Below are 57,671 nucleotides of genomic sequence, written 5' to 3'. Positions count from 1 at the left end.
CTACGCCGACGACATCCGCATGAGCGAGCGCGGCATCAAGGAGATGTCGGAGGCGTATCGCAAGATCCGGAACACGTTCCGCTACCTCCTCGGGAATCTCGAGGACTACGCGAAGACCGACCACAGCCAAGTGCCGCCGGAGACCTTGCACGCGATCGACCGCTGGGCGCTTCAGGAGCTCAATCGGCTGATCCTCGACGTGAAGGCCGCGTACTCGAGCTTCGAGTTCTACCGGGTCTTCCAGCGGATCTATCAGTTCTGCTCGGTCGAGCTGTCGAGCTTCTACCTGGACGTCCTCAAGGATCGACTCTACGCCGAGGCCCCCGACGGCCCCGACCGTCGGGCCGCCCAGTTCGTGATGGCGAGGCTGCACACCGTCCTGACGAGGCTCCTGGCACCGATCATTCCGCACACGGCGGAGGAGCTCTGGGACCTCGTCCCCAACTCGGCGGGCAAGACGGAAAGCGTCCACCTGGCCGAGTGGCCCGAGCCCGATCCCGCCTGGAACAGCTCGGGTGGCCACGGCTCGCACGACTTTCACGTGTTGACCGCGATCCGGGCGGATATCCTCCGAGAGCTGGAAAAGCTCCGAGCCGCGAAGGTGATTGGGAGCAGCCAGGAGGCGTCGGTCCAGATTGGCAGCGAGGACCCTCGCAACCTTGCGACGCTCGAGTCCTCCAAGGGGCTCCTCGAGACCCTCTGCATCGTCTCCGAGGTCAACGTCGGCGGGGCACGCCCCGAAATGGCGGTGGACCTGCCCGAGCTGGCGGGCGTCTGGATCCACGCCCGGAAGTCGACCCACGGCAAGTGCGAGCGGTGTTGGAATCTTCGGCCGACCGTCGGTCGGAATGCCGACCACCCGACCTTGTGTGAACGCTGCGCCGGGGTCGTCTCGACGCCGGCCTGAGTCTTTCTCCCCAACCCCGGTCTTTTCTTAAAGACCGGGGTCCTGTGCCAATAGGCCCTGGAGAGTCATGTGGGGTGGGCGCCGTCCACCAGCCTTTCCCGGCGATGATCCGGGCCGTGCCCACCCTACGAAATCCTGTGGGAATTGACGTCGACATGTGTCGCCCTGCTCGCGTTGAGTCCCGGCCCCAAGGACGTTACTCATGACGTCCGGGGACGTTTTCCTGCTGGTCGTGGTGGGCCTCGGTTTGGTGGGGCTCGCCTTCGTCCTGAGCTCGTCCTTTTGCGCCTTGCTGCGTCGATGGGCTCCCCGGATCGGGCTCATCGACTCTCCCGGGGGCCACAAAGGTCACCGGACGCCGACGCCGCTCGGGGGCGGCCTGGCGATCTGGCTCGCGACCGTGGTGGTGATCGGGCTCGGATTCCTGGTGGCCGAACTCGGCCGCCCCGCGCTCCCGGAGATCCTCGCCAGGCATCTCGGAGGGATCCGAGGTCGAGCGCTGGAGCTCGTGCAGGTCCTCGCCCTGGCCACGGTCGTGATGTTCATGGGATTGATCGACGATCGGTTCGCACTCCCCTGGCGACTCCGCCTCGGGGTCCAGGTCGGGCTCGCGGCCCTCCTGGTGGTGTTCGGGGTCCACGTGACGCTCTTCTGGCCGTTCACGCACCCGGTCGTCGGCGGCTGCGTCACGGTGCTCTGGGTGGTCGGGCTGACCAACGCCTTCAACATGCTCGACAACATGGACGGCCTCGCCGCCGGCGTCGGTCTGATCGCCGCGCTCCTCTTCGCGGGGGCTCAGATCGCCGTTTCGAGCCTGTTCGTCCCCGCGGTGCTCCTGGTCTTGGTCGGGGCCCTGGGGGGATTCCTGGTCCACAACCGATACCCCGCTCGAATCTTCATGGGGGACGCCGGGAGCAACTTCCTGGGGTTCCTCCTCGGGGCGATGACGGTGGCGGGGACCTATTATCGATACGAGCCTGGCCATTCGCCCTGGAGCGTCCTGGCCCCCCTCCTGGTCATGGCGGTCCCGCTCTACGACACGACCTCGGTGATCGTGATCCGCCTCCGCGAGGGGCGGAGTCCGTTCCTGGGGGATCGCCGTCATTTCTCCCACCGGCTGGTCGAGCGCGGCTTGACTCCGCCGCAGGCGGTCCGGACGATTGATCTGGTGACCCTGGCGAGCGGGCTGGGGGCGCTCCTGCTCCATCAACTGGACGCGGTGGGGGCGTGCGTGGTCGCCGGGCAGTCGGCGTGCCTGCTAGGTGTGGTGGCCATCCTGGAAGTCTCGGCGAAACGACCGGAGCGAGTCCATGGCGAGGCGAAACACGGGCCCGACGGTCCTCCCTAACCCGAAGTCGACGTCGGGTCGGCCTTCGCCCGTTGACGGCGACGTCGAGTTCGCCGCCTGGCTTGGCGAGCGGGCCCGGAGGCTCTCCCTCGGCCTCGCGGCCGCGCTGATCACGACGCGTGCCTACTGGCCGGGCGAGCCCGACGTCAAGGCCGAGGCCGTGGCCGCACTGGGCTGGGACCTCGCGGTCCTGATCGCCGCCGGATTCGCGCTCGCCGCAGCCCTTATCGGCGGGACGTTTCGCCTCCGGTGGTCCAAGGCCGACGGGGCCATGATCGCGTTGATGCTGCTCGTCGGCCTCAGCTCGACCCAGGCCTACGACCGCCGGATCGCGATCAACCTGGCCTGGGATTGGGCCGCGATCGGGGTCATGTACCTGCTCGTCCGCAACCTGCCTCGGACATCGAGCGAGTCGACCGCACTGGCCGGGGCGCTCGTGGCCACCGCGGTCGCGGTGTCGGTGTACGGGCTCTATCAAGTCGGCGTCGAGTTCCCTCAGATGAGGGCCTTTTACGCCGCGAACAAGCTCCAAGTTCTGGAGAGCGCCGGGGTCGTGCCCGGGACCCCGAGTCAGGTCCTCTTTGAAAATCGGTTGATCGGCTCAAACGAGGTGATCTCGACGTTTGCACTCGCCAATTCGTTGGCGGGGTTCCTGGTCGTGCCCTTGGTCGTGATGCTGACGGTCGGCTGGGAAAACCTGTTGAGGCGAGAGGGGAAGGGTTCCCGGCTCGCGAGCCTGGCGATCGCGCTGGTCCCCGCGTTGATCGTGGCCGTCTGCCTCATGTTGACGAAGAGTCGGAGCTCCTGGATCGGGCTAGCTGTGGCCATTGCCATCCTCGCCATTCGCGAAAGTCGACGGGTCTCCGCCCGGGTCTTGCTCCTGGCCGGCTTCGGAGGGCTCGCGCTCCTGGCCTTGTTCATCGTCGGCGGCCTGGCGACCGGCCGGCTCGACCGCGAGGTCCTGACGCAATCCCCCATGTCGCTCCGCTACCGAGGCGAATACTGGGTCGGCGCCTGGCGGGTGATCACCGAGAACACGCAAGCCTTCTGGATGGGGCACGGCCCCGGAAACTTCACGGCGTCGTACCTCCGCTACAAGCTCCCGCAGGCGAGCGAAGAAATCTTCGACCCGCACAACCTGGTTCTCGAGGTCTGGGCGACGGCGGGCACGCTCGCGATGGTGGCTCTGGTCCTCGCGCTGGGGTTTGCTTTCGTCGATCTCTTCGGGCGTTCGAAAGAGTCCTCCGTTGCCGCCGAAGGTGATGCCGTGCGACCCTCGGGCCTTCCGGCTTCGGAGCCTCCCCGCCATGCGACCTGGCTCGTGGCGTCGGGGGCGGGCGGGCTGCTGATGGTGGTCATCCTCGGTCAGCTCAACCCGTTCATGGGCGACCTCTTCTCTCGCTGGTTGATCCTCGGGACCGCCTGGGTCGGGGCCCTCCTCTGCGGCATGTCGCTCTGGCGTCGGCTTCCCCTCCCGGCCATCGGCCTCGCGGCGGGGTCGGTGGCCATGGTCGTCAACCTCCTGGCAGCTGGCGGGATTGGGATCGGCCCGGTTGCTCTGATGCTGTGGGTCTCGGTCGCGCTCGGCCTGAATCTTCGAGAAGATCGCCCCTGCGGCCAGCTTCGCGACGTCGGGGGACGCCTTCCTGCCTTCGGCGTCTCGATGGTCTGGTCGGCGGTGATCGGATCCTACTTCGGGGCGATCTTCCCCGTCTGGGGGGCCAATCAGGAAATCGCCGACGCGGAGTCCGCGCTCCGCGCGCGACCGCCTCAATTCGAACGGGCGGAGAATGCCTACGTCCGCGCCTACACGCTCGATCGGTTCAGCTCGCGACCCTGGTTCGGTCTGGCGTTCTCGAAGTTCGAGGAGTGGCGTGCTCGCGGTTCCAAGGTCGACGATCGCCGATGGAAGGCGATCCCCGTCGCACTGGCCGATGCCGTAAAGGCGCCTCGCAACCCGAATTCCTGGGCACTCCACCACCAGCGTGCCCTCGTCATCCGAGATCTGCTGGCGAAGCTCGGACCGCAGCTCTCTGCCAAGGAAGTGCTGACCTATCGCAGCAACATCATCGCCGACACGCGACGTGCCTCGATCCTCTATCCCTCCAACGCCACGCTCCACGCCGAGCTCTCACAGGCCAGCGCCGAGATCGGGATGATGGGCGACGCCGTGACCGAGGCGAAGGAAGCCTTGAGGCTGGACAAGCTCTTGGCCGCCCACCGAGACAAGCGGTTGAGCCCGGCCTTGCGGAAATTCCTCGAGGATCAACTCCCGAAATGGGAGAAAGACGCTCGGGGCGCGATTTCGGCGGGCGCACTGCCCAAGTCCTGATCACAAGGAGCCCGGAAACCACCTCGGGCCACCAAAGACTTGGGAACCGGGCTGTCACACCGGGCGTCTTCCCCTCCCTCGACCAGAAGACGTGCGTCTGGCTCGTGAGGACGGGGACTTATGTGACCGGCCGCAAACCCGGATTGCCGCGAGATTCAATCATCAATGGTCAGTAGAAGTGATTGAGGAAGTGCCGAAGTCGATCATCGCGACCTCGGTCGTCGGTATCGCCTTGGCCTTCGATTTCGTCCTCGGCCTGACCGGGCCCGGTTGGCGAGCGGAGAACGGCTCGCGGGTCGGTCTCGATAGAAATCGATGAAACCGATCATCATTTCGTCGAACGTTTGCTCGCCCCAGATGACCGTCTGCTTGGGATCGGGGTTGTCGGGATTCTTGGCCGAGTTGTCGAAGAGCGCGAGGCAGTCGATCCGGGTCCCCTTGGGCATCGAACTTGGGTCGGCGAGTCGGTATACGCTCTGCCAGCCGAAGCTGAATTGCGGCACCGAGAGGAGCACCTCCGAGCGGCCGTCGGGGTAGGTTGCGCGAAAGCGGAAGCTCTTCCCGCGGAGGTGCATGTGGGGGGTGAGGCTGATCATATGGGAGTCGTGCCGGAACTGGTATTGCGAGCGGACCGGGAAATCCTCGGCGTAGGGAGGGATCCGAAGCTTTTCCTGGGAGATCCCCTGAGTCACGGCCTCGTGCTCGACGGGAGACTTGGCGAAGACCAGGCCCACCGAGGATCGGTCGTGCTGGACCGTGCCGACCGGTGTGTAGTGGACCGCGAAAATGAGGTCGGCACCGGCCGGAATTCGCTTCGCGGTGCCCGGCTCGTAGATCGCGGGCAAGTCGCCGGGAGCGTATCCGACGAGGTAGGGTTGGTGCCCGTGATGCTTGGTCTCGCGCTTCTCGGTGTCGATCCGGACGATGAAGTGGTGGACGACCTCCCGATTGCCGGGATGCGCCTCGATCGCCTGGACCCACTTGTCCTCGGTGAAATGGGTGGGGACGCGGAAGTACTGGTAGGGGATGATCCCCTGGGCCGGGACGGTGAAGCCCTCGGACATCTCGAAGATGACGTCGGGAGATCCGATGCTCCAATCCTTCGGAAATTCTCGAGCCGGGGGGATTGTCTTCGGGTCGCCGAGCGGCGTCCCCTGATCGATCCAGGTCAAGATCTTGGCCCGCTCGAGCGCGCTCAGGCTCCGGTCGTTCTGGAAATGCCCGAATCGAGGGTCGGCGTGCCACGGAGGCATCCGTCGACGGTCGACGACTTCTCGGATCATCGCCGCGTGCCCCTGGGCTTCGTCATAGGACAGGAGCGAGAAGGGGGCGACCTGATCGGGACGGTGGCACGACTGGCATTTGGCCTGGAAGATCGCCGCGATGTCCGAGGCGTACGTGACCCGTCCGACCTTGATCGGCGTCTCGACCACCGTCGGCATCGGTTCGAATCGGTCATCGACCCGAGCGGCAGTGACGGCCGAGCCCTTCGCCCAGGGCCGCACGCCCCATTGGGCCGCGACGGTCAGGGACGCGAGGAAGCACCCGGCAAGGACGAGTCTTACGACATGCACCAACGATCGCCGAAGTGCGGTCAGCCCGACTCGACCTCGAACTTCTCGGTGTGAGAATCGGCGCATCGTAGTGAAAGATCCTCGGGCCTGTCACCTTCTCCCGACGCCAACGCGACGGGCGCTCGGCCCGGATCTGTAACAGAGATACCCCGAGGCGCAAAGGGCGAATATCCCGCGTCAAACATCTTAATTGACTAGGAGATGTGCGGGCGCCCCGGAATTCGAGAAGGGAATTGGCCCGGTCCAATGAGTCGCACTTGGTTATTGTAAGGGTGGTATTGTGTTGATTTTTTGGGGGGGTCAGGCGCATTCGGCGCTCGGACGCTGTCCCCTCCTATGGACCGGGCCGAATTCGACGCGAGTCAGGGCCGTAGGGTCGAGGTGGGCTCTGGCCGCCTGTCGGACCTGTCGAGGGGTGACATGTGCGATCCGCTCGGGCCAATGGATCGGCTCGTCGAGGGGGAGGCCCCACCGCTCGAGCTCGAGGAGCCGTTCGGCGCGCTGGTCGACCGTCTGGTAGTCGAACACCCAGGCCCCGGCGAGATATCGACGAGCACGGTCGACCTCCTCGTCGGAGAAGGCTCCGGAGTGCATCGCCCGGACCTGCTCGACGATCGCGGCGACGACCCGGTCGGTCTCTTCCGGCATCGTCCCGATGTAGATCCGGAAGAGCCCAGGGAGGATGTCGGCCGAGTCGGTGATCCCACCCCCGACCGAATAGGCGAGGCCGAGCTCGTCGCGGAGGATTCGACTGAGACGGTCGGTGAAGCCCGGGCCGCTCCCGAGGATGTGGTCCATGATCGCGAGGGCATCGAAGTCGGGATGGTTGCGAGAGATCCCGAGGTGGCCGATCACGATATGGACCTGCTCACCGGGATGGGCCACGCGACGCACCCGAGGCCGGGTCGATCGACTCGGCAGAGAGGCGCTCGGCGGTGTCCTGCCGCCGGCCGGCCACGTCTGGAAATGTGTCCGGATGAGCGACTGGAGCTTCCTCGTATCGTAGTCCCCGACGGCGACCAGGAAGGCGTTATCGGCCGCGAAAAGCCGACGGTGGTGGGCCTCGACGTCCTCGATCCCGAGTCGGGCAATCTCCCGGCTCGTCCCTCGGGGATCCCGGGCGTAGGGATGCTCTCCGTAGACGAGTCCGCGGAACAAGAGGTCGGCGCGAAAGGCGGGATCGTCCCGGTCCCCCTGGAGGTCGGCGATGATCCGTCCCTTCGTCCAGGCGAGGGCGTCCTCAGGGAAGCTCGGCCGCCGGATCACGTCGGCCAGGAGCTCGATCGCGAGGGGTAAGTCCTCGGCGCGGACGCGGAGCGAGGCCCCGGTCGCACCGACTTCGAGCGACCCGCCGACGTCCTCGATCGCCTCGGCCAACTCGTCCGCCGATCGAGTCGTCGTCCCCTCCTCGAGCATCCGGCCAGTCAGGTGGGCCAGCCCAGGCTTCTCCTCATGGAGGAGGCCCGAGTCGACATACAGTTCCAGGGCCACGACCCCGGTGCCGGGCCTTCGTTCGCTGACGACTCGGAGTCCGTTGGGGAGTGCCGAGCGTTTCGGATGATAGTCGGTCAGCTTGGAGCCCGTCGAAGGGACGGCCAGGCCGAGGGGACGCTCGATGCTCGAGGGCGCGGAGAGCCGAGGGGGACGAGGCACCGCCTCGGCGGGCATCAGGACGGCTACGGTGCGATCGGGCCTGGGGAGCGACCAGCCGACGGTGAGATTCGCCTCGGTTAAATAGGTCGAGGCCACTCGGCGGACGTCGTCCGGGTCGACGATCAGGGCGGCGCGGTGCTCATTTTGCCAGGCTCGCCAATCGTCCCAGAGGGCGAAATTCCCGAGGCCTGCGGCGAGTCCCGCCAGGTCTTCCTGCTCCCATCGCCAGGCGGCTTCGAGCCGGTTCCTCGAGCGTGTCAGCTCCTCGGCGGTCGGCCCTTCCTCGGCGATTCGACCGATGATCTCGGCGATGGCCTCCTCGATCTGCCTCGACTCGATGTCGGAGGTCGCTTCGACCTGGAGCAAGAACTGGCCGGCCCATCGCGAGTGATCCTGCGCGGTCTCGATCCACGTCGCGAGTTTTCGGTCCTCGACCATCTCGTCCCAGAGCCTGGAGCGTCGGCCGCAGGTGAGCAGATCCGAGAGGACGTCGAGCGCCGGGCCGTCGGGGTGGCCTCGGGGGACGCTGTGCCACCCGAAGAGTCCCCGAGCGGCCGATTCGGAATCGACGAGGGTGAAGTCGCGCCTACCCAACTGCCTGGGTTCGATGAGTGAGAGCCCGGACCGTTCGGACTCGCCTCGCGCCAGACCTCCGAAGTGCGCCTCGATCGCGTCGAGAGCCCGATCGGGGTCGATGTCGCCGACGACGACCATGACCGCACCGTCGGGTCGGTAGTGCTGGCGATAAAAGGACTTCAGGTCGTCGACGTCGATTCGCGAGAGGTCGTCGGGCCAACCCAGAATCGGGTTTCGGTACGGGTGGCGCAAGTAGGCCAGGGCGAGGTGATTCTGATCGAGCCGGCCGATCGGGGAGTCGAGGTCTCGGGCCCTCTCCTCGATGATCACGTGACGCTCGGCTTCCACCTCGCGAGGGTCGAAGGAGGCGCCTCGCATCCGATCGGCCTCGACGGCCAGCGCGAGCTCCCAGCGGTCAGAGGGGAAGGCGAACCAGTAGTGGGTGCAGTCCTCGCCGGTCTCTGCGTTCGACTGCCCCGCCGCGACGAAGGCCAGACGGTCGATCTGCCCTTTGGGGAAGCGTTCGGTGCCCTTGAACAGCATGTGTTCGACGAAGTGGGCGAGTCCGGACTTTCCCGACGGCTCATCGACGGAACCGACGGGATAGTAAAGGTCGCAGACGACGACCGGGGCATGCGTTCTTGGCAGGGCCAGGGCTTTGAAGCCATTGGCCAAGGTCCGTTCGAAGACCGGAAGGTCCCCCACCCAGGCCGGCAGCGGGCGGGCGGTCTTGCGTCGGGCCATGGCTGCCCCTTTCTCGTGGCAGAGGTGACGGCGGAGGACGCCCGGTCCCGTTTCGGCAATCCCGGGGCATGCTTAAGGGGGAGGAACAGGAGCCGACGATGGAGAACCCGAGGTCTCTGGGCGTGGCGTCCGGAACGACTCGGGACGGGTATTCGAAGGAGACCCGTCGCCGCCCCTCCTTCCATAATTATCGTCACGAACTCGGCTGGGGATCGCAAGATGTCTACGACGCCGATCCTGCAGGCCCGGAGTTGGTTCCGACTTCCCGAGAAGATCCACGCGAGCGAGCTCCCGCCGAGTGACCTTAGGGCGATCACCGTACGGAGTGGCCTCTGTCCGATCCAAGCCCGAAGCGCAAGCGAGTGAAATCTCTTCGATTTCTCACGTTGAGATTCACTCGCTTGCGCTTCGGACTTGAAAAGAGCCGTTCCCCGAGGGCCATCGAGTGGAACCCAAGGCACAAGCCCTTTACTCCCCGACGCATCCGTTCATGAACCCGCCCGAGGAACCCCGCCCAGCTCCAGTCCCTCGTAGGCGTTGAGGACTTCCTGGACGGCGACGCCGAACGCTCGGATCGACGTGCCTAGAGGCAGGAGGTCTTTGTATCGCTGAAAATCGGCCCGAGCGTCGTCCCACTCGGAGAAGATCAGGGCATAGTCGGACAAGTAGTAAAGCGATGCGATCGGGCCGGTATACCAGAGGGACGGCTCGTTGAGGGCCTCCGCGTCGTCGAGCGTCGGAATCTTTCCATCCGGGGTCACGACGGCGAAGAAGTCGAACCGACCGTCAATGTCTCCGAAGTCGGCCATCGTAGCACCTCCCGGTTGGGGTCACGTATTCGCGTTGAAAGGGTGGAGACTCGAAGGTCTCCACCCTCATTCTGCCTCATGAGAGGGATGAGGCGGCTCATCCCTCTTCTACGAGATTCCCGAGGCGGGCGGTGCTAGACGCGGGAACAGGACGAGCGGGCGGAGGTCAATCCTCAACCTCGTCGGACTCCGACGGTTCGGCGACCGGATTGAGGCTGAACAACGGGCCACTCGCACCGACGCCACCCTTCAAACCGGTGGGTTCGACGCGAGGGGCTGCCGGGGCGCTAGGCTCGGCATCCCGCGTTTCCACCTGCGGTTCGTGGAGCTGTCTCCGCGACAGGCCGATCTTGCGCTCGTCCCGATCGACGCGGAGGACCTTCACTTCAACCACTTCGCCGAGCTTCAGGACATCTTCCGGCCTGTCCACCTTATGGTCGGACAACTCGGAGATGTGCAACAGCCCTTCCAGCCCGGGTTCGAGCTCGACGAAGACGCCGAAGTTCGTCAGCTTCGTCACGGCCCCCGAGACGACGTTACCAGCTCCGTACCGCGACGGGATGTCTTCTTCCCAGGGATCCTGACGCAGTTGCTTCAGGCCCAGGGCGATGCGCTTCCGCTCCCGGTCGACGCTCAGGACCTGGCACGAGACGGCCTGGCCCTTCTCCAGGAGTTCGTTCGGATGACCGATCTTCCGGGTCCAGCTCATGTCGGAGACGTGGAGGAGTCCATCGATCCCCTCCTCGATCTCGACGAAGGCCCCGTAGTTGGTCAGGCTGCGGACGATCCCCTCGACGGTGGTACCGGGCGGGTACTTCTCCACGACCTGGTCCCAAGGGTCGGCCTGGGTCTGCTTGATCCCTAGGCTGATTTCCCGCTTCTGCTCGTTGATGTTGAGGACGACCACCTCGACCTGATCGCCGACTTGCACGACCTCGCTGGGGTGGCCGACCCGCTTGGTCCAGCTCATCTCGGAGATGTGCACCAGGCCTTCGACGCCGGGTTCCAGCTTCACGAAGGCGCCATAGCTCATCACGTTGACGACTTCGCCGGTGATCCGGGCTCCGGCGGGATACTTCTCCGCGACCTGTTCCCAGGGGTTGGAGGTCAGTTGCTTGAGGCCGAGGGCGACCTTGCCACGCTCCTTGTCGACATTCAGGACCATGACCTCGATCTGGTCGTCGACGCTCAAGCGCACGCTCGGGTGCTTCAGCCGCTCCCAGCTCATGTCCGTGATATGGAGCAGGCCGTCCATGCCGCCGAGGTCGACGAACGCGCCGAAATCGGCGAGATTCTTGACCGTGCCGGTGCGGACCTGCCCGACGGCGATCTCCGAGAGGAGCTTCTCCCGCATGGCAACGCGCTCGGTCTCGATCAGCGAGCGTCGAGACAGCACGATGTTGAGACGGTTCTCGTCGATCGACAGGACGAGGCAACGGACCTCGCGGCCGAGGTAGTCGGCGATGTCGGGCGGGCGTCGGATGTCGACCTGACTAGCCGGCAGGAACGCCGAGTAGCCGACGTCGACCAAGAGGCCGCCCTTGATCTTGCGGGTCACCTTGCCCGTGACGACATCGCCCTCGTGGTACTGGGACGTGAAACGATCCCAGGCGCGGATACGGCGGGCCTTGTAGCGTGAGAGGACGACCTCGCCGGTCTCGTCGTCCATGCCTTCCAGCAGGACCTCGACCTCGTCGCCAGGGGAGGGAGCCGCTTCTTCGTCTCCCCATTCGGCGAGCCGGACGAGGCCCTCGGATTTGTAGCCGACATCGACGACAACCTGATCACCGATGACTTCGACGACCCTGCCGGGGACAATACCGCCGGCGACGACGCCCGGGCTGGCGCCGAGGAGTAGGCTCATGTCGTACTCCTCGCCTTCCAAGTCGGGGACGTCCAGTTCGCGCAGCAGGTTTCGATCGACCATGTTAGTTTGCTCTTTCGCTCCGTTTTAGGCCTACCACTCCGGACCGCATCAGCCGCAAGCGCCGTCGGCACGTGCCCCACTCTCGTCGAGGAGGTTGGGTGCGAGAAGGGCTCACCCGTTTCCAGCAGGGGGTGGGGTTGAAACGATCAGAGGATCCTACCACAAGAGACGGGTCGACCGACAGATCGGATGAGCGAGGGGATTGTCATCCCCGAATTTGCCCGTGACTAGATGGATCGTCCGGGACGTTTCCGCCCGATGCGAGCGTGATCTCGCTGGTTTGCCTCGACTTGGTACGAGCCCTGGAAAGGGGCTTGATAATCGGCTCGAACGGGAGAATTTCCGCTGATTCTCGACTTTCTTTACGTGTCGGGTGAGGACGCAGATCCGTCCTCATCCGTGCGGCCTCACGTTCACGAGCCCAAAACTCGGGCGCGAATGGCGAGCCCCTCCTGAGTTCTCATGCCTGCCTTCGCAAGCCGGTCCGGAAAGGGGACGTCAAAATTTTGTCGTCCCTGTCGATGCTTGCGGACCGCCGGCTCGTTCGGACGATCTTCCCTCGATCTTGGTCTTGCGTGAGGGCACGTGATCCCTGACAATGCCTCCTTCGCCGTGTCCGTCGTCCTGAGAAGGGCGGGGGACCGGGTGAGCCGGGGGGGACCCGGGCAATGGGGGCTTGCGAACCTGGTCAGGGCGGGAACGCAGCAGCCATAAGCATCGCCTTCATGTGCCCGGGAGCACCTCCCCGGCTCTCCCAGTCCCCTGCTTCGACATCGCATCCTCTTCAAGGACATGACGACCCGGATGACGGGTCTCCCTCCGGGGCCCTTCCTCTCCCCAAAGGCCCGATGGAGCGTGCCGCGTGGCCACAGAGCCGGTGTCCCTGCCTGCCGACCCGTCGGGCTACACGGTCGTCGCTCGCCGCTATCGTCCCCAGCGGTTCGAGGATGTCGTCGGGCAAGACCATGTCGTCCAGGCGCTTCGGAACGCCATCCGGCTCCATCGCGTGACGCACGCCTATCTCTTCTCGGGGACCCGGGGGGTTGGCAAGACGTCGATCGCCCGGATCTTCGCCAAGTGCCTGAATTGCGTGAAGGGGCCTACCGACGAGCCCTGCTTGAAATGTGATATCTGCCAGGCGATCGCCGTCGGGCAGGACGTCGACGTGATCGAGATCGACGGGGCCAGCAATAACGGTGTCGACGCCGTGCGCGAGCTCCGCCAGAACGCAGGGCTTCGTCCCAGCCGTTCGCGGTTCAAGATCTACTACATCGACGAAGTCCATATGCTCTCAACCGGCGCCTTCAATGCCCTGCTGAAGACGCTGGAAGAACCCCCCGAACACGTCAAGTTCTTCTTCGCGACGACCGAACCGAACAAAATCCCGGTCACCGTCCTCTCGCGTTGCCAGCGATACGACTTCGCCGGCATCGTCCCCGAGCAGATCGTCGCGACGCTCTCCGAGATCTGCACACGCGAAGGGATCGAAGCCGAACCCGAAGCATTGCGGACCGTGGCCAGGCGCGCCGGAGGCTCGCTGCGCGACGCGCAATCGCTCCTGGAACAACTGCTTTCGTCGGCGGGCGAGCGTTTGACGGTCGAAACCGTCCACACGCTCCTCGGGACCGCGAGCGACGAACGATTGCTCGACCTCATCGACTGCCTGGCCGACCACGACGCCGGCGGGGCGCTGACGCTTTTGGACAATGCGGCCGGGGAAGGGGTCCAGCCGACCGACCTATTGAACGGCGTCCTCGAGTTCCTCCGCGACGTCATGGTCGTCTCCGCAGGCGCCGAAGCCGCGGTTTTGACGGCCACCGCGCGGCAGGTTCCGAGGCTGAAGGCGGTCGTCGATCGCTGGTCGATCGACTCGATCCTCGCGGCCCTCCAGATTTTCGACGCCGCCCGGAGCAAGCTCCGGGGCAGTCCCAACGGTCGGCTCGTCGTCGAACTCGCGCTCGTGCGAACGGCTCGTCTCGAGAACCTCCGGGAGCTCTCCGAGGTGATCAGCCGATTGGCCGCGCTCGAGTCGGGTTCACCCTTGCCATCGGCCCCTCCTGCCGAAAAAAAAAAGTTAGCTGAACCCGAGTCACCTCATCCCTCCCCTGCTCCGCCCGAACCTGGGGTCGAGGCAAAGTCGGCACCCATCGAGCCGAAGCCCACAACGACCGAGCCGAAGTCCAACCTCAACCCCGCTCCGCTGGAACTCGAAGAGGTCCGGAAGGTGTGGCCCGGCCTTGCGCAGCTTGGCTTAAGATACTGGAAGGGACTGAGTCTCGTCCTCCCATCTGCAATTTTGGGGCCAAATATTTTAGCCATCGGCCTCGGGCCGCGATACAATTGGGTGGCCGAGGAATACGGGGTGCCGGAGGCGCGAGAGAAGATCGAGCAAACGCTCGGTCAACTCCTGGGCCGGCCAGTTCGGATCCAATTCGAGCGTTCTTCTGAGGATTCCCATCCTGGTGCGACCCCCGAACCCGTGGCCCCCGTTCGCCGCGATGGGTTGGCGGACGATCCCATGATCCAGAAGGTCGTCGAACTCTTCGAGGCACGCCCCGTGCATTTGGAAGCCGAGGAGGATCTCTCCCGATCTTCCAGCTCCTGAGGGTCGGGTCACTCCGGCGCTCGGAGAACTCACTGATCAAGAAGGTGCGCCGTGTTCAACAATCTAGGCAATCTCGCGGAGCTGATGCGGAATGCCGGCAAGTTGCGCGAGGGGGTCGAAAAGGCCACCGAATCGCTCGGCCAGGTCCAGGTCGAAGGGACGTCCGGCGGCGGAGTGGTGACGGCCCGGGTCAACGGGAAACTCGAGCTCCTCTCGATTCGGATCGATCCGAAGCTTCTCGCCGACGGCGACGCCGAGCTCCTTGAGGACCTGGTCACTGCGGCCGTCAACCAGGCCCTTACTCGCGCCAGGGAGGCCGCGGCCAAGTCGATCTCGTCACTCGCCGGCGGCCTCCCGATCCCCGGGTTGTCGGGCCTTTTCGGCCAGGGTGGTGGAGGGAGCTGAGCCATGGCGGGATACTCCGCGGCGGTGGAGAGGCTGATCGAAGCCTTCGGCCGATTGCCCGGCATCGGGGCGAAAAGCGCCGAGCGGCTCGCCCACCACCTCTTGAAATGCCCGGCCGAGGAGGCCCTGGCCCTTGCGGACGCGATCCGAGACGTCAAGGATCGCGTCCGGCACTGTCAGACCTGCTTCCACCTGACCGAGGCCGACGAACCCCTTTGTGCCATCTGCAGGGATCCCAAACGCGACTCGGCGGTGGTCTGCGTGGTCGAGCAACCGCGCGACCTACTGGCGCTCGAGAAGGCCGGCACGTTCGAGGGAGTCTACCACGTCCTCCTCGGTCGCCTCGCCCCGTTGCAAGGCATGGGGCCCGACCAGTTGACCCTCGACGCCCTCGAGGCCCGAGCCCGTTCCGGGACGATCCGGGAGGTCATCATGGCGACCAACCCGAACCTCGAAGGGGACGGGACCGCCTTGCTCGTGGCCAATCGCCTCGAGAACACCGGCGTCCCGATCACCAGGCTCGCCCGAGGGCTCGCGTCGGGAAGCGTGCTCGAATTCGCAAATAAAGAAATGCTCGCCGATGCGATCAACGGACGACAACGATTCTGAACGGGGCCGGGCTCGTCGGGGCTTCGCGGTCCGGCACCGAATTTGCTTCTGAAGGTGGCCACTGTTGCGACAAACCTCGCGACGTGGCCCATAATCGTGGTGGCGGATCGCTCCGGCTCCTCAGTGTGTCTCCCCGGCTTTTGCGACGCGGCGGCCGTTTCGGTCACACTTGTCATTCCTCATCTTCACGGCGGAATTCAGGACCATGCGTCTCGACACCTCCCAGCAGATGCGGACCGATATGCGCCTCCGCATGGCGCCTCGCATGATCCAGTCGATGGAGATATTGCAACTGCCCCTGATGGCCTTGCAGGAACGGATCGATCAGGAGCTGAGCGAGAATCCGGTCCTCGTCGACCTTCGCGAGGCACCCGCCCCCGAGAATGATTCGGAGGAAGCCCCCGCGGCCGGCGGCGAAGAGGCGTCTTCGACCGAGTATGAAGGGTCCGACGACTGGGCGGAATCGTTCAGCGAGCACCGGATGAGCCGGGCGGCGCTGAGTGAAGAGGCGGATCGCAAGCACGACGCGATGCAGAACATGGCCTCGCGGCCCCGATCGCTGCACGACGACCTATCCGATCAACTCGGCTTTCTCGACAGCGAGCCTGCCGTCCGGGCCCTCGCCGAGTACATCATCTTCAACCTCGACGACAAAGGGTTCCTCACCCACGAACTCAATGACGTGGTCCGCGACTTCGGCGGCGATGTCACGATGGCCCAGGCCGAGGAAGCCCTCGCCCTGGTGCAGAAGCTCGATCCGCCCGGAGTCGGTGCGCGGAACCTCCGCGAGTGCCTCCTGCTCCAACTCACCCCCGACGTGCCCTGTCGCGACGTCCTCCACGTCCTGATCTCCAACCATCTCGACGACCTCCAGCAGAATCGCCTGCCGGCCATCGAGAAGAAGACCGGGATCCCGATTGATGAGATCAAGGAGGCGATCGACCAGCTTCGACGATTGAATCCGAGGCCGGGCGAACGCTACGCACCTGAGAATGCGCAGTACGTCGTCCCCGACCTCATCGTCGAAGCGAACGAGCACGGGGAATACGAGGTCCGCCTGATCGACGAGCACACGCCGCAACTTTCGATCTCGCGGTACTACCAGAAGCAGCTCAAGAACAAGCAGACCGACGCCGCCGCCCGCGAGTTCATCCAGAAACGGATTCAATCGGCCCGTTGGTTGATCGAGTCCATCGAACAGAGGCGCAACACGCTGCTCAAAGTGGCTCGCGCGATCATCGAACACCAGAAAGACTTCCTGGACAAGGGTCCGGAATTCATCGAGCCCCTGAAGATGCAGCAGATTGCCGACCGCGTCCACGTCCACGTCACGACCGTGAGCCGAGCGGTCGACGACAAATGGGTCCAGACTCCTCGAGGGATCTTCGCGCTCAAACGCTTCTTCGGTGGCGGGACGACCACGGCCGACGGCGAAGAAGTCGCCTGGGACACGATCAAGCAGAAACTGCTCGAGATCATCGCCAAGGAAGACAAGCTGAATCCCCTCTCCGACGAGGAGATCGTCGAAGAGCTGGGTCGTCACGGCTTCCCCGTCGCCCGGCGCACGGTGACCAAGTACCGCCGAACTCTCCGGATCCCCTCGAGCCGTCAGCGTAAGCGTTTTTGACCGACGACCGACCATCGGGCTGGAAATGGTCACGGATGAAACACGGATAGATCAGGGAATCAGAGGATTTATCAACAGATCGCGCGGGTGAACACAGATTGAAAATCTGATTGATTTGTCGAATTGTTTTTCTGTGTCGATCTGCGTCATCTGTTGATCGGTCTCTTTCCTTTTTTATTTATGATTTTGATGTTGTGTAGTCCGATGCTCCGTCATAGTTCCAGAAGTCCCGCCAAGCCACCAGACGCAGAAAGAAACCCCGCCGGCTCTGTGGAGCCGGCGGGGTTTCTTTGATCGGTCGGGCGTGAGATTGAGACGACCGCGAAAGCTCAGGCGAGGATGTCGGTGATGACCTTGCCGTGAACGTCGGTGAGGCGGAAGTCTCGGCCGGCGTAACGGTAGGTGAATGTCTCGTGGTCGAAGCCGAGGAGGTGGAGGACGGTGGCGTGGAGGTCGTGGACGTGGACCTTCTTTTCCACCGCCTGGAACCCGAACTCGTCGGTGGCGCCGTGGACGTATCCCCCCTTCACGCCGCCGCCGGCCATCCAGGTCGTGAACCCGTAATGGTTGTGGTCGCGGCCGTTCATCTTGCCCTGGTTCGCCCCCGGAGTGGGGAGCTCGACGGTCGGGGTTCGCCCGAATTCGCCTCCCCAGATCACGAGGGTGTCCTCGAGCATCCCGCGCAGTTTCAGATCCTTGAGGAGGGCGGCGATGGGCTGGTCGCACTCCTTGGCGAGTTGCCGGTGGGCGACCGCGATGTCGTCGTGGCTGTCCCAGGGCTGGCCGGCCCCGTGCCAGAGCTGGATATAACGGACTCCCCGCTCGAGGAGGCGCCTGGCGATCAGGAGCTGCCGCCCCTGGACGCCCGGCCCGTACATCTCGCGGATCCACTCCGGCTCTCGACCGACGTCGAAAGCGTCGCCGGCCTCGGCCTGCATCCGGAAGGCCAGCTCGAACGATTGGATCCTCGCCTCGAGCTCGGCCTCCTTGTGGCGCCTGGCCTGGTGCTCGCGGTTGAGCTCCTGGAGGAGGTCGATTTGGGAGCGTTGGGCATCTCGAGAAATGGTTCGATTCTTGATGTGCTGAATCAGTTTCTCGATGTCGGTGTGCTGGCTGTCGATGTACGTCCCCTGGTACACTCCGGGGAGGAACCCGGCCTGCCAGTTCTGCGACTCGGCGATCGGGAAGCCCCCCGGGCACATGACCAGGAAGCCCGGCAGGTTCTGGTTCTCGGTCCCCAGGCCGTAAAGGACCCAGGATCCGACGCTCGGCCTCGCCTGCCTCGCCTCGCCGCAATTCATGAGCATCAACGAAGGCTCATGGTTGGGGACGTCGGCGTGCATCGAACGGATCACGCAGATGTCGTCGATGCACTCCGCGGTCCTCGAGAAGAGCTCGCTGACCTCGATGCCGCTCTGGCCGTACTTCCGGAAGGAGAACGGCGAGGCGAAGGCCGCCCCCGTCTTCCGTTCGGTGGGGAGATTCGAGGGGATGGACTTGCCCGAGTGCTTCGTCAAGGCCGGCTTGGGGTCGAACGTGTCGACGTGCGACGGCCCCCCGTTCATGAACAGGTGAATGACCCGTTTCGCCTTGGGGGCGAACTGGGGCGGCCTGGAGACGAGCGGAGTCAAGGACTCGGCCCCCTGGGCGGGGGTCGTCAGCAGGTCCGCTTCGGACATCAGGCCGCCGAGCGCGAGTGCGCCGAAACCCATCCCCGCTCGGCAGAGGGCTTCGCGGCGGGTCAAGAGTTCGGGCAGGCTTCGGGTGGGGTGGTGGGGCATGGCTCGGGGACCTTCGGAGGGAAGTTCGGGCGGGGGACCGGCCACCTGGCGAGATGGCCCCATCCTACCAGGCATGGGGCGTCCTCGGGAGGTCGTTTCCTCGCCAAGGGCCCGTCGCGACGCCTCGCCTCTCGGCCGTGACGCGGGTCCTTTGACGACTTCCATCCAACGGGCCAACGCGGGGCCTGGGAGCCCGAGTAGCTCGCAACGCCTGGGGGAGAAGGCCCGATCAATTGATCCAGATCGGGCCGTCGACGAGGAGCCCGTATTTCTTCATCTTCTTGTAGAGCGTGGTGCGGTTGATGTCGAGCACCCGGGCCGTCTCCTGGCGATTCCAGTTGAGCGACTGGAGAGCCTGGATGATGTACTTCTTCTCGGGTTCCTCGAGCGACTCCTTGAGGGGGCGGATGCTCGTGGCCGGCCGGGCCTTGGCGATCCGCGGGGCGGCCGGCTGGCTCATGCTCGTCGAGATGTGACCCGAGGTGATGCGACTCCCCTGACAGAGCCCGACGGCGGCCTGGATCAGTTCCTCGAGCTCTCGCACGTTGCCCGGCCAGTCGTGTTTGTTGAGGGCCTCGAGGGCGTCTCGGGTGAACCCGACGACATTCTTATTCTGTTCGAGGGAGAACTTGACCCGGAACGACTCCGCGAGCAAGTCGATGTCGCCGACCCGATGACGCAGCGGGGGCAAGACCAGGGAGATCGCGCCGATCCTGTGGTAGAGGTCCTGGCGAAACGCCCCTTGTTCGACCAGGGCCATCAGGTTCTCGCTCGTCGTCATGACCAGCCGGACGTCGGGGCTCGGAGCCCGACCGGGGACCTGGGCCCCGACTCCTCGGTCCTGGAGGAAGCGGTAGAGGCCCTGCTCGAGCTCGTCGCTGAGATTCGAGACCTCGTCGAGTAAAAGAGTACCCCCTTCGGCCTCCGCGAACTTCCGCGGCCAGTCGATCGCCGGCAGGCTATTCAGGTGGTTGCGGTCATCGTCCCCCGAAGGGTCATCGCCTCGAGGCCGGCAATCGAGGAGGATGAAAGGCGGCGTGCCACGCGCGGCGACGCTGTGCAGAAGCTTGGCGAGGAGTGACTTGCCCGTCCCCGACTCTCCCATGATCAGGATCGGGAGACGCAGGGGGGCGATGGACGTCGCCAGCTCGATCACCTGACGGAGGCTCGGGTCGTTTCCGACGAATCCCCGGTCGCGAGTCGGTTGTTCCGGCCTCGACTGGGGCATCGCCGTGCGACTTACGGCCGTCGTGGGGGTGATCCCGTTGGTCGAGGGGGTGATGGCCGTGAGGATGGCGTTATCGAGCGGGCCGAACGTGGGGGCGAGTGCTTGAATCACGGCGGCGCGGAGCTCGGTGGCCGGGACCGGGTATTTCAGGACGATCATCGCCCCCATCCGGAGGGCTTCCTTCGTCCGCTCGGGGAAGGACCCCGGGAAGAGGAGGATCACCGGCACGCTCCGATGCTTACGCCTCATGTAGGCGAGCACTTCCAGCCCCTCGAAGTCGGTGGGGTCGGCACCGAGGACCATCAGGTCGACGCCCCCCCGCTCCATCGCACGGACCGCGGCGCGATCGTTCGGCGCTTCCTCGATGTCATGTCCCATCGACGTCAGCATCGACGTGAGGAGGGCCAGGGCCGACGGCTCGGGGTGAACGATTAGTAGTCGAGGTTTGCTCATGAGTTCAGCCTCTCGCCAATTGCGCCCGCTTGGGACTCGTGTTCGGTGAGTCAACTCCATGGAACCGCGGAGCCGTCCCGAGATCGCCCCTGCTTCGGGACGTCCCGTGGCCGTGACCCCCGTCCCTTCCTGCCGGCCCGCGGACCACTCCCACGTTTTTCGAGGTCCCCGATCGGGATCCGGAGAACGTAGGGTCGGTTGAGCGTTACGGAAGAGAGGAGTTCATTTCGGTCGCATGCCCATCATCTTCGTGAAGCCGGCCCCCGGGACTTCCGGGGGCGGCTCCGGCCATTCGGTGCCGTCGCCGGTGCTTCGGATACTGCGAATCCAATCGGACTATCGGGACGCTCGGGCCTTCGACTTGCCGGTCCAGGCCGCCCCACCATCGAAGCCCTCGGCCAGCCCGGATCCCACGTCCGGAGAAATCAATGGCCATGACTAAGTTAATGGATGATACGAATCTCGTCGAAGTAAGGTTTGCTATGATCGCCTGTAAAGTATCGGATCTTGACGTTTTCGTTCGCAAGATCACATGTTCGGGACGGACCCGGGCCTCGACCCCGACCCCGGCGAGTGCCACCGCGGCACCCGCTCACTCAAGTCGACTGCGACCCGAGTGGGCCGCAGATTCGGCCCCGAATTCCGTGGGGGGGACCCATCCGCGCGGCCTCAACGGGCGCGAGGGTGGGCATCCTGATAGATACTAATCATTCTTTCTTGGGTGACATGGGTGTAGATTTGGGTTGTGGTCAGTTTCCGGTGCCCGAGCAGCTCCTGCACACTCCTCAGGTCGGCCCCGCGGTCGAGCATATGGGTGGCGAAGCTGTGACGAAGCGTGTGGGGGCTGGCCGAAGGGTCGAGACCGAGGCCGAGCAAGTATTCCTCCAGGAGTCGGCCCACGCTCCGGGTGGTGAGCCGGCCCCCGAAGCGGTTGAGGAAGACCGCCGGTTCATCCGGCTGCTTCGGCCGACGCATCTCGAGCCAGCGTGAGACCCAGAGAGTCGCCATGCGCCCGACTGGACATAGTCGCTCGCGACGGCCCTTCCCACGGACACGGACCATTTCCTGTTCGTGATCGAAGTCCTTCAAGTTCAATCCGACAAGCTCGCTGACACGGAGACCCCCCCCGTATAGAGTCTCGAGCATCGCCCGATCTCGGACGCCGAGCGCCTCCCCGGTCGGGATTGCGTCCAGCAGTTGGATGACCTCCTCGACCCTGAGCATCTTCGGCAGGCGCCGGGCTTGCTTCGGATTCCGAAGGCCGCCGGCCGGGTCCGTGTCGAGCAGCCCTTGACGTCGCTGAAACCGATAGTAGGACCGAAGGCTCGCCAGGCGACGCGCGGTCGTGCTGGCCGCGTACCCTCGTCCGTTGAGCCATGCCGAATACCTTCGAAGACGGCGGGAGTCGGCCGAAGTAGGGTCAGCCTCCTCACCATCCTCTTCTTCGAGGAACTGTTGGAAGAGACCCAGATCGACCTCATACGACCGAATCGTGTGGGTGGAGGCGTTTTGCTCGACCTTCAAGTGGTCGAGGTAAGCACGGATCGTCGGATGCATCGCGTTCTCCCAGAGGTGACCCGGGCCTCGATCGTACTCGGGCCCTGGTTCACTAATGTCGGCGTTTCAATCGTCGACATCCCAACGCATCCGCGGGCCATCGCCCGTCACGCTCTGTCGAGTCTCCGCACAACTAGGAAGGTTTAAAGCAATTCTCGGGCCAATTGATGCCGGATCTCAACATGGACGAGGCTTCCGCCGCAATTCCCACATAATTTTGAGGAGGGCCTTTCCTTTGGGCGGGCGAGGTGCTACTATTCGGGTGCGCCGTGGAGCAGCGGTTAGCTCGCCAGGCTCATAACCTGGAGGTCGTAGGTTCGATTCCTGCCGGCGCAATTTTGATTCGATTAAGACCCCACTCGCGTGGGGTCTTTTTTTTAGGTGCCCCATTCACTTCCGATCAAATCCTCCTAACTCCGTGGGAGTTCACGAGGACGACCACGGAGTGGCCTCAGTCGCGGAATGGTAGGTTGGGGCTTTCAGGAATTATAGGCTCTCTTTCTTATTGTCGTATGAGTTTTCCCCCAAAGGGGTCGGAGATTTGTCGCTCCAAGGGGGATGAACGTGGGGCGAGAACTCGCAGCCAAACTCTTGCTCGCCTCGCTTTCGCCCCGATCGGTATTTCCGTCTTGAGAAGCTCGAGTCAATCGCTCGGGTCCTCTCGTTTTGAGAAGTCTTCTCAGATTGATCGAAACGATTCGGAGAGTTGGGACGAGAGGCCATGGAGAGCCCGGGTCGGGCCCGCCTGGATCCTGGGCCTCGAAACGAACCAGGCCTGTGGAGCCACTGAGCCGGAACCCTTGGTTCGGCAATCGCTCGTCCTTTCGCCTGACATGCGGATGCGATTTCGTTCAACGAGACGAGGGGTGAGAGGCTAAACTCGAATTTCGCCAACCGAACTGGGCCTCTCCCGGTTCGGTAGCATTCCTTGTGTTTCGAGCCAGAACCGCATGCCGACTCCACTCGAAGACGAGACGCTGACCCACCGGCTGATCCTTCCCCGCGACGCCAATCATCATGGCACCCTTTATGCCGGGGTGCTGTTGTCCCTGGCGCTCGAAGCGGCCTATGCGACGGCGTATCGGGCGGCCGGGCTCAACGCGAACCTCGTCCTGAAGCGTGTCCTGGACCTCCGGTGCTATGCACCCGTGCCCATTGGCCGTGTGGTCGAGATCCGCGGGTACGAGGTCCATCGCGCCCGGGCGCAGGTTGTGGTCGCACTTTTCGGAACGCCGTTCGCTGACCGTCCCAAGCCCTGGATGGACGCGGTCATGCAATTCGTGCAGGTGGATAAGGAAGGGCACCCCGAACCGCTCGACGACACTCCCAAGGACCGGCCGCTCGAGTTGCCCGTACCCTGGTCCTCGCTCCGCGAGCGGGCGAACCGCCTGCTGGCGATCCGCTCTTGATGACGTGTCCATGGATTGCAAGCGAGGCGATGACGGACTAGAGCCGGTATCCTCGGGGATCAGCCCGGGATGATCGGGGCCTCGGAGGTTTGCCGGGGGTCGCTCCGCCGCATCGGCAACTCGATGATGAATTGGGAGCCCTGACCGACCCGAGAGTTGACCACAATCTTACCGCCGTGTTCGCGGACGATCTTCTGCGAGACCGGTAATCCCAGACCCGTGCCGCGCGAACCCTTGGTCGACGCGAAGACCTGGAAGATCGACGCGATCTCCGAGGCTTCGATTCCCACTCCATTGTCGGCGACCGAGACCCGGGCACAGAGCGCTTGAGGATCCCAGGTGGTCGTGACGTGGACCCTCGGGTCGGCGATCCCTTCGGACGCGTCGATGGCGTTGGTCACGATATTCAGGACGGCCCGGTGGATCCCGTCTTCGTCGATCAGCACCTTGGGCAGGGCGGGGTCGGGCTTCCAGACGATCTCGACCCCTAGTTCCTGGGCTCGGGACTGCATCAACTCGACGACGTCGGACACCGTCTCGTTGAGGTCGCTCGGCTCGAGGGCGGGCTCGCGATCCTTCGAGAACGAGAGCATGTCCATCACGAGGTTGTAGATCTTCGTCTGGTTCTTGCCGAGGATCGTCCAGCCTCGGCGGACGATGACGTCGTCCTTCTCCTTGAGGCCCAGGTCGATGAGGGAACTCCCCCCCTGGATCCCCTGGAGGATGTTCTTGATGTGGTGCGAGAGCGTGGCGATCGTCTGGCCGACGGCCGCGAGCTTCTCGGCCTGAATCTTGTCGTTATAGAAGACGGTGTTCTCGATCGCCAACCCGGCCTGGTGGCCGATGGCGGCCATCAGCATGAGGTGGTCCTGCGAGAACCGGCTCCGCGACCCGACATTATTGAGGTCGCTGAAGACGATCCCGCTGGCGGCGCGGATGTCGGCGTAAAGGACGCCGAGGGTGACGTGCCGGCCCTGGACCGGGACGCAAATCGCCTCGCGGATGCCGAAGTCGACGATCGACTGCGCGGGGCCGAATCGCTTGTCGCCGGGGGCGTCCGAGGTGATGACCCCCTGTCCCTTGTCGAGCACGTGGTCGACGATCGTCCTGGAGATCGTCATCCGTTCGTCGGGCTCGGCGGTTCCCTGCCAGCGAGCGGCCTTGGTGATCAGTTGCCCGGCATCATCTTTCAGGAGGATCGCGCCTCGGTCGGCGCCGATGGATTCGAAGACAAGCTCGAGGATCTGCGGCAGGAGCGCGTCGATCTCCATGACGTGGCTGATCGCCTGCGTCGCGCGATACATGACCGAAAGGTTCAGCAGCTTATCCTTGAGCCAGCCGCCGGCCACTTCGGGCGCCTGGAGCACACGCGAGCCTTCGCCGGCGGGGATGCTCTTGAGGATCGCCGAGCGGTCATCCTTGCTCGTCCGACTCAGGACGTCGACGCGCGCGGTCAGGTCGCGCTCGCCGCCCCCCTCATTGAAGAGCATGACCGTCTGGCCAAGTTGGAGCCGGTCACCCGACCGGAGTGGGGCCTGGTCGACGGGTTGACCGTTGAGGTAGGTCCCGTTCGCCGAACCCAGGTCGACGATCCGGAAGGAGTCGTCGACGGGTCGAACCTCGGCATGGCGGCGAGAGACTTCGGTGTCGTGGAGCCGGATGGGGTTCGACTGATCTCGCCCCAGCGCCATGGGTTTGGATTTCAGTTCGAACCGCTTACCCTGGTCGGCCCCTTGGATTACGAACAAGGAGGCCACGGGGGTGTCCTCTCCTCGGCTCGGGGCGTGGTCGCGAAGGCTAATTCCTGTCCCCAACCTAATCGACCCCTGGGCGACCGTCAACCCGTGGGTCCCCCTCTCCGAGCGTTTGCCGGTTTCTCCTGACCGCCTTCGAAACTCGCCGGAGAACCGTGCCAGCTCGCTCGTGCGCGGAGCGTATTCCGAGTTAGTTCGGAATAGGACGCGGAGCCGTTCAGGTTTGGGGCGTGAAGAGGATGATCTCGATCCGGCGCGGGGGGAGGTTTTGCCCGTCACTTGCCGGCATTCGGGGGACTTGCGTTCCGAATCCGACGGCGGCGACCTTTCGACTGCCGAACCATCCGACCGAGCCGATCGAGTGCTGGTTGATGAGATACTTACGGACGGCGTCCGCCTGCTCTTGGGTGAGGATCTGGGCCAGATCCTGGTCGCGAGCATCGTCGGTGAATGCGGCGATTACGACCTCGGACGCAGGCCGTCGGACGGACTTGAACCAACCCGCGACTTCGTCGAGCTTCTGTCGGCCGATGGTGGTCAGGACCGATCGGCCCGGCTCGAAGAGATCCGCCTCGCGCAAGGTCCTGCTGTCTCGCTCGGCGCCGGGGTGGAAGAGGACTCGGTCCCGGTCGAAGAACGAACGGTCGTTGAAGTACCGCGAGAGCGGCCACGTCCTCTTGAGGGCCGCGAGGTTCTCCTCGAGGTCGTTCAGGGTCCGCTCGCCTCGGTCGGAGAGGAGGACCAGCTTGCGATACGCCTCCTCATCCTGGACGAGCTTTCCCAGGCTGCCCTGCCCTTTGCGAATCGACGCGGCGATCAAGTTGATCTCGGTAAGGCCTTGCTCGGCGGCCGAGGCCACGGCGTCGACCCGTTGCAGGGTACCCCCCGCCTTTCGAAGGAGGTCGGCGACCTCGACCGGCTGCTCGGTGGCCAGGATCCCCGAATCGGCCAGGGGTGGGGCGTCGGGACGGCCAGGGACGATCTCCACGACCTTGGCGCCGACGACCCCCTCGGTCACGATTCTCGCCAAGGCGTCGGAGCGGACCAGCGGCTTCAACCTTGCATCGACGCGAAGGGCCAAGCGGACGGGTTGGCCCGGCGCCGAGGGGGGCTTGACCTCCTCGACAACCCCGGCGTCCATCCCCTGGACGCGAACCCTCTGGCCGGCTTCGAGGCCGCCGATCGTCGTGAAGTCGACCAGGACAGGGAAGGTCGCCTGGACCCGCCACTGCCGGCTCGCCACCCGCATCGTCCCGTAACCGGCCACTGCCAGGACGGCGAGGACAAACCCGGCAATGCTCAGTGCTCGCCAACGGCCGATTTCATGGCTCATCTGACACCCCCGATGGAGGTCACGAGTCGACGCCCTCGTGGATCCTGGAATGCCGCTGCGGTCTCCAAGGTTGATTCTAGCAATCGTGCTCGTCGCTCGCGAATCCCACGAATCAATTCCGCCAACCCAGTGCCGAGACCGTGACTTGGATCCAGGGGACGAGGATCACGTTCGCAACGAAGACCGCGATCGTGGCCCGAACCACGCCGAGGGTCGCCGCGTGACCAACCGATTCGGCGGATCGATCCGCCTTTAGTCCGGTGCGGCATCCTACAAGCCCAATGAGCAAACCGAAGACCCCGGTCTTGAGCGTCGCGGGTATCACGTCGGATAGCCTCAGGAACAGAAGCGACTTGTTCCAAAAGAGCTGCGCAGTCAGGTTCCCGGCGATAAGCTCGGCTCCCATCCCGCCGAGGATAGCAGAGGCGTCGATCACCACTGTAAGGAATGGGACGGCCAGGACGCACGCGATCGTCCGAGGGGCGACCAATGTCGGAATCGGGAGTGCCCCGAGCACTTCTCGAGCCTCGACCTCGTCGGCCAAGACCATCGAGCCGAGTTCGGCCGCCAGCCCTGCTCCCATGCGTCCCGCGACGAGGAGGGCCGCGAGCATCGGCCCCGTTTCCACCAGGACGGCCACGGACAGGATGCTCGGGAGCGTCGCCTCAACTCCATACGTGACAAGCAGACGACGGGTTTGGAGCCAGGTCACGAGCCCGACGCTGAGCCCGGCGATCAGGATGATCGGCAGGCTCCCGAGTGAAACCCGTTCGAACTGGCGGACGACATCCCCGGGCCTTCGTATCAAGGCGATCGGCATGGCCAGGATCGTGCGTGTCGCGAAATCCGCGAACCGTCCGAGATCCTCGAGCAGTCCTGTCATCCTCGCGAACATCGCTCTGACCTCCCGGCGCTCGACTGGTCATACCCAAAGAGTATTCGCGTCATGAGAGAAGAATCTCAACACCTGCGCACGACAGCACCCTCTCGCTTCGCTCATCTCGACTCAAGAAGACGGGCTCAACGCGAAATCGCGCCATGCTCTCCGTTCGGGAAGGTCCGCGTCCAGGGAAGTGGCTCCAAGCTATTTGTGGGAATGACGCGATCTCGGGTTCAATTTCCGCACGATACACCTCTCAAAGGGCGAAAATCCATGGATCTGGGGAATTGGGGTAGATTTGGCGGTTTTAATCCTGGGTTGCTTCGGAGGTCTTCGAAAGGTCAGGACGAGTCCGTTCGCAGGGGTCAATGCGAGATTTGTCGTGGATCGATACGCGCGATTGGATGTTGCTTTTTAAAAACCTTGGAGTCGAATTCATAGCCGAAGGAGTGATCGAGATTGCGAGCGATGGAGAGCGAGCTAAGATGAGTAAATCCTTAGCAGGACGCCTCCTTGCGAGGCCAGCGGTGGTCAAATCGAAGGCCGGCTGGGGATCGAACGAAATCCCACGGACGGATGAGCTAGTCTTGAGAGGTCAGATTCGATTTCTCAGGATTGCGTGAATCATCAGTTCATGAGAACGATTGAGCGGTCTGGCAGGAGTTTGCGATGGTCCTCACCCTCCGAGCATCGAATCTGCATCGGGTGGGATGGACCCTTGGCGTGATGGCAGGGCCACCAAGAACGTCTTGGTTCGGGTTTTGCAATTCACCGCGGCCGGCGTCTTGATTCATAGCTGGCTTCGTCATCAGGCCAATTGAGCGAGTATACTGAAGGAGTGCTCCTATGCGTTCGATCCTGGTCTCTCTCGCTGCATGGATGATTCTTGGTCAAACCTTCGCACTGGCGGATGTGACCGCGGTCCAGACCGTAACGATCCCGAGCACGCAAACCGACTGGAACACGTCGACCTCCAGCCTGAGTGGGATCAATCCGTTGACCTTCGCCAAGTTCGACACGAGCCTGGGGACTTTGCAGTCGGTCAACCTCACGGTGGCCTACACGATCACCCAGTCGGTCAAACTGACCTTCACCCCCGTGAGTTCGGCGACCCAGTCGGCGACGCTAGGCGCGACGACGTCGATGGCCTCGAATCCGAACCAAGGGACGAACATCAACCTCAATCTCGGCACGGGTGGCACGGCCACGAATCTCGTGAACATCCAGGCACCGGTCCTCCAGTATTCCAAGACGTACAACCCCGGGAGCACGACGCAGGTCTTCTCGACCGACCTGCCGCCGACCTCTCCCTACTATCTGACCCCGCTGAACGGTTCGAGCAACGTCGTCCAAGGGTCCGTTGACAAGACGATCACCGACCCCTCGCAGCTCGGGCTCTTCACCGGTTCGGGGACGATCGGGCTGCCGTCGGACGCGACTTCGGGCGCAACGCACACGATCTCGGGAGGTAACGGCGGCGTCATGAATTTGACCTACGCCGGGATCACCGTGAACATCTCCTACAACTACACACCCAACACCGTTCCCGAACCCTCGAGCGTTGCCTTGTTCGGAATCGGCGGGGTTGGCATGCTCGTCCTGGTTCGTCGGTCTCGCCGCCGGATCGCGGCGTGACCCCTCTTGTCAGGAAGGTTGTGAGTCCTTCGGGGCTCGACGGCAAGGCGTCGATTTGCTAAGCGAGACTGGATTCCTCCCTCCTTCCCACTCTGACCTACCACTCGACAAGACATCCGAAATGTGCCGTCCTGATGGACGTGTTCGAGGTTCTCGGCGACGCATCGGTTGCTGATGTTCGGCGTCAGGATCGCCTTCAGCTACGGGCAACGCACTCCTCGACGAGTTGAGACACCCACACCGGCCGTACTGAAGAGGTTTTGCCATGACCGCGCTGGGAAGCGATTCCAACGAAGAGACTTCAAGGGTCCCACGCGAGCGGGGTGACTGGAGACGTTCGTTCTCGGCGAAGAAATCAAAACCCTTCATCGAGGCGCTGGACGTCCGCTGGCTCCTCAGCGCCGGGTTGGCCAGCACCTTCGTCGACGGGAACGGCAATGTCGTCGAGAGCCCGGCCGCCGGTCCGGTCAGCGCCTTCGAGCTGACCGCGACGCCGGACGCGACTCCGATCACCACCCCGACGCAGACGGCCTCGGCGACTCAGTTCACGAATTTCAGCGACGTCACGCTCTCGCCGGTGATCAACCTCTTCGATCCGACGCTGGGGACGCTGATGAGCGTCACCCTTTCCCACTCGGTGACGTACAACAGCACGATCTCGACCCAGAACCTGAGCCAAAACTCATCGGCGGACATCACGGCGTCCCTGAGCGGGACCTACGAGATCAACGGGATTAACCAGCAGGTCTCCGGTTCGGCGTCGGCCAGCCAGGGACCGATCACTGACGGTCCTTACGATCCGAACAATCCCGACGGGAATAAAATTCCCCCGATCGTCCTGAACAAGACCGATGCACCGGCCGCGGTCACGCTCACCGACGCCTCCGACCTCGCCTTCTACACCGCCTCATCCGGCCGGGCGACCATCACGCCGACCTTCAGCGCGACCGGTTTCGGCACCGCCGACGCCCCGAACGGCAACCTCGACACCACCGCTGTGACGACAGCGGAAGGGTCGGTGACGATCTCCTATACCTACATCCCCGCCACGCCGACACCCACTCCGACGCCGACGCCCACTCCGACCCCGACGCCCACTCCGACGCCGACACCCACTCCGACGCCCACCCCGACCCCGACCCCGACGCCGACACCCACTCCGACGCCGACACCCACTCCGACACCGACGCCCACTCCGACCCCGCCGGTGGTGCAGACTCTCATCCGGTATGGCGTCCACCACCAGCAAACGCGGTTTGTGCTCACGTTCCTGGGGAATGTGGACGGCGCCATGGCGTCCAACCCCTCGAATTACTATATCTTCACTCCTACGGGGGCGAGGATTCCCATCCGGTCGGCGATCTACGACTCCGGGTCGAATTCGGTGCTGTTGATTCCGACCCGCCGGATTAATGTCCACTACCGATTCGACATGTCGGTCAAACTCCCATCGGCGAATGGGGGCACCGTGGTCGTCCCGTTCGGCGGGAAACAGGACCTTGGCGGGTTCACCGACCACCAGGGGCGCTTCGTCCCCGTGGCGAATGGACACATCGTCAAATTCTCGCACGCCATGAGCGTCCGGGCGATGAGGGCCGGACATGCAAAAGCGGCGCATCGACCTCGGATCCACTGACCGAACGCTCCCCTCTCTCGAAAATGAGGGGGAGCCTTGACTTACGAGGGTTCGACTTCCCGCGTCACTTGCCGAGGGGCCGACGCGGGAGGGTCCACCATGCGGCGTCGCATGCGGCGAGCGTTTCCTCGTCGAGGTTGAGGTCGACGGCCGCAAGCGTATCATCGAGCTGCTCGGGTCGGCTGGCGCCAACGATGGCGGAGGTGATGCCGGCTCGAGAGAGCACCCAGGCGACGCTGACCGCGGCAAGCGAGAGCCGATGGTCCTCGCAGAAAGTGCGCAAGGTACGGACGGCCTCGAATTGGGCCGTGTGCCAGTAGCGTTCCCGGTAGAGCTCGCCGGACACTCCGAGTGTGAACCGAGTCCCGGCACTGGGAGGAGCGTCTCCCGCGTGCTTGCCCGTTAACATCCCGCCGGCCAGGGGATTGTAGACGATGATGCCGACCCCCTGATCCTGGCAGAGCGGGAGCAGTTCCGTCTCGATCTCCCGGTAGAGGATGTTGTAGCGCGGTTGGACGCAGTCATATCGAGCCAACCCCGCGCGTTCGCTCGTGCCGATCGCCAAGGCGAGCTGCCATGCGGCGTAATTCGAGCATCCGACATATCGGACCTTCCCGGACCGGACGAGATCGTCGAAGGCGCGGAGCGTCTCGTCGATCGGGGTCTCCGGGTCCGGCATGTGGGCCTGATAGAGGTCGATCCAATCGGTCTTGAGCCTTCGGAGGCTGGCTTCGCAAGAGGCCAGGATGTGCCGCCGTGAGAGCCCCTGGTCGTTCGCCCCGTGGCCGACACGGATCCGGCACTTGGTGGCCAGGACCATCTCCTGACGACGACCATTCTTCTCGAGCCAACGCCCGATGATCTCTTCGGTCCGTCCCGCGGTTTCCGGCGATGGCGGGATCGGATAAGCGTCCGCCGTGTCGATGAATGTGACGCCTCGGTCCGTGGCCACGTCGAGGATTCGCCCGGACGTGACTTCGTCGGCCTGCCCGGCGAAGGTCATCGTCCCCAGGCAGATCTCGGAAACCTTCAAGCCGGTCCGTCCTAGCCGCCGATTCTTCATTCTTGCCCCCCGAATCCAAACTTTCACCCTGCGCCATTCCCATGAACAGTCCGCCTCGGTCTGCCTTTCCCCTGTCCGACTGGAAAGACGCCTTGGTCGCCGACCTCGAACGAGTCGCGATCCGCGACCGTTGGGGGACGTCGTTCATGGCCGTCGGATGGATCCATTTGGCGACTCACCTCTCCTGCCAGCTCCTGATCTACAACGACATCAAGCCCCACGTCAATTTCGTGGGCCTCTGGGCCTTGGAGCTGGTCGCCAACCTCTACGTCGTCCGACGGATTTCCGGGCGAGGATGGTATCGCTCGACGCCGTTGATGGTCGTCCTCTCTCGCGTTTGGGCGACCTTCCTGATTCTGTCGTTCAACCTCGCCTCGCTCAATACCCTCACGGGCTGGTCGCTCGACTGGTTCAAGCCGGTCTGGACGACCTTGAGCACCTTCGGGTTCGCGACGACGGCCTACCTCGTCAATCCCTGGTACTTCGTGCCGGCCGTCCAGATGTATTTCACCGGCCTGCTCATGGTCACGAATCCCGACTGGCAATACCTGATCTACGGGATTTCGTGGTGGACGACCTTCCAGGGCTTGGGACTTGTCCTCGAGATTCGCAAGCGGCGTCACCTCGAGTCGGACCGCGTCCGCACGGAGATCTCCACGCCCGAGGTCGAAGAGGTCCTGGCCTGAGCCCCCAATCATAAGGATGGCCCCGCCTCCTCTCGAGCGAGGGAGACGGGGCCGTCACGGCTTGGGGTGGTCGAGTTCCGAAGGACCTGAACGTCAACCGACGTGGGCCGGGAAATGGGCCACGTCGACCAGCGTGGTCGTCAACGCGTCGGCGTGGTGGACGGCCGGGGGCGTCCACACCGGGAGGTCGCAGAGCCCGCCCCCGCAATACGTGTGGTACCAGAGCTGCGTCGCCACGATGCTGGTCAACCCCATGTCGAGGCCAAGCTGCTTCGGGGTGATCCTCGGGAAGCTTCCTCGGAGCTTGCGTGCCTCGGCAACCTTCTTAGGGTCGAAGAAACCCGTCTCGGCCAGCGACTGCGGGCTCAAGAGCTGGTCGACCCAGCTCGGTCGCGAGTGATCCAGGAAGGTCTTCGAGAGGCTGGCCCGGAACATCGTCTTGGGCCGGTTCGCGATCGCCTTCGGGAGCGTCCTGGCCGCGACCTGGCGCAGGATCCACTTGTCGGTCATCCCGTGCAGCTTGTAGCTCGGGTCGAGGCTCGCACAGAAGTTGATCACGTCGTCATCGAGGAATGGGTATCGGGTCTCGATCGACGAGTTCATCGCGATCCGGTCGCCCTTCGAGAAGAGCAGCATCCCCGCGAGCATCACCTTGTAGCCGACGTAGAGCGACTGGTTCAAGGGATGCCAGCGCGAGAATCGGTCGTTCGTGATGTCCAGGTCATCGTAAGCTGAGTGGCCATCGAGCTGGTCCCACATCCCGTTTGAGAAGAAGAGCGTGCGCGACTGTCCCAGGACGTCGTAGAGATCCTGCTGGGCCGTGCGGGCGCCGGCGATGGGCATCCGATCGGGCCAACGACTCCGGTCGCCGCCGATGGAGCCGAGCATCAGGCCCCGGAGCATCCTCGGGATACCTCGGCCGAACCGGCTGGCAAACGCCTCGCGGATCTTATGGCCCTTGAACCACATGTATCCGGCGAGCGCCTCGTCGGATCCCTCTCCCGTCAGGGCGACTTTGAACCCCTGGCCGTGGACGGCGGAGGCGAGCTTCATCAGGCAGGCGCACGAGGTGTCGAGGACGGGGACCTCGGCGGCTCGGATCAGCTCCGGGTAGGCCGCGGCGATATCACCCCGATTCATCGTCACGGTCGTGAGCGGCGAGCCGAGCGCCTCGGCCGACTCGGTCGATTGCGAGCGCTCATCGGGGCCCGCTCGATCGAGCCCGATCGTGAACGACCGGACCGCCTGTCCGCGCTGTCGGCTGCTCAAACCGAGCACGACCGTCGAGTCGAGGCCACCGCTGATATAACTGACAACCGGGACGTCACCCCGCAGCCGGCGCTCGACCGCCTGTCGGAGCAACCCTTCGAGCTCGTCGATCAACGGGGCGGGGTTGTCAAGCCGACGCTCTTGCCCTGCGTCGGGGAAGTCGAGATCCCAGTATTTGCGGAGCTCGACCCGACCGTCGCGGACCCGCAGGTAGTGTCCGGGAGGGATCGACTTGATCCCCTCGAACATCGTCCGCGTCGTCCCGGCGGCGAAGAATTGGAAGAAGTGGTCGAGCCCTTTCGGGTCGGGACGCGCGTCGACGAGTCCGGACGCGAGCAGGGCCTTGATCTCCGACCCCCAGAGGAGCCAGCCATCCCGCTCGGTGTAGTAGAGCGGGCAGATGCCCACTCGGTCCCGTCCCAGGATCAAGGTCCGAGTCTCGCGGTCCCAGAGCGAGACCGCGAACTGCCCCCGGGCCTTCTCGAGCATCCCCTCGCCGAAGTCTTCGTAGAGGTGGACCCAGGCTTCGGTGTCGCAGCGCGTTGCCAGGTGATGGCCGCGAGTCAGAAGCTGTTGGCGGAGCTCGGGATATTCGAATAGCTCGCCGTTGAACGCGACCCAGATATTACCCCGCTCATTCGGGATCGGTTGCCGACCCCCCGCGAGGTCGACGATCGAGAGCCGCCGGGCCCCCAGGATGACCCCCGGCTCGGAGTGAAAATGCTCGTCGTCGGGCCCGCGATGGGCGATGGCTCCGGTCATGGACAGGAGCCGGTGGGTGGGGAATTCGCGCGTACCGCTCAGATCCAACGCACCGGCGATTCCGCACATGGCAAACACGCTCCGCGTTGCATTCTCGGTCGTAGATCGCCCACAAGATGCGAAACAAAGGAGGACGAACGAGAAAAGAGGCTCTGGGTGAACTATACACGAAAAATGAACGACGGGACTGGAACGATTAGGGGATGCGATTGCCAAGTATGGGATTTGCCGTGAATGCCGTCTGGCCTGCCAGAGGATCTGATAAAGTTCTCCCCCCGGTAGGCGGGACGCTCCTGCCCCGCTCTTTCTCCCCCGGTGCGCGAAGAACCCTTTCCCTTTTCTCACTCCCCATGATACGTGAGGTAATCTTGCTTTGCACTTTCACCCCCCGGTGCACGGGTAACCCTTATCCCGTGTTCGTTGCGAGAGTTGCGGGGCAATAGTGCCCCGCCTACCGGGGGGTATGGTCATGCCTCTGAGTCTGTGCCGACGACACGATCACTCGCGATGACCCGACTCTCGACGGGATCGATCACCGTTTCGAGGGACAGACGGTGTCGTTCAACCAGATGTCGAGCCTCGGCGGGTCGCAACTGTACGGCTTTCCGACGATGTCGAGATCCCCGTCGCCGTCGAGGTCGGCGACTCGGGACTCGTGGTGATTCTCACCCGTCGACACGAGTGTCTTGAGGAACTGGCCCTGGCCATCTCCATAGAAGATCCACATTCTCGATCGTGGGTTGTCAGGAACCTGGTCAAGTTCGGTCCACTTGGTCATCTCGGCGCAGAAGATGTCGAGGTGGCCGTCCTGGTTGATGTCGGCGAGTTGGAGGCTATGTCCATGGATGACGTCTTCCCCGAGTAGGTCGGATCCGGACCAGAGCCCGTCGGGAGTCTGCTGGAAGAGCTTGAGCCGTCCGATCCCGTCGCCGATGACGAAGACCACCTCCGGAGGGCCGCCTTCGACAACCTGCCCGGCGGCCGCCCGCGAGGCTTTGGAGCCCTGGTCGATGAGGTAGGGCTGATATTCGAATGGACTCTTGCGCTTGAACCAATAGCCTCCGCCGATGATGTCGACTTTCCCGTCTCCGTCGATGTCGGCCTTCGCGAGGCCCTCGCGTCTCGGCATCTTGGCGATCAGGCGAGAGGGCCACGGCGACGGGCGTTTCGGATCCTCGGGAATCTCCGCCAGGTACAGCCCCTCATCCCACTGGACCCAGTAAGCGAGCTCATCCTTCCCGTCTCCGTCGAAGTCGCCGAAGAGCTGGTCGTGGTGCATCGTCCCGCCCTCGCTCTTGATCTCGCGGCGCGTCCAGTCCTTCTTGGGGTCGAAGCTCGGATAGGGATTCTCCCACCAGTAGAGTTTCGACCCCGTGAAATCCTCGCCGAAGACCAGGTCCAGGTCGCCGTCGCCATCGATGTCGTACGAGGCCCCGCCAGCCTCGATCTGCAGTCCGCGATCGATCGGATAGAGGCTCCATCCGTTCCCTTGCCGACGATACCAGACCATACCCGAGTCGGAGCGCCGGCTCGTGATCACGATGTCATTGTGACCGTCCTTGTCGAGATCGACGACCTGGCAGCCCGTCTGCTCGTGCGAGGCGCCCGGGGCGGGGAGGTCGCCCGTCCGGCTCGAGAGATGTGTCCAGGTGGGGTATGCGGCGGGTCCGGCAGGACTGCCCGCCAGGAGCGAAGCCAACAGGGCGAAAACCGTCGAGTGCATCTCCAGACTCCGCAGTCGGGGCGAGACGTCGTGTTGAGGGGATCACAGAAGCCTCGGGATTTCGGCGATCTCCTGACCGGGGGATCGGCTCGTAAGTCGATCTCGAAACGACCGCGATGAATCCTCGCGACGCGGCCGAGAGGCGGGCTACGTAACCGGAACGGCGAGGTGCCACGTTCGGAACACGCCGACCTTCTCCTGGATTTAGGCCGGGGTCGCGAGGCGGGATGTCTTTGCCGACGCTCGCGCACCAGTGGCGACGCGGGGGGAGTGTCGCCAGCCTTGTGTGAATGAGCGAACGCTTCGGTCGCGCAAAAGCGAAATCACCCCACTCGGTTGTGATGTTCGCAAAAGGCTTCGCTTTACGGCAGTAGACCCGAGATTCGCTCTCCCGAGTCCGCGAGACTCGGACGTTGAATTACGCCGTCATGAGACGGTTGTACCAGTCGCGGATGCGAAGCGGAAATCATTTTTCCCTCGCCAGCCCCTTGTTAGGACGGAAGGGAGCGTTGCTTGAAAGGGAGTTGGATTCGACGATTGAAGTGGGTTGGAGACTCGAAACCGGCGATTCAGGCAGGTCGACGAGGATTGGTGCTGGGTGGGTGCTGCTCGAAGGTGAGAAGCGAGGAATTCGTGGAGGCGGGTGTCCGGGACCGGGACTCGGCGCTGCGTGCGTCGGGAGCCCGGCTCCCGAGGAGAAGCCGGGCTCCCAGCACGCGTCTTATTCAAGGGCCTTGAGCTGGAAGTCCTTGAGTTGGACCGTCATCGGCGGTCCTTGGTGGAGCTGGATGGCGAGGATTCCAGTAGTCGCGGCCTTGTCCTTCTGGTTGTCGGTGACCTCGGACATGGTCACGCCATTGACAATGTGTGTCAGATGATTTCTTTTGGCGATAATAATATATTCATTCCAGTCCTCGTTTTTCACCTTCGCCTGGAGTTCGTCCTTGTTCCCGAGGGATGCGACCACCTTCTTCGAGCCGTCGGGAGCGATTTCGACCTTCTCGCCGCGCTGGGCCAGGAAGGTTCGGCCGCGTTCCTCGTAATTCATCCCCGTGTATTTCGGCGAGGAGTCGATGTCGGCCTGATAACCCCCTACGACGTAGAGCGCGTCGTCGATGACTCGGCTCCGGTACTGGACGCCCGAGTTACCCCCGACAATCTTGTAGTGGAACCGGAGTTCGAAGTCCGGGGGAGGAGTGCCCTCCCAGATGAGGAAGGTGTTCTGGGCGAGTAGGTTCGTCGGGGTCGTCTTGCCGGTCAGGGCGCCGTCCTCGACCGACCAGTACGCCTTGTTGCCCCGCCACCCCGACAGGTCTTTCCCGTTAAAGAGGGGGACCTCGCCATCCTTGGGTGCTGCGGTGGCGGCCGGTCGATCGGTGATCGCGAGGGAGAGCACGAGGAGCCCGGCGACGGCACCCCAGGTTCGCGAGAGACGGATCATTGGTACGACCTCATTGTTGTTGATGGTTGCTAGGAACGCGTGCGCTAGGGCTCGACGCCCGATCGTCGAGGCTATCGATCCAACGTCCGACCGCATCGAGGGCGGCCGGATCGACGTACTGACTGCCGAGTGGGGGCATGTTGTACACGTCCTCTCGCCGCCCCATTCGACGGAAGAGCATCGATCGCGTGCGGTCACCCGGTGCGACGACCCGGGAGTTCGGGACTCCCAGGTCCCCCGTCAGCAGCGGCCCCGAAACCATCTTGAGCTCGGCCGTCGGAACTTCAAACCGAGAATCGAAGTCGGACCGGACACCCCCAGGGCGGTGACATTGGGCGCAGTTGACGTCGAGATAGGATCGGACGCGGTGTTCCAGCGGGGCGGAGGAATCCGAGACGTCGACCAGGCGATCGAGCTTGGCGAGCGAATCCTCGGCGACCGGGGTCTCGAAGAGTCCCGCATGGCTCCAGGCACGTATCTGGTTGTCGACGGTCGACGACGCGGGATAGCGGTACGGGCCGTTGAGCTGTCGGGTGTTCACTCCGAGGACGAACCCCGCCTGGGTCGTGTGGCAGATCATGCAGTCTTTCTGGCTCGGATAGGTCCAAGTTCGGGCGTGTCCCGCGTTGGCCGGTCCGGCCGGGATCGGCTCGATTGCCCCGTCGACCATCAGGCTTGCGTCACGCTGGTCGGGCCGCCACTTGTAGGAGACCCCGAATCCCTGGCCGGGCCCGGTGACTACGAGGACCCTCGTCTCCAGCCGTCGGCGCTGCACCGAGACCCCTTGGGGATCGCCGAACTCGAAGTGCTTGACGAGGATGGTCCCTTCCGGGAAGGACCACGGGCCACTCTCGGAGAACGCGATCCGGGCGTCTCCGGGCAGGACGATCCAACGACTCTTATATGCTCCGTCCGACCACAGCGGTGAATTCACGGTGTAAGGGATGACTCCCGGTTGCGGGGTCAGGTCTTCGAGCGAGCGAAAAAGCCCCGTTTGCGAGAGCCATTGGGGCATCTCTTCGGGACGTCGGGCGACGGTCGTCGTCGAGGCGAGCGGCCGCAAAGGGAGCCCATAAGGCTCACCACCTTTGATCTGAAACGTAGCCCGGGTGGTCGCGACCGGACTCTCGGCGCCTTCTGCAAAGAGCCCGGCGACCAGCGTTGTCGAACTCGTGATGGTCACCGGGCCGTTGACGAGGGGCGAGTTCGCGGTCGGTGGAGATCCTCCCAACGTATAGCGGATCTGACCCCGCGTCGTTGGTGTCGCGATCGACACCGAGATGGGGCCGGAGTAAGACCCCCCTTCGGGTTGGATCGTGGGGGCGACGGGCTTGGTCCGATCGAGCCGGAAGAGCTTCTCGGGGGGAATCGTCTGCGGCTCGACCTCGGCGCCGGAGTACCAGAGCTCGAGGTGCGGTCGGCCGTCGCCGTGGGCATGGTCGAGTCGAATCGGGTGGCGGCCCGCGTCGAGGCCGACGGTCCCGCTCGATCGCCTCGGCCCCTTGGTCATGGTGGTTGTTGCCACCTCTGCCGAGGCCACGTAGAGCTTCGAGGCCCCCGAGGAATCGAGGTGGAAGGTGTAGGCACCCGGCCGGTCAACCTCGAGATATCCGCGAAAGCTCAGCCCGAAATCCTTGTCGCGAGTCCGGGCCTTGTCAACGAACTGTGACGATGTCCCTGAGCCGACTCGGGTCTCGTGATCGAATGTCGGCATCGCCGTCCAACGGCCCTCGTGGACTTCACATTCGAGCCCGGCGAGCATCGGAAGCGGGGCCGCCGGCGCATGCCGCTTTGAGAGCCGGAGAGTACCGGGCCGGCTCCGGATCGTCCCCTCGGCGTTCGAGACGACGCACTGGAATTGAGCCCCCTCATCCTCCGTTGTGGCATCATCCAGGGTGTATGTGGATTTGTCGGCACCGGCGATCGTGCGGCCGTCCTTCTGCCATCGAAACTCCAGGGGGCCTGTCCCGTCGGCCTCGACGCGGAACGTCGCCGAGCTTCCGACTACGGCCGCGACATCCTTCGCCTGGGAAATCAACCCTGGGGCAAGCGCCCTCGAGCGGGACTCATATCGGATCTTGTGGAGCGTCCCCGTCCCCGACTTGAACACATTGTCCTTGACCCAGGCGTTCCGATTCAGGCAGTAGAGGCTCCCGTCGGGGCCGACCTGAAGTGCGACGGGCCCCGCCAGACCCGAGGCGAACGGCTGGACGGAGTCCGGACGTTCCGGGTCGAGGACCCGCACCCAGTTCAAGATGAAGTCGGCGAAGAAGTATTTGCCGACATATTGATCGGGAAACTGCCGGTGCGGCGGGTTGTAGAACACCCCCCCGGAGAGCGACTTGATCGCGGCCTCACCGTAAGAGTGGATCGGGGGGTGGTGTCCGGGATGTTTGGTGGGCCCTTCGGTCACGGGCCATCCATAGTTGGCGCCCGCGACCCCTTCATCGATCTCCTCCCAGCGCGAACCACCGACATCATTGATAAAAATCCGTCCCGTCCCCGGCTGGACTGCAAAGCCGAAGGGGTTTCGCAACCCGTAGGCCCAGATCGCGCGATATTTGCCCTTGGCTTCGTGGAAGAACGGGTTGTCCTCGGGGATCGAGCCGTCACGGTTGATCCGCAGGAGCTTGCCGAGATAGGTGTCGAGTCGTTGCGAAGGATCGCCGGCCGTCTGCTCGCCGATGGCGACGTAGAGCTTGCCGTCGCTGCCGAAGTGGAGGCCGCCTCCCTGGTGCCCGGCCGGGACGACCCCACCGAGCTTGGACTGGTCGTCCCCTTCGAGGAGGACGACCTCGCTTTCGGGCACGGCCCGGTCCCCCTTCGCGGTGAAGCGGCTGACCCGGTGATGGGGATACGGCTTCGGCGAGACATAGCAGACGTAGACGAAGGGCGCCGAGGGGAAGGCGGGGTCGAGGGCTACCCCGATCAGGCCGCGTTCCCACTCACTGTCGACCTCGAGGGTCAGGAACGGGTCGGGGAGTAGGGCGTCGTTCTTGACGACCCGCAGGGTGCCGGTCTGTTCGCAGACGAAGACCCGCCCGTCGGCCGCGACGGCCATGCCCGTCGCACCTGTGAAGCCTCGGGCCACGAGCTTTTGCGAGAAGCCATCGGGGAGGTCGAAGGCGCTAACGTCTCTGGGGGCGGCCGCCTCGCCGGCCGAACGTGGCGGTCCGCCGCGGGCCGTGTCGGGGCCGAGTGTAATGGCACCGAGGATCAGGAGGGCGATGGATTGCCGGTGGTTCATCGTAACAATGACGTCCCTCGTTTCCCTGTTTCGCGAGGCCGGAGACGCCCGTCCTCGTGACAACGCCCCTGGGTCTCTTGGGTTCGGCCCTCGGAGGCGACGCTTGGCCCGCCCCGGGGGACGGCGGGAGCCTCCCGCTCGGGGAGGCCGGGCTGTGCCGAGCTCACGCCCGAGGCCTCGGCGTCGGGTATGGAAAGCGCTTCCTCGCCTGCGACGAATTCGGGCTTTTTTTCTTCATGAGATTCGTCTTTGACATGTAGATTTCCATCTGCTTTTTCATGGATGATTTCAGCGCAGGGTCGTCCGACTTCTCCTCCGACACCGATCCCGAGCACCCGGCGACGGCGATCACGCCGGCGATCAGGCCGAGGCGGATTCGGAGGGCGGCCGAGGCGAACGTCCCGGTCTGGTCGAGTCTCAACATCGCGTCAAACCTCCAGCGAGTGGGGGCACGGCCGGCATTGGGACCTGCCGTGCCCCGTCGTTCCCCCGAGCTCAGTAGCTATCGGCGCTGATGACCTCGCCGCCGTTGCGGGTGCCCAAAGCCCACCACGTGAGCCTCGAGACGCTATCCTTGATGAGCTTGACGCTGCCGTCGGCCATCAGCATGTTCGCCCCCCCTGGATGGTTGCTCGAGACCGCGTAGCTGAATGAGCTGTCGATGCCGCAGCCGGCACAATTGAAGCGGCAACCTCCCCCGGGGAAGACCGAGTCGCGGTTCGGGGTCTGGATGATGTTGGTGTAAGTCCAACCGCCGTTGCCGTCGGCCCAGCTAAACCCTCGCATCGTCGACCACGAGGCGCTCGACTGGTTGGCCGCGGCCGTGGCACACCCTTGCAAGGCCGAAAGCACCGCAGCCTGGTTGCTCGATGCGTAGAGGAACTGCGCCGCCTGGCCGTAGAACCCCGAAGGGTCGTCGGAGCCCTGTCCGCCGGTCCCGGGATCCGTGGCGTTCTCGATCACGTCGCCTCGGTAGGCGTCACCTTGCGAGGTGTTGCCCGAATTCTGAGTCGCCCGACCCGTCAACGCCTCGGCGAACGCGATGGTGTTCGAGGTGCCGTCGGTGACGTCCCGGATGCCATACGCCGTGAAAACGGCGAACATTCCCGGAGTGTTGATCGGGCTCTCATACGTCGTCGAGCCGATGCTCGCGTGATAGCTGTTGTTCCTCAGCCGGCCCGCGTTGGCGTCCGAGGGACAGAGGAAGGAATTGATCACGGTGTTATAGACCGTGCTGTTGAATGGCGATCCCGTCACGTTGCCGGCCGAGCCCGGCAGCCAACTGAAGTTCGCGGCGTTGTAGAGCGGCGTCTGGTCGAGGTAGCCCAGGAGGAGCGCCTGGCAACTCCAGCCCGACCATCGACCATAGCCCCACTGGCCGTCGGTATCGCCCGGCCCGAAAAACGGGGCCTTGGAGACGCCCATCGGGAATCGGTCCATCGCCGTATGGTAGTTGTGCATCGCGAGGCCGATCTGCTTCAGATTGTTGACGCACTGCATCCGGCGGGCCGCCTCACGTGCCGCCTGGACGGCGGGGAGCAACAGGGCGATGAGGACCGCGATGATCGCGATCACAACCAGCAGCTCGATGAGCGTGAAACCTCGACGATGGGGCTGATGCATGGAAGACTCCTGAATTAAGAAAAAAAGGACGAGTCCGCTGAATCAGACCGTGGCGCGGCCGACACGGGCCCAGTTCGAGGTTTCTCGAACCGGTCCAGTTCACGAGCGACAGCGACGCCGGCCCTCGAGGCGTGACGAAAACGCCGCATCAAGAGGTCTGGACGACTATGAGTAGGACGATGAGAAAGACAAACGGCTGCATGTGTCGAAGCTACGCCCGGGAGGATCGGGTTTGTCGACGCATCTCGGACGCCCGACCGCCTCCGGCCACCTCGTCGCAGTTCTCGGGGGGGAATTCTGCGTGTTCTTCGACGCGGGGAGCTTCGCAAACGCCCTCAAGGGCGCGGACCCATGGATTTGAGCGACATCGGAAACGATCCTGTCCTCGGGGATTCGGGACGTCGTCCGTTTCCCGAGGGTCGCGGCCGGCCAAATGATCGGATGTTGATGAATCGATTTGCAACGACCCGGACCGAACCGCAGCGGTTCCGCCTCGTAGCTCGTTCTCGATCGCGCAACGACCATGCGAACGCCTCCGACCCGGACGCGCGGCGCCAGTTCAAGGCCCAGACCGAGGTATGAATGCACGAAGGAGGAGATGATCCTTCTCCCACCCAAGACCCATGGGAAGGAAACGAGAGATACCATCTAAGGATTAAGGATAGTTATTCACGCGTGCGAAACCATGTGATTTTGGGTATTTTTGGTTATAACTTTCGGTACGCAGCGAGAAGGCCGCCGTTTTCGAAGCCGAATCGGGTTTCGAGTTGAGTTCAAGTCTTGCGATGATACGTTGGCCGTCGCCGAGCTCGGCGACCCGCAGTCCTGCGATGCTCATCGCGACAGCGAACCAAGAGGGCCCATGGACCCAACCCCCAAGCGACGGCGAACGTCCCCCCCGCACGTTGTCTTAATTATTGAAACCTCAACGGCTTACGGTCGTGCACTCATCGGTGGGGTGTCGCAATACGTGCGCGAGTATGGCCCGTGGACGATCTACCTCGAGCAACGATCGCTCCAGGACCAGGCACCCCCTTGGTTGGATCGCTGGGATGGGGACGGGATCATCTCGAGGGCCTCCACCCCGAAGAGCGCGGCGAAGGTGCTGAAGACCGGAATCCCCACGGTGGACCTGAACGATCAGGTCAGAGACCTTGGGCTCCCGCAGATCCATTCCGATCATGCCGCGATCGCGAGGATGGCCGCGCAGCACCTGATCGAACGCGGTTTTCGGCATTTTGCGTATTTCGGTTTCCCCGTCTTCGAATGGTCGGTCCGGCGTCGCGACGCCTTCGCCGCGTGCGTCGAGGCCGCGGGGCACCAATTCCACGAACGGAAGTCCGTCCCCCGAGTCTCTTGGGGGCACCAGCAAACGTCCTGGGAAGACGAGATCGAAGGGGTCGCGAAATGGGTCAAGGAATTGCCCAAGCCCCTGGGAGTTATGACGGGCAACGACACGCGCGGGATGCAACTGCTCGACGCGTGCCGGAGGGCGGGAGTGGCGGTCCCCGAAGAAGTCGCGGTTGTCGGGGTCGATAACGAGGAGCTCGTCTGCCAGCTCGCCCACCCTCCGCTTTCGAGCGTCATCCCCGATGCCTTCCGCGTCGGGTACGAGGCGGCGGCCCTCCTCGCTCGGCTGATGAACGGCGAGCGAGCCGACGAGATGTTGCGCTGGGTCCTCCCGATCGGCGTCGCGACTCGTCAGTCTTCCGACGTCACCGCGATTTCCGACCCTCGGGTGGCGGACGCCTTGAGCTTTATCCGCGAGCATGCCTGCGAGGGGATTGGCGTCGAGGACGTATTGACACACGTCGACGTCTCGAGGAGCCTCCTCCAACGGACGTTCCGAAAAGTCCTGGGACGGACGATCCACGAGGCGATCGTCGACGTCCGCATCCAGCGGGTCAAACAGCTCCTCTCCGAGACGGAACTGCCCCTGACCGCGATCGCCGAGCGTGCGGGTTTCGCTTACGTCGAGTATTTGAGCACGATCTTCCGCCGAGAAACCGGGCAGACCCCGAGCTCGTATCGTCGAGATCCCGGGCGTTGACGACCCGGCCCTCGCGCTCGCTCAAGGCTCGACGATCCAGCCATCTTGGGCGTCGTGCATCTGCTGGAGGAATCGCGCCCGATCGAAGAAGAGGAATCCGACGAAGATCCCGGTCGCCGCTCCCCCGATGTGGGCGAGGTAGGCGACGCCCCCTTCTTCGCCAAGCCGTCCGACCGAGCCGGCCCCTTGCCAGATCTGGAACAGGATCCAGCCTCCGATGACGAGCACGGCGGGCATCCGCGTCAAGAACTGGAAAACCAGGACGCGTACCTGGTTATGGGGGAACCAGACGAGATAGGCCCCCATGACCCCGGCGATCGCCCCCGAGGCACCCAAGGTCGGGATCAGGGAGTCGGGGCTCGCCGCAATCTGCGCGAGCGTCCCCATGAGCCCGCAGGCGAGATAGACGAGGAGGTAGCGGAACGTCCCGAGGACTTCCTCGACGTTATCGCCGAAGATCCACAAGAACAGCATGTTGCCGGCGAGGTGCAGCGGGCTGCTGTGGAGGAACATCGCGGTGAAGAGGGTGAGCCAGATCGGTCGAGGTCCCGGCCCTTGATCGAGATTCGCCTGCCCGACCTCCGTCTGCAAGGGGAGGTTCCTCGGGTTCTCGTCTCCCGGCATCGGCAGCGGCAGGGGTTCCTGGAGGTCGACGTTGCGGGTGATTTCGAAAGGAGTCGCCGCGAACGCCGAGGTGAACTCCGCCCCGTGGTCGAGTTGGAACAGGAACATCACGACGTTGAGCGCGATCAGCGCGTAGGTCGCGAACGGGACGATCCGGGTCTTCTCCAGGTCGCCGAGGGGAAGGACCATGGTGTTGGTTCCTTACGGCGTGCCGGCGGTCCGTCGAGGGCCGGCGTGGGGTTGGGGACGCTCGACTCCGAGACGCTTGGCCCACCCGTCGAGCTTCTTCCAGGCGGCGGCGGTGAGCGCGATTCCGGCCTCTCGGGCCTCACGACGGTGGGCGTCCCAGGGTTCGGGCAAGAGTCTCCCGAGCCCCGTGGCACCGACCCGCCCCTGGAAGGAGTCTAGTGGCTCGAGGGCATGGATCCCGATGGCCGCAACGAGCCATCCCCCTTCGGGGACGAGTGCCGAAGCCCAAGGGAGGATCAGGTCGGTCGGGATTGGCTTCGAGGCCGGCCGAGTCCCCGACTTGGGCCGCTCGGGCGACTCCTCCGACCCGAGGCCGCTGCCGAAGACGATCGGAAGGCCCTCGTCCGTTGGCAAGGCCATCGCCCAGGACGCCTCGCTGCCCATCAGAATTCCTGCCGACGGGCCGACGGCCATCTCGGCGGCGAGGTTGGCGACCGGTCCGATCGGCCCGACCCCGGTGACGCGGACCAGGCCGATCCCCACGTCCCTCGCCTTCTCGGTCGCGAGCTGGCCCGCACGGGAGAGGATGAGCGGAGGCAGGCCGTTCTGCCCGTCGAAGACCGCCGTGCCGGCCGTCTCTCCGACGACCGTGCCTTCGGCGGAGGGGTCGACTTCCCGGTCGACGATCCGACCGAGCAGGTCCGGTAGGGTCGCGATCCCGAAGGCCGGGGTCGCGGCCGCGTCGAACCACAGCAGGTGGGTGGCCAACGCGGAGGCGCGTGCGGACGCGACACCGACCTGGACGGCCAATGCCGAGGCGAACCGACGCAAGTCGTCGAGCCGATAACGCCGAGAGACCGCCACTCGTCCCGGCCCCCTGGCCTGTGGGAGATCGTCGGCGGCACGCCCGCCCGACCTCGTCTTCCCGCCCCACTCTAATCGAGGGCATGCCTCGCTGCAAAGCCTGGCGAGGAGACGAGGTTGAATCGAGCGGCGCGTGCGTCTGCCGGAGTCGTTTGCGCCGGCTTGATTAAGCGACTAAACCGCGGAAATGCGGTCCTTGAGGTGGGTCGTGCTCGTGACGTTCCCACTCGCGACGGACCCGCGAGAGCCCGAAGGCACAGAGCTCGAACTCGTCGCTCAGCCGGCGGAGAATGGGCCCCTGATCTCCGTCGAGCGTGCTCGCGAGGTAATACGACCGTTTTCCTTGAGCCTGGAAGCTGATCAGGTGGTCGGGCGAACCCGACTCCTGGAGACGATTCAGGGCCTCGGGGTACACGCCGGTCCAGAACAACGTGAAGTCGCCGACGTGTCGGTGACACTCCAGGCGTCGACCCGCGTCGTGGGTCGACTCGGCTTCGGTGACCATGGCCGTCACCTCGGTCAGTCGCCGGCCTTCGCCGTCGCGAAGTTTCCAAATCGACTGGCTCGGGACGAATCGGGCCAATAACCCCGCGACATAACCGACGAGCCGAGGATCGCCGATCCCCAACTCCGACATGAAAGTCGACTCGGTCATGCCTCGGAAAAGTCGATGCAGCGGATGGGATTCCGGAATTTCTCGCGTCATCACAGGGCGCTCCTCACCCAGTTCGGACACGGACGGACGTCGCCAGGACTCTGGCGGTCCGGAGAGGTATTGCAAATATTACGCCGGATTCAGGAATTGTTCAACGGGACTTCACGCAAGTCAGCCTTGGGCCTTGAAGCCCGAGTACCTTCGTGTCATCATGAGAATACCGGCGAATTGGGTGAGACTCTTCGACGCTTATTTGATCTTTCAGGATCGGATTCGGCGGCGTTGTCGGGAGGATGATCGTTTGCGCATCACGTTTCATGGGGCGGCCCGGCAAGTAACCGGTACGGCCCATCTCTTGGAGATTGGGCAGCACAAGATCTTACTCGACTGCGGGTTGTTCGACTCGAACCGGATCGATCCCGAGAGCCCCAATCGCCAATTAACCTTCGATCCTCGCGGCCTCGACGCGGTGATCGTCTCGCATGCGCACAACGACCACATCGGTCGCCTCCCCTGCCTGGTCCGCGCCGGTTATAAGGGGCCGATCTACACGACGAAGCCGACCGCCGACATCGTGAGCGTCATGCTCCGCGACAGCGCGAGGATTCAGCGTGAGGACCTCCGGAACGCCAACCTCAAGACCCCCTTGGCCGAGCCGATCGAACCCCTGTTCGAGCTCGCCGACGTCGAGTGGGTCGTCGAACAGCTCCAGCGACTGCCCTACGAGACGCCCACCGAAATCGTCCCGGGGGTAAACCTGACCTACCTCGACGCCGGGCACATCCTCGGTTCGGCGATCATCCAACTCGACTACGAGGAGGACTCGAAACGCCGAAGGTTCGTCTTCACCGGCGACCTGGGCCGTCGGAACATGGGGCTGCTCCCCGACCCGACCATCATCCAGGATATCGACATCCTCGTCTCCGAGAGCACCTATGGCAACCGCGAGCTCGAACCGTACGACAAGCTGATCAAGCAGTTGCACGCCATCGTCGCCCGAGCGACCCGGTTGCAGAGCAAGGTCGTCATCCCCGCGTTCAGCCTCGGTCGGACGCAACGGATGATCTACTGCCTCCAGGAGCTGTTCACCGTCCACAAGGTGCGCCCGATCCCGATCTACGTCGACAGCCCCCTCGCCATGAGGCTGACCGACATCCATCGCGATCATCCCGAGTCTTATACCCTCGCCGCTCGGAAATTGATGGACAAAGATCCGATGTACTTCGGGTCGAAGTATGTCGAATTTTGCGCGACATGGGACGACTCGAGGCGGCTCAACTACCTCACCGGCCCGATGATCATCATCGCGTCGTCGGGGATGTGCGAGGCCGGTCGGATCCGACACCACCTCAGGCACGTGGTCGACAACCCCGACAACGCGATCGTCATCGTGAGCTACCAGGCCGAAGGCACGCTCGGCCGGAAGCTCACCGAAGGGGTGGAGCGGATCCAGATCATGGATCAGTGGCACGACCTGAACGCGGCCGTCTACGTCCTGGATGGCTTTTCGGGACATGCCGACCGGAACGACCTCGCCTGGTGGTACGAACAGACCGGCGGCGGGATCGAACGCGCATTCCTGGTCCACGGCGAACCCGAAAGTCTCGACGCCCTCGCCCCGGTGCTCCAGCCCTACGTCAAGAGTCCCGTCGAGATCCCCGAGCGGCACGCGAGCTACGAAGTTTGAGGGACGACCCCGAGACGTGGCCCTTCAGAAGTGACCGAGACCGGTTCGCCTCACCGTGCGAAATCAGTCTTGAAGATATGTGCCCAAGTGCCACGAGTTCCGTCACCGAGCTCCGTGGCACCTTCGGCCCGGCCACCCGGCTGTGACAAACCTCGAGGATCACCTCAACGGTGATCGCGCGCTCGCGATCTCCAATTATCCCTCGACAGTCAAGGCGGCGGCCAGGCTGGCGACGAATTGCCCGATCTCTTTGACGGCCTTATCGCGGGGGAGGGCTTCGGTCTCCGCGAGGCGCTTGACGAGGGCACTCCCCACGATCAACCCGTCTGCCACGGGGGCGAGCTCGCGGATGTGCTCGGGCGAGCTGATGCCGAACCCGATGCAAATCGGCAGGTCGGTCTGCGACCGGAGCCAGGCGACGTTATCCACAAGGTCGGGGGGCAAGCTGCGACGCTCGCCGGTGATCCCAGCCACCGAGACGTAATAGACGAAGCCGGTCGTCGATTGCGTGATCTGGACGGCGCGGGCCCGAGGAGTGGTGGGCGTAACGAGCTGGATCAGGCGAAGGTCGAAGGCCGTGGCCTTGCGGCAGAGGCTCACCGACTCCTCGACGGGGAGGTCCGGGACGATGAGGCCGTCAATCCCGGCCGTCACGGCCTCGCGGAGATAGCGATCGACCCCTTGGCGATGAATAATCGCATAAGAGACCATCGTCACGAGCGGGGCTGCGGCGAGGGCGCTGTTCGACGTCTCGGCACGAAGCGTCCGGATCGTCTGGAGGATGTGCGAAAGACGGATTCCTCGCTCCAACGCCCGATGGTAACTCGCCGAGATCACCGGGCCGTCCGCGATCGGGTCGGAGTACGGGATCCCCACCTCGACCATGTGCGCCCCGCGCGCGACCATCTCCGAGATCAAGGCCGCCGTCGTCGACAGGTCCGGATCCCCCGCCGTAATAAACGGCATCAAGGCCCGGCGACCCTCCGACTTGAGACGAGCAAACAGCGAGTCAATGCGATTCATGGGGGACCCGAGAGAGTAGACAGTAGACAGTAGACAGTAGTGGAGAAGAGAACAGTAGACAGGAGGCCGTCGTAGGCAGGTAGGAGTAGGGAGTAAACAGTACCGGTAATCGAGGAGAGTCCAGAGTGTGGAGTTGCCCTACTCCACCACGAACTTCAGGACCCGAGATCGCCTGAGGCTAGGCTTGAACGGGCCTCCGCCGCATCGCAATCAACATCTCCCTACGGAATTCTCCTCGCTGCCGTTTCCCTACCGCTTACCGTCTACCGTTTACCGTCTACTCCCGACCGACCTGCCTACTCCGAAATCAAATGGGCTCCCCCCGAAGGCGGGCCACTTCATAGGCGTCCTTGTCGCCCCGTCCGGAGAGGCAGACGACGACGACCTTGCCGGCTCCTAGGCGAGGGGCCTCTTTCAGGGCCTGGGCGACGGCGTGGCTCGACTCGAGGGCGGGGAGAATGCCTTCCTGTCGGGCGAGGGTCTGGTAGGCGGCGAGGGCTTCGGAGTCGGTGATGCTCTCGTAGCGGACCCGTCCTGCGTCCTTCCAGTAACTATGTTCGGGGCCGACGCCGGGGTAGTCGAGGCCGGCGGAGATGGAATGGACGTCCATCGTCTGGCCGTCCTCGTCCTGGAGCACGTAGCTGAGGCTGCCGTGGAGGACGCCCGGCTGGCCCTGGGTGAGGCTCGACGCATGTTCGCCGGGCGTGGGACCTCGGCCGCCGGCCTCGGCGCCGATGAGCTCGATTTCGGCGTCCTCGATCAACGGATAGAAGATTCCTGCGGCGTTCGACCCGCCGCCGACGCACGCCACGACCGCATCCGGCAGTCGCCCGAGCCGCTCAAGCGACTGTCGGCGGGTCTCTCGTCCGATCACCGCCTGGAAGTCGCGGACGATCATCGGAAATGGGTGCGGGCCGACGACGCTGCCGATCGTGTAATGGGTCTGCCGCGACGAGCCCATCCAGTCCCGCATCGCCTCATTCGTCGCGTCGCGGAGGGTGCGCGAGCCGTCGGTCACGGGGACGACCGATGCGCCCAGGGTCCTCATGTTGAAGACATTCAGCTTCTGGCGCCGGATGTCCTCTTCTCCCATGTACACGGTGCATTCGAGCCCGGTCAGGGCACAGGCCGTGGCCGTCGCGACGCCGTGCTGCCCCGCCCCGGTCTCGGCGATGACTCGCGTCTTCCCCATTCGCTTGGCGATCAGGACCTGGCCCAGGGCGTTGTTGATCTTGTGGGCGCCCGTATGGTTCAGGTCTTCCCGCTTCAGGTAGATCGCCGCCCCTCCGACCAGGCGGCTCAGTCGCTCGGCGTGGAAGAGAGGAGAGGGGCGGCCCACATAGTTGGTCAGGTAGTCATTCAATTGGGCCTGGAACTCGGGGTCGGCTTTCGCCCGCTCGTATTCCTCGGCCAGTTGGTTGAGGGCGTCCATCAACGTTTCCGGGACATACCGGCCGCCGAACGACCCGTATCGACCGAAAGCATCAGGGTATTGTTCGGTCGTGCGGACCGGTCCAGTTGTGGCGGGCATGGCGGAAACTTCCTCAACGGGCGAGACCCCAGGTCGGGCGGTAGGATCATTCTCCCGACCCCTTGGCCCCGCGGTCAAGAGGACTGAACGTGATCGGTCGACCTAGTTCGCGGAAAACGAGGATTAGTCCAAGTTATTTGAGATATCTCGAGTTTTTGATGGAATCCGGTCCCGATCGGCGAGCGCGAGGTGAGAAATCGCCGAGCCCGATCGCGGAACAGCGAAGGAGGGCGTCAGTCTTGAGCGACCAGGAGGCTTCACCGAGACGTGCGTCCCAACGCGCAAGACCGGGATCGGCATCGACCCCGTTCTCACCGAACGAGGGCTCAATGGGTGTGTTGGGGCTCGAGCGTGAAAGTCTCATCGGGTTCGGGGCCGCCGACATAGAAGTCGAAGAATTGCTGACCCGCGAAGTAGTCGGCCATCGCCTTGCGGACGGAACGGAGCTGGTCGAGGAACTGGCAGTACTGGTGGACCAACCGGCGTCGGCGATCGTCGGGCATCTGGAGGATGTCGGCGTAGAACCGCCGACCGAGCTCGGGGTCGTAGAAGCTCCAGAGCCGCTTGATCCTCACGCCGGTCTCTTCGTCCTCGTAGTCGAGCATCCGGGCGTACTGCCTCGCCTTCATCTTCTTGGCGAAGGCGATCAGCTCGGCGTCGGTGTCGAATCCGCCATGGCGGTCGATCCAGCCGACGATCTGCTCGGTGCTCAACCTCGGGCCCTTGTCCTCGCAGAGCTCTTTCAAACTGGCCACGATCTCGGCGGGTCCCATGCGTTCGATCTCCCGAAATCGATCCTTGCCGGCTCAACGCATTCGCGACGGCCAATCTTGGCCTCGCGCTCGCCCAAAACACGCGATTAATTCTAACTTGCCTGTCCACCCGTGTCGATGCACCGGCGTTCAAGCATCCAAATTTTCAGGGTGAATATCCGTCCGCATCCCTTGTCGGCGCGACCCGCACGATCGTCAGTCGGTGGGATGTCGACCGCTCGGCCCCTTGATCATTCGTCGCCGAGGTTCAGCGCCCTCGGGAGAGTGACGATGAATTCGGCGAATTCCCCTTCCTCAGACTCCACTCGGATTTCGCCCTGGTGGCCTTGGACGACGATGTCGTAGCTGATGGAGAGGCCAAGTCCGGTCCCGACGCCCGAGGGCTTGGTGGTGAAGAACGGGTTGAAGATCTTGTCGCGGATCGCCTCGGGGATGCCCTGGCCGTTGTCGCGGATTCGCACTTCGGCGTGGGATCCCAAGTCTCGCGTCTGCACGCGGACCGTCGGCTCGACGTCGCACGGGCGCGACTTGTGAGCCTCGAACGCGGCGAAACAGGCGTTGTGAACAACGTTGAGGAAAACCCGGCTCAGGTCTTGGGGAATCACGGTGACGCGGCCGATCGCCGGGTCGTAGGCCGTCTCGACGGCGACGTTGAACGTTGGATCGAGGCCGCGGAGCGAGTGGTAGGCGAGGTTGACCGATTGCGCCACGAGGGCATTGAGGTCGTACTCCTGCCGTTCCCCCGTCCGCCCTCGCGCATGCATGAGCATGCCGCGGACGATCGCGTCGGCGCGTTTGCCGTGCTCGTCGATCTTCTCCGCGCATTCCTGGAGGCTGTCGAGCAACCCTTCGACCTCGTCGGGCTTCACTCGATCGGGGGATTCCTTGCCCGGGTCAAGTTGCTCGCGGAGCTCGCCCACGAGGTCGACCACGACCTGGGCGAAGTTCGTGACGAAGTTGAGTGGGTTTTTGATCTCGTGGGCGATGCCCGCGGTGAGCGTGCCGAGCGACGCCAGCTTCTCGTGGATCACGAGCTGGTCTTGCGTGGAGCGGAGTTGTTCGAGGGCACGCTCGAGCTCCTCGGTCTTCCGCCGTTCTCGGTCGCGGAGCCGCTTCTTCTCGAGGCAGGCGCCCATGCGGGCTCGAAGCAGGATCCGGTCCCAGGGTTTGGGCAGGTAGTCTTCCGCCCCTTGCTCGATGCAACGGACGACCGCCTGAATCTCGTCCAGACCGGAGATCATGATGACCGGGATCTCGCGAAGCCGAGGGTCCCCTTTCATCCGTTCCAGGACCTCGTGGCCATTCATCTCGGGCATCATCAAGTCGAGGAGCATGATGTCGAATGGCGTGGCCTCGAGCATCCTCAACGCCTCGCGTCCGTCGCCCGCGGTGGTGACTCGGTGGCCGAGGCTCGCCACGTGCCTGGCGAGCATGTAGCGGTTGACGCTATTGTCGTCGACGACCAGCACTTTGCCGGGCTCGCTGCGGATTCCCGGGGAATCGGAGGATTCCTCCGGAGGAATCCCGGCGGAAGAGGACGCGTCGTCGGTCATTGCTTATTTCCCCGCGTCCTCGAGGGCGGCGCAGACCATCTCGTATTGCCGCTCGGCCATGGCCAGGATCCTGTCGACGTCCTCGAAGGAACCGGCCTTCCCCCGTTTCTCGAGCTCGGCGCAATGCGAGGCGAGGAAATGGGCGCCGAGGCTGGCCGCCGCGCCCTTGAGGCTGTGGGCCGATGCGACGAGCTTCGACGCATCGGCCCTCGATAGGGCCTCGCGCATCGATTGGAAGAGCGGCGGGGTCTCGGACCGAAAGAGCTCGAGGAGCTCGACGACGACCTCGACACCTCCCATTTGCAGCAGGAGGTCGATGGCCTCGGGGGCGACCGCCGGTGCCGAGTCCTCCTTCGAGGGAGGATCGACGGGATGCAGCCCTCTCTGCTCGCGAACCCAGTCCCCGCATCGCTCGAGGGCGGCTTGCAATTCCTTGACCTGGACCGGCTTGCTGAGATAGTCGTCCATACCGGCGACTCGGCACGCCTCACGGTCCTCCATCATCGCGTTGGCGGTCAGCGCGACGATGCGAGGTCGCTTGGCGCCGGCCACCGAGGCGACGATCCGCCTCGAGGTTTCGAGGCCGTCCATCTCGGGCATTTGCACGTCCATCAAGATGACGTCATAATCTCGCCTCGTGAGTGCGTCGAGGACTTCGCGACCGTTGCCGGCGACATCCGTCCCATATCCCATCCGGCCGAGCATGGTGAGCATCAGCTTCTGGTTGATGAGGATGTCCTCGGCCAGGAGGATCCTGAGCGGATTGCGCTGGCCGAGGCTCGCGTCGAACATCGGGGAGGAGGTCTGGGCCCGATGCTCGACTCGCTGTCCGACGAGGATCCCGATCAAGGTGTTGTACAGGTGCGATTGCTTGACGGGCTTGGTCAAGTAGGCCGAGAACCGGACGCTTTCGGGGGGCCGGTGACCGATCGAGCTCAGGGCGATCAGCGGTGGAGTGTTCGGGCCCTGGATCGACTGGAGGGCATTCGCAAGCTCGAACCCGTCCATGCCCGGCATCTGGATGTCGATGATCGCGACGTCGAAGGCGGTTCCGAGTGGGAAAAGCCCGAGGGTCTCCGGCCCACTGGCCGCTTCTTGGGTGAGCATTCCCCACGACTGCGCCTGGAGCCGAAGGATCTTCCGATTGGTTGCATTGTCGTCGACGATCAAAAGACGCTTGCCGAACAGTTGCGGCTGCGGGGCATGCAAAGAGACGCGGAGAGGCGTGGGGGATACCTCGACCATGATCGTGAAGTGGAACGTCGACCCCTTCCCGGGCTCGCTTTCCACCCACATCCGCCCGCCCATTCGCTCGCTCAACTGCTTGCAGATGACCAGGCCCAGACCGGTCCCACCGTAGCGCCTCGTGGTCGAGGCGTCGACCTGGCTGAACGAGTGAAACAGCCGGTTCATGCGGTCGGCGGGGATCCCGATGCCCGTGTCCCGGACCGAAATGTGAAGCTCATGTCGGACGGGACGGGGACTGGCGGGGTTGGGGTGTTTTTCCCGAGTCAGCTCCCCCGGAGGGACGATCGGCGAGCTTGCCACCGAGACCAACACCTCACCGACCTCGGTGAATTTCACCGCGTTGCTGACGAGGTTGAGCAAGATCTGACGCACCCGAGTCACGTCGCCGATCCAGGTGATCGGTGTCTTCGGGTCGATCAGGTACGCGAGCTCGAGCCCCTTGGTGTTCGCCTGCTCGGCGAGGAGGTCGATCGCCGCTTCGACACAATCGCGAAGGTCGAACGGTTGATGCTCGAACTCGAGCTGCCCGGCCTCGATCTTGGAAAAGTCGAGGATATCGTTGATGATCCCGAGCAGGGCCTCACCGCTCCCGCGAATGACCTGGACGAACTCGCGTTGCTCCGCATTCAGCGTGGTGTCGAGCAAGAGCGCCGACATGCCGATCACGGCGTTCATCGGCGTCCGCAGCTCGTGGCTCATGTTGGCGACGAAGGCGCTCTTCAACCGATTCGACTCGAGCGCCTCGTCACGCGCGACGGCCAATTCCTCGGCGCGGCGCTCGAGCGTGGCCGTCAGTTCCCGCGCCCGGCGCTCGAGCGCCTCGTTCCAGTCGGTGAGCTTCTGGTTGGCCTCGAATAGCTCGAGGCTCTTTTGCTCCAGGAGGGCCTCCGCCTGGGCCCGGGCTTTTTTCTCGCGCTCGAGTCGGCGAGTCAGGATCTCCAGGTCGCTCACGCCGCGCTCCGCTTGGTGAGGAGGAAGCGGGCGCGGGTTTCGTCCGGGGACCCTTCGAGGTCCTCTCGCTCGATCGTGATCGCTTCCTTGTAGTGTTCGACGCAGCCCTGGATGAGCCCTTCGGCCAGTTCGGCGAACGGACGTTGTGAGCGGTATGTCATCACGAGTCGGTCGGGGTCGAGCGGCTCGCATTCGAAGCCGGGCAGTTCGGCGTCAGGGTAAAGCTTGCGTACCTCGACGTGGATGATGCCGTCGATCCGTTCCAAGAACGCAAACGCGGAAGGGACGTCGACGAAGAAGGCCGGATAGAGCGTAACGAACCGCTGGAACAAGTGCCGGCCGAAGGCGCGCACGAGGTCGGCGACGGGGATCTGGGTCTGTTCGTGCAGCTTGCCGACGAGGGTCAGGATCTCGTGATGGTCATAGGTCGCGACGCTCGTATAGGCCCCCCCGGAGGGCAGCCCGGATTCCTCGATGATGCGGTCGGTGACGTCCATGCCGAACACCTCTTCGACCATCTCGAGGAATTCTCGGAAGACGATCCCCTTCATGGCAGCGAGCTCCGCGATTTCGAAATGTGGCTTGAGAGGTGGTGACTGAACTTTCGGGGCCGTCTCGGCCGGTCAGGAATGGCCCTGATAACGAATCACGATGGCGGTCTGGTCGTCGGACTGGGGTGCCCCTCCCGTGAATCGTCGAACCTCGTCGATGATCCCCTGGATGAGCTCCGACGCCGATCGGTCGGCCGAACGGGCGAGGAAGGCCTCCACCCGCGCGGCCCCGAAGAGCTTTCCATCGACGTCCATCGCCTCGGTGATCCCGTCGGTGTCGATGTAGATGGTGTCCGAGGGGTTGAGCCGGAGCCGATTCGTTTCGAACTCGAGGTCCTCGAAGAGCCCGATCACCGTGCCCGCGGGAGCGTCGGCGGTGTTCCGCACCCCATTGGGCCCGAGGATATACGCGGGATTATGGGCCCCGGAGGCGTACTGGACCTCGCCCGTCCGAAAGTCGAGGATCCCGTAAAAGAGGGTCACGAACATCTCCGTCTGATTGTCGAGCACGAGGCTGCGGTTGACGTCGCCGAGGCACTCGCCGGGGGATGTCCCCTTCATGGCGATGGCCTTGAGCAAAGTCCGGCACATCGCCATGAAGATGGCGGCAGGGATTCCTTTGCCCGAGACGTCTCCGATCGCGAAGCCAAGGCGATGCTCGTCGAGGAAGAAAAAGTCGTAAAAGTCTCCCCCGACATCCCGCGCAGGATACATGATCGCCTGGATGACCACCTCCGACCGACCGGCGCACATGGAGTCGATCCTCGGCAGGATCGACTGCTGGATCCGAGTGGCGACCGTGAGCTCGCTCTGGAGGTTCGCCAATTGTTTCTGATCCCGGGCCGACTGCCGCAACAGTTGGGCCCGCCGGACCGTCCGGTCCAAAGTCGACGCGAAATCGCGAAAATCGATGGGCTTCGTGAGGAAATCGAACGCCCCGAGGTTCATCGCTGCGCGAATATTCGTCATGTCTCCATAGGCCGAGACGATGACCGGTTGCATCAGGGGATACTCGTCGACGATCCTCGACAGGAGGCTCAATCCGTCCATCCCCGGCATGTTGAGGTCCGTGAGGACCACCTCGATCTCCGGGTCATTCTGCAGGCTGTCGAGTGCGTGGGACCCGTCCGCGGCGAACACGAAGTCGTACAACCGGTCCCGGATCTCCTTCCTGAACCGATGACGAATGAGGAGTTCCAGGTCGGGCTCATCATCGGCGATCAAGATCTTCGCGGTCACTGCCAACCCCTTCCGGTGCGACGTCCCGTGGGAGGCCGCGAGTTGCAACCGGGATCATCCGCGATCCCCGGACGTTCTCCATCCATTCGTTATGTTGGCGCAAGTCGTTGGAAGCGAAATGCTTCAGTGAAACCGCC

Annotated in this window: 41 protein-coding genes, 1 tRNA gene and 1 other RNA gene (1 of these 43 cut by a window edge); 16 read left to right on the top strand and 27 right to left on the bottom strand. The window is 64.0% G+C overall.

The window, feature by feature from the left end:
• From ileS to ACYOEI_RS16360, 3 genes are all read left to right on the top strand, one after another.
• Positions 1-907: the final stretch of an isoleucine--tRNA ligase gene (gene ileS, locus ACYOEI_RS16370; protein WP_462850597.1), read on the top strand. Its footprint begins 1,925 nt before the window's first position; only the last 907 of its 2,832 coding nucleotides appear in the window; its start codon lies beyond the left edge, outside the window; it ends in the stop codon at positions 905-907.
• A gap of 202 nt (positions 908-1,109) precedes the next feature.
• Positions 1,110-2,255, top strand: a complete 1,146-nt coding sequence (locus ACYOEI_RS16365) for an MraY family glycosyltransferase (protein WP_462850596.1) — start codon at positions 1,110-1,112, stop codon at positions 2,253-2,255.
• Positions 2,218-4,587 (top strand): O-antigen ligase family protein, encoded by a 2,370-nt coding sequence (locus ACYOEI_RS16360; RefSeq protein WP_462850595.1) that lies wholly within the window; start codon positions 2,218-2,220, stop codon positions 4,585-4,587. Before ACYOEI_RS16365 ends, ACYOEI_RS16360 begins: the two co-directional genes overlap by 38 nt.
• 203 nt (positions 4,588-4,790) lie before the next feature.
• On the opposite strand, the gene ACYOEI_RS16355 is transcribed toward ACYOEI_RS16360, so the two are convergent.
• From ACYOEI_RS16355 to ACYOEI_RS16340, 4 genes are all read right to left on the bottom strand, one after another.
• Positions 4,791-6,161 carry a c-type cytochrome gene (locus ACYOEI_RS16355; protein WP_462850594.1) on the bottom strand — a complete coding sequence of 457 codons (1,371 nt, stop codon included), beginning with the start codon at positions 6,159-6,161 and terminating at the stop codon, positions 4,791-4,793.
• A gap of 300 nt (positions 6,162-6,461) precedes the next feature.
• Positions 6,462-9,134 (bottom strand): M16 family metallopeptidase, encoded by a 2,673-nt coding sequence (locus ACYOEI_RS16350; RefSeq protein WP_462850593.1) that lies wholly within the window; start codon positions 9,132-9,134, stop codon positions 6,462-6,464.
• Positions 9,135-9,622: 488 nt separating this feature from the next.
• Entirely contained in the window at positions 9,623-9,943 is a 321-nt protein-coding gene (locus ACYOEI_RS16345; protein ID WP_462850592.1) for a hypothetical protein, read from the bottom strand.
• Positions 9,944-10,109: 166 nt separating this feature from the next.
• Complete coding sequence (locus tag ACYOEI_RS16340) at positions 10,110-11,870, bottom strand: 30S ribosomal protein S1 (protein WP_462850591.1); 1,761 nt, start codon at positions 11,868-11,870, stop codon at positions 10,110-10,112.
• Between the two features lie 652 nt (positions 11,871-12,522).
• Here ACYOEI_RS16340 and ffs point away from each other — a divergent pair.
• The 5 genes from ffs (at position 12,523) to rpoN (ending at position 17,116) form a co-directional block, all read left to right on the top strand.
• Positions 12,523-12,620: signal recognition particle sRNA small type (ffs, locus tag ACYOEI_RS16335), an RNA gene on the top strand.
• A gap of 112 nt (positions 12,621-12,732) precedes the next feature.
• Positions 12,733-14,475 carry a DNA polymerase III subunit gamma/tau gene (gene dnaX / locus ACYOEI_RS16330; protein WP_462850590.1) on the top strand — a complete coding sequence of 581 codons (1,743 nt, stop codon included), beginning with the start codon at positions 12,733-12,735 and terminating at the stop codon, positions 14,473-14,475.
• 51 nt (positions 14,476-14,526) lie between these two features.
• A complete protein-coding gene (locus tag ACYOEI_RS16325; protein ID WP_462850589.1) occupies positions 14,527-14,880 on the top strand; it encodes a YbaB/EbfC family nucleoid-associated protein in 354 nt (117 codons plus the stop codon).
• Positions 14,881-14,883: 3 nt separating this feature from the next.
• Positions 14,884-15,489, top strand: a complete 606-nt coding sequence (recR, locus tag ACYOEI_RS16320) for a recombination mediator RecR (RefSeq protein ID WP_462850588.1) — start codon at positions 14,884-14,886, stop codon at positions 15,487-15,489.
• A 205-nt stretch (positions 15,490-15,694) separates the two neighbouring features.
• Positions 15,695-17,116, top strand: coding sequence for an RNA polymerase factor sigma-54 (gene rpoN, locus ACYOEI_RS16315; RefSeq protein ID WP_462850587.1), 1,422 nt, complete (start codon positions 15,695-15,697; stop codon positions 17,114-17,116).
• 329 nt (positions 17,117-17,445) lie between these two features.
• Here rpoN and ACYOEI_RS16310 read toward each other — a convergent pair whose 3' ends face one another.
• Together ACYOEI_RS16310 and ACYOEI_RS16305 are read right to left on the bottom strand one after the other, a co-directional pair.
• The gene (locus ACYOEI_RS16310; protein ID WP_462850586.1) at positions 17,446-18,897 is read right to left on the bottom strand and encodes a DUF1501 domain-containing protein; all 1,452 of its coding nucleotides are present in this window, start codon (positions 18,895-18,897) and stop codon (positions 17,446-17,448) included.
• A gap of 229 nt (positions 18,898-19,126) precedes the next feature.
• Positions 19,127-20,578: a sigma-54-dependent transcriptional regulator gene (locus ACYOEI_RS16305; protein WP_462850585.1), complete on the bottom strand. Its 1,452-nt coding sequence runs from the start codon at positions 20,576-20,578 to the stop codon at positions 19,127-19,129.
• Between the two features lie 235 nt (positions 20,579-20,813).
• On the opposite strand from ACYOEI_RS16305, the gene ACYOEI_RS16300 reads away from it, so the two are divergent.
• Positions 20,814-21,020: a hypothetical protein gene (locus tag ACYOEI_RS16300; protein ID WP_462850584.1), complete on the top strand. Its 207-nt coding sequence runs from the start codon at positions 20,814-20,816 to the stop codon at positions 21,018-21,020.
• 227 nt (positions 21,021-21,247) lie between these two features.
• On the opposite strand, the gene xerC is transcribed toward ACYOEI_RS16300, so the two are convergent.
• Positions 21,248-22,135, bottom strand: a complete 888-nt coding sequence (xerC, locus tag ACYOEI_RS16295; protein WP_462850583.1) for a tyrosine recombinase XerC — start codon at positions 22,133-22,135, stop codon at positions 21,248-21,250.
• A gap of 263 nt (positions 22,136-22,398) precedes the next feature.
• Here xerC and ACYOEI_RS16290 point away from each other — a divergent pair.
• Positions 22,399-22,471 (top strand) — tRNA-Met (locus ACYOEI_RS16290).
• Positions 22,472-23,085: 614 nt separating this feature from the next.
• The gene (locus tag ACYOEI_RS16285) at positions 23,086-23,544 is read left to right on the top strand and encodes an acyl-CoA thioesterase (protein WP_462850582.1); all 459 of its coding nucleotides are present in this window, start codon (positions 23,086-23,088) and stop codon (positions 23,542-23,544) included.
• A 59-nt stretch (positions 23,545-23,603) separates the two neighbouring features.
• Here ACYOEI_RS16285 and ACYOEI_RS16280 read toward each other — a convergent pair whose 3' ends face one another.
• From ACYOEI_RS16280 to ACYOEI_RS16270, 3 genes are all read right to left on the bottom strand, one after another.
• Entirely contained in the window at positions 23,604-25,301 is a 1,698-nt protein-coding gene (locus tag ACYOEI_RS16280) for an ATP-binding protein (protein ID WP_462850581.1), read from the bottom strand.
• Between the two features lie 214 nt (positions 25,302-25,515).
• Positions 25,516-26,631 (bottom strand): MlaD family protein, encoded by a 1,116-nt coding sequence (locus ACYOEI_RS16275; protein WP_462850580.1) that lies wholly within the window; start codon positions 26,629-26,631, stop codon positions 25,516-25,518.
• A gap of 112 nt (positions 26,632-26,743) precedes the next feature.
• A complete protein-coding gene (locus tag ACYOEI_RS16270) occupies positions 26,744-27,526 on the bottom strand; it encodes an MlaE family ABC transporter permease (protein ID WP_462850579.1) in 783 nt (260 codons plus the stop codon).
• A gap of 831 nt (positions 27,527-28,357) precedes the next feature.
• On the opposite strand from ACYOEI_RS16270, the gene ACYOEI_RS16265 reads away from it, so the two are divergent.
• Together ACYOEI_RS16265 and ACYOEI_RS16260 are read left to right on the top strand one after the other, a co-directional pair.
• The gene (locus ACYOEI_RS16265; protein ID WP_462850578.1) at positions 28,358-29,146 is read left to right on the top strand and encodes a PEP-CTERM sorting domain-containing protein; all 789 of its coding nucleotides are present in this window, start codon (positions 28,358-28,360) and stop codon (positions 29,144-29,146) included.
• A gap of 265 nt (positions 29,147-29,411) precedes the next feature.
• Positions 29,412-30,782 carry a choice-of-anchor E domain-containing protein gene (locus ACYOEI_RS16260; protein ID WP_462850577.1) on the top strand — a complete coding sequence of 457 codons (1,371 nt, stop codon included), beginning with the start codon at positions 29,412-29,414 and terminating at the stop codon, positions 30,780-30,782.
• Between the two features lie 64 nt (positions 30,783-30,846).
• On the opposite strand, the gene ACYOEI_RS16255 is transcribed toward ACYOEI_RS16260, so the two are convergent.
• A complete protein-coding gene (locus tag ACYOEI_RS16255; protein WP_462850576.1) occupies positions 30,847-31,815 on the bottom strand; it encodes an aldo/keto reductase in 969 nt (322 codons plus the stop codon).
• A gap of 122 nt (positions 31,816-31,937) precedes the next feature.
• On the opposite strand from ACYOEI_RS16255, the gene ACYOEI_RS16250 reads away from it, so the two are divergent.
• Positions 31,938-32,531, top strand: coding sequence for a hypothetical protein (locus ACYOEI_RS16250; RefSeq protein ID WP_462850575.1), 594 nt, complete (start codon positions 31,938-31,940; stop codon positions 32,529-32,531).
• Between the two features lie 93 nt (positions 32,532-32,624).
• On the opposite strand, the gene asnB is transcribed toward ACYOEI_RS16250, so the two are convergent.
• From asnB to ACYOEI_RS16220, 6 genes are all read right to left on the bottom strand, one after another.
• Entirely contained in the window at positions 32,625-34,631 is a 2,007-nt protein-coding gene (asnB, locus tag ACYOEI_RS16245) for an asparagine synthase (glutamine-hydrolyzing) (protein ID WP_462850574.1), read from the bottom strand.
• A 463-nt stretch (positions 34,632-35,094) separates the two neighbouring features.
• On the bottom strand, positions 35,095-36,285 hold the full coding sequence (locus tag ACYOEI_RS16240; RefSeq protein ID WP_462850573.1) for an FG-GAP repeat domain-containing protein: 1,191 nt from the start codon (positions 36,283-36,285) through the stop codon (positions 35,095-35,097).
• Positions 36,286-37,006: 721 nt separating this feature from the next.
• Positions 37,007-37,726: a 3-keto-disaccharide hydrolase gene (locus tag ACYOEI_RS16235; RefSeq protein WP_462850572.1), complete on the bottom strand. Its 720-nt coding sequence runs from the start codon at positions 37,724-37,726 to the stop codon at positions 37,007-37,009.
• A 10-nt stretch (positions 37,727-37,736) separates the two neighbouring features.
• Complete coding sequence (locus tag ACYOEI_RS16230; protein WP_462850571.1) at positions 37,737-40,973, bottom strand: PQQ-dependent sugar dehydrogenase; 3,237 nt, start codon at positions 40,971-40,973, stop codon at positions 37,737-37,739.
• A 163-nt stretch (positions 40,974-41,136) separates the two neighbouring features.
• A complete protein-coding gene (locus ACYOEI_RS16225; RefSeq protein WP_462850570.1) occupies positions 41,137-41,397 on the bottom strand; it encodes a hypothetical protein in 261 nt (86 codons plus the stop codon).
• Between the two features lie 71 nt (positions 41,398-41,468).
• Positions 41,469-42,596, bottom strand: a complete 1,128-nt coding sequence (locus ACYOEI_RS16220) for a DUF1559 family PulG-like putative transporter (protein ID WP_462850569.1) — start codon at positions 42,594-42,596, stop codon at positions 41,469-41,471.
• 862 nt (positions 42,597-43,458) lie between these two features.
• Between ACYOEI_RS16220 and ACYOEI_RS16215 the strand changes: the two genes are divergently transcribed.
• The gene (locus tag ACYOEI_RS16215; protein ID WP_462850568.1) at positions 43,459-44,646 is read left to right on the top strand and encodes a XylR family transcriptional regulator; all 1,188 of its coding nucleotides are present in this window, start codon (positions 43,459-43,461) and stop codon (positions 44,644-44,646) included.
• A gap of 21 nt (positions 44,647-44,667) precedes the next feature.
• Here the strand turns inward: ACYOEI_RS16215 and ACYOEI_RS16210 are convergent, their stop codons facing one another.
• The 3 genes from ACYOEI_RS16210 to ACYOEI_RS16200 form a co-directional block, all read right to left on the bottom strand.
• On the bottom strand, positions 44,668-45,459 hold the full coding sequence (locus ACYOEI_RS16210; RefSeq protein ID WP_462850567.1) for a rhomboid family intramembrane serine protease: 792 nt from the start codon (positions 45,457-45,459) through the stop codon (positions 44,668-44,670).
• Positions 45,460-45,471: 12 nt separating this feature from the next.
• The gene (locus tag ACYOEI_RS16205; RefSeq protein ID WP_462850566.1) at positions 45,472-46,323 is read right to left on the bottom strand and encodes an Ldh family oxidoreductase; all 852 of its coding nucleotides are present in this window, start codon (positions 46,321-46,323) and stop codon (positions 45,472-45,474) included.
• Between the two features lie 166 nt (positions 46,324-46,489).
• Complete coding sequence (locus ACYOEI_RS16200; protein WP_462850565.1) at positions 46,490-47,029, bottom strand: hypothetical protein; 540 nt, start codon at positions 47,027-47,029, stop codon at positions 46,490-46,492.
• A 250-nt stretch (positions 47,030-47,279) separates the two neighbouring features.
• On the opposite strand from ACYOEI_RS16200, the gene ACYOEI_RS16195 reads away from it, so the two are divergent.
• Entirely contained in the window at positions 47,280-48,665 is a 1,386-nt protein-coding gene (locus ACYOEI_RS16195) for an MBL fold metallo-hydrolase RNA specificity domain-containing protein (RefSeq protein ID WP_462850564.1), read from the top strand.
• Positions 48,666-48,860: 195 nt separating this feature from the next.
• Here ACYOEI_RS16195 and trpA read toward each other — a convergent pair whose 3' ends face one another.
• The 7 genes from trpA to ACYOEI_RS16160 form a co-directional block, all read right to left on the bottom strand.
• Positions 48,861-49,688, bottom strand: coding sequence for a tryptophan synthase subunit alpha (gene trpA, locus ACYOEI_RS16190; protein ID WP_462850563.1), 828 nt, complete (start codon positions 49,686-49,688; stop codon positions 48,861-48,863).
• Positions 49,689-49,995: 307 nt separating this feature from the next.
• Positions 49,996-51,219: a tryptophan synthase subunit beta gene (gene trpB / locus ACYOEI_RS16185; RefSeq protein ID WP_462850562.1), complete on the bottom strand. Its 1,224-nt coding sequence runs from the start codon at positions 51,217-51,219 to the stop codon at positions 49,996-49,998.
• 326 nt (positions 51,220-51,545) lie between these two features.
• Positions 51,546-51,992 carry a hypothetical protein gene (locus tag ACYOEI_RS16180; RefSeq protein ID WP_462850561.1) on the bottom strand — a complete coding sequence of 149 codons (447 nt, stop codon included), beginning with the start codon at positions 51,990-51,992 and terminating at the stop codon, positions 51,546-51,548.
• Between the two features lie 230 nt (positions 51,993-52,222).
• Positions 52,223-53,545, bottom strand: a complete 1,323-nt coding sequence (locus ACYOEI_RS16175) for a sensor histidine kinase (protein WP_462850560.1) — start codon at positions 53,543-53,545, stop codon at positions 52,223-52,225.
• Between the two features lie 3 nt (positions 53,546-53,548).
• Positions 53,549-55,744 carry a response regulator gene (locus tag ACYOEI_RS16170; RefSeq protein ID WP_462850559.1) on the bottom strand — a complete coding sequence of 732 codons (2,196 nt, stop codon included), beginning with the start codon at positions 55,742-55,744 and terminating at the stop codon, positions 53,549-53,551.
• Positions 55,741-56,295: a heme NO-binding domain-containing protein gene (locus ACYOEI_RS16165; RefSeq protein ID WP_462850558.1), complete on the bottom strand. Its 555-nt coding sequence runs from the start codon at positions 56,293-56,295 to the stop codon at positions 55,741-55,743. Before ACYOEI_RS16165 ends, ACYOEI_RS16170 begins: the two co-directional genes overlap by 4 nt.
• A 72-nt stretch (positions 56,296-56,367) precedes the next feature.
• A complete protein-coding gene (locus tag ACYOEI_RS16160) occupies positions 56,368-57,534 on the bottom strand; it encodes a PP2C family protein-serine/threonine phosphatase (RefSeq protein ID WP_462850557.1) in 1,167 nt (388 codons plus the stop codon).
• Positions 57,535-57,671 lie beyond the last annotated feature (137 nt).

Source organism: Singulisphaera rosea (genome assembly GCF_054877945.1).
Note: the sequence above shows the minus strand (reverse complement) of the source record. Positions and strands in the feature narration are given on the sequence as shown.

Excerpts from the sequence above, each read along its gene's own strand:
- trpB (WP_462850562.1), bottom strand. The coding sequence starts at position 51,219 with ATGCCCGCCACAACTGGACCGGTCCGCACGACCGAACAATACCCTGAT.
- ACYOEI_RS16270 (WP_462850579.1), bottom strand. The coding sequence starts at position 27,526 with ATGTTCGCGAGGATGACAGGACTGCTCGAGGATCTCGGACGGTTCGCG.
- asnB (WP_462850574.1), bottom strand. The coding sequence starts at position 34,631 with ATGTGCGGAATCGCCGGTGCGTTGGATCTGAGCGGTACGCGCGAATTC.
- trpA (WP_462850563.1), bottom strand. The coding sequence starts at position 49,688 with ATGAATCGCATTGACTCGCTGTTTGCTCGTCTCAAGTCGGAGGGTCGC.
- ACYOEI_RS16220 (WP_462850569.1), bottom strand. The coding sequence starts at position 42,596 with ATGCATCAGCCCCATCGTCGAGGTTTCACGCTCATCGAGCTGCTGGTT.
- ACYOEI_RS16175 (WP_462850560.1), bottom strand. The coding sequence starts at position 53,545 with ATGACCGACGACGCGTCCTCTTCCGCCGGGATTCCTCCGGAGGAATCC.
- ACYOEI_RS16340 (WP_462850591.1), bottom strand. The coding sequence starts at position 11,870 with ATGGTCGATCGAAACCTGCTGCGCGAACTGGACGTCCCCGACTTGGAA.
- ACYOEI_RS16235 (WP_462850572.1), bottom strand. The coding sequence starts at position 37,726 with ATGATCCGTCTCTCGCGAACCTGGGGTGCCGTCGCCGGGCTCCTCGTG.
- recR (WP_462850588.1), top strand. The coding sequence starts at position 14,884 with ATGGCGGGATACTCCGCGGCGGTGGAGAGGCTGATCGAAGCCTTCGGC.
- ACYOEI_RS16275 (WP_462850580.1), bottom strand. The coding sequence starts at position 26,631 with ATGAGCCATGAAATCGGCCGTTGGCGAGCACTGAGCATTGCCGGGTTT.
- ACYOEI_RS16210 (WP_462850567.1), bottom strand. The coding sequence starts at position 45,459 with ATGGTCCTTCCCCTCGGCGACCTGGAGAAGACCCGGATCGTCCCGTTC.
- ACYOEI_RS16365 (WP_462850596.1), top strand. The coding sequence starts at position 1,110 with ATGACGTCCGGGGACGTTTTCCTGCTGGTCGTGGTGGGCCTCGGTTTG.
- ACYOEI_RS16240 (WP_462850573.1), bottom strand. The coding sequence starts at position 36,285 with ATGCACTCGACGGTTTTCGCCCTGTTGGCTTCGCTCCTGGCGGGCAGT.
- ACYOEI_RS16360 (WP_462850595.1), top strand. The coding sequence starts at position 2,218 with ATGGCGAGGCGAAACACGGGCCCGACGGTCCTCCCTAACCCGAAGTCG.
- ACYOEI_RS16350 (WP_462850593.1), bottom strand. The coding sequence starts at position 9,134 with ATGGCCCGACGCAAGACCGCCCGCCCGCTGCCGGCCTGGGTGGGGGAC.
- ACYOEI_RS16180 (WP_462850561.1), bottom strand. The coding sequence starts at position 51,992 with ATGGGACCCGCCGAGATCGTGGCCAGTTTGAAAGAGCTCTGCGAGGAC.
- ACYOEI_RS16305 (WP_462850585.1), bottom strand. The coding sequence starts at position 20,578 with ATGAGCAAACCTCGACTACTAATCGTTCACCCCGAGCCGTCGGCCCTG.
- ACYOEI_RS16165 (WP_462850558.1), bottom strand. The coding sequence starts at position 56,295 with ATGAAGGGGATCGTCTTCCGAGAATTCCTCGAGATGGTCGAAGAGGTG.
- xerC (WP_462850583.1), bottom strand. The coding sequence starts at position 22,135 with ATGCATCCGACGATCCGTGCTTACCTCGACCACTTGAAGGTCGAGCAA.
- ACYOEI_RS16345 (WP_462850592.1), bottom strand. The coding sequence starts at position 9,943 with ATGGCCGACTTCGGAGACATTGACGGTCGGTTCGACTTCTTCGCCGTC.
- ACYOEI_RS16285 (WP_462850582.1), top strand. The coding sequence starts at position 23,086 with ATGCCGACTCCACTCGAAGACGAGACGCTGACCCACCGGCTGATCCTT.
- ACYOEI_RS16200 (WP_462850565.1), bottom strand. The coding sequence starts at position 47,029 with ATGACGCGAGAAATTCCGGAATCCCATCCGCTGCATCGACTTTTCCGA.
- ACYOEI_RS16225 (WP_462850570.1), bottom strand. The coding sequence starts at position 41,397 with ATGTTGAGACTCGACCAGACCGGGACGTTCGCCTCGGCCGCCCTCCGA.
- ACYOEI_RS16310 (WP_462850586.1), bottom strand. The coding sequence starts at position 18,897 with ATGCCCCACCACCCCACCCGAAGCCTGCCCGAACTCTTGACCCGCCGC.
- ACYOEI_RS16230 (WP_462850571.1), bottom strand. The coding sequence starts at position 40,973 with ATGAACCACCGGCAATCCATCGCCCTCCTGATCCTCGGTGCCATTACA.
- ACYOEI_RS16265 (WP_462850578.1), top strand. The coding sequence starts at position 28,358 with ATGCGTTCGATCCTGGTCTCTCTCGCTGCATGGATGATTCTTGGTCAA.
- ACYOEI_RS16260 (WP_462850577.1), top strand. The coding sequence starts at position 29,412 with ATGACCGCGCTGGGAAGCGATTCCAACGAAGAGACTTCAAGGGTCCCA.
- ACYOEI_RS16215 (WP_462850568.1), top strand. The coding sequence starts at position 43,459 with ATGGACCCAACCCCCAAGCGACGGCGAACGTCCCCCCCGCACGTTGTC.
- rpoN (WP_462850587.1), top strand. The coding sequence starts at position 15,695 with ATGCGTCTCGACACCTCCCAGCAGATGCGGACCGATATGCGCCTCCGC.
- ACYOEI_RS16300 (WP_462850584.1), top strand. The coding sequence starts at position 20,814 with ATGCCCATCATCTTCGTGAAGCCGGCCCCCGGGACTTCCGGGGGCGGC.